At 52.6% G+C, this 57671-nt stretch carries 53 protein-coding genes, 1 tRNA gene and 1 riboswitch (2 of these 55 only partly in view); of the genes, 27 read left to right on the top strand and 27 right to left on the bottom strand.

Features of this window, described 5'->3' with window-relative positions:
* The 3 genes from INP77_RS11000 to INP77_RS10990 all read left to right on the top strand — a co-directional run.
* Nucleotides 1-2432, top strand: the 3' portion of a protein-coding gene (locus INP77_RS11000) for an EAL domain-containing protein (RefSeq protein ID WP_194749060.1). It extends 28 nt beyond the left edge of the window; only the last 2432 of its 2460 coding nucleotides appear in the window; its start codon lies off the left edge, out of view; its stop codon occupies nt 2430-2432.
* Between the two features lie 263 nt (nt 2433-2695).
* Nucleotides 2696-3148, top strand: a complete 453-nt coding sequence (locus INP77_RS10995) for a MarR family winged helix-turn-helix transcriptional regulator (RefSeq protein WP_194749059.1) — start codon at nt 2696-2698, stop codon at nt 3146-3148.
* A gap of 85 nt (nt 3149-3233) precedes the next feature.
* Nucleotides 3234-4226, top strand: a complete 993-nt coding sequence (locus INP77_RS10990; RefSeq protein WP_194749057.1) for a catalase family peroxidase — start codon at nt 3234-3236, stop codon at nt 4224-4226.
* An 87-nt stretch (nt 4227-4313) separates the two neighbouring features.
* Here INP77_RS10990 and msrB read toward each other — a convergent pair whose 3' ends face one another.
* A complete protein-coding gene (gene msrB / locus INP77_RS10985; protein ID WP_194749056.1) occupies nt 4314-4760 on the bottom strand; it encodes a peptide-methionine (R)-S-oxide reductase MsrB in 447 nt (148 codons plus the stop codon).
* A gap of 194 nt (nt 4761-4954) precedes the next feature.
* Here msrB and INP77_RS10980 point away from each other — a divergent pair, with 194 nt between their 5' ends.
* On the top strand, nt 4955-5875 hold the full coding sequence (locus tag INP77_RS10980; RefSeq protein ID WP_194749054.1) for a bestrophin family protein: 921 nt from the start codon (nt 4955-4957) through the stop codon (nt 5873-5875).
* A 65-nt stretch (nt 5876-5940) separates the two neighbouring features.
* On the opposite strand, the gene INP77_RS10975 is transcribed toward INP77_RS10980, so the two are convergent.
* From INP77_RS10975 to INP77_RS10915, 13 genes are all read right to left on the bottom strand, one after another.
* Nucleotides 5941-7212 carry a D-amino acid dehydrogenase gene (locus INP77_RS10975; RefSeq protein ID WP_194749052.1) on the bottom strand — a complete coding sequence of 424 codons (1272 nt, stop codon included), beginning with the start codon at nt 7210-7212 and terminating at the stop codon, nt 5941-5943.
* 119 nt (nt 7213-7331) lie between these two features.
* Nucleotides 7332-8267 carry a glutathione synthase gene (gene gshB / locus INP77_RS10970; protein WP_194749051.1) on the bottom strand — a complete coding sequence of 312 codons (936 nt, stop codon included), beginning with the start codon at nt 8265-8267 and terminating at the stop codon, nt 7332-7334.
* Between the two features lie 12 nt (nt 8268-8279).
* The gene (gene gshA, locus INP77_RS10965) at nt 8280-9605 is read right to left on the bottom strand and encodes a glutamate--cysteine ligase (RefSeq protein WP_194749049.1); all 1326 of its coding nucleotides are present in this window, start codon (nt 9603-9605) and stop codon (nt 8280-8282) included.
* A 58-nt stretch (nt 9606-9663) separates the two neighbouring features.
* Entirely contained in the window at nt 9664-10647 is a 984-nt protein-coding gene (gene lipA / locus INP77_RS10960; RefSeq protein WP_194749047.1) for a lipoyl synthase, read from the bottom strand.
* Nucleotides 10637-11251, bottom strand: a complete 615-nt coding sequence (gene lipB, locus INP77_RS10955; protein WP_194749046.1) for a lipoyl(octanoyl) transferase LipB — start codon at nt 11249-11251, stop codon at nt 10637-10639. Before lipB ends, lipA begins: the two co-directional genes overlap by 11 nt.
* 13 nt (nt 11252-11264) lie before the next feature.
* Entirely contained in the window at nt 11265-11552 is a 288-nt protein-coding gene (locus INP77_RS10950) for a YbeD family protein (protein ID WP_194749045.1), read from the bottom strand.
* 41 nt (nt 11553-11593) lie between these two features.
* On the bottom strand, nt 11594-12691 hold the full coding sequence (locus INP77_RS10945) for a D-alanyl-D-alanine carboxypeptidase family protein (protein ID WP_194749135.1): 1098 nt from the start codon (nt 12689-12691) through the stop codon (nt 11594-11596).
* A gap of 85 nt (nt 12692-12776) precedes the next feature.
* Complete coding sequence (locus INP77_RS10940) at nt 12777-13781, bottom strand: septal ring lytic transglycosylase RlpA family protein (RefSeq protein WP_194749043.1); 1005 nt, start codon at nt 13779-13781, stop codon at nt 12777-12779.
* A gap of 28 nt (nt 13782-13809) precedes the next feature.
* On the bottom strand, nt 13810-14907 hold the full coding sequence (gene rodA, locus INP77_RS10935; RefSeq protein ID WP_194749041.1) for a rod shape-determining protein RodA: 1098 nt from the start codon (nt 14905-14907) through the stop codon (nt 13810-13812).
* The gene (gene mrdA, locus INP77_RS10930; protein ID WP_194749040.1) at nt 14900-16834 is read right to left on the bottom strand and encodes a penicillin-binding protein 2; all 1935 of its coding nucleotides are present in this window, start codon (nt 16832-16834) and stop codon (nt 14900-14902) included. The genes rodA and mrdA overlap by 8 nt, the downstream gene beginning before the upstream one ends.
* A 4-nt stretch (nt 16835-16838) precedes the next feature.
* A complete protein-coding gene (gene mreD, locus INP77_RS10925; RefSeq protein ID WP_194749038.1) occupies nt 16839-17315 on the bottom strand; it encodes a rod shape-determining protein MreD in 477 nt (158 codons plus the stop codon).
* The gene (mreC, locus tag INP77_RS10920; RefSeq protein WP_194749036.1) at nt 17312-18421 is read right to left on the bottom strand and encodes a rod shape-determining protein MreC; all 1110 of its coding nucleotides are present in this window, start codon (nt 18419-18421) and stop codon (nt 17312-17314) included. Before mreC ends, mreD begins: the two co-directional genes overlap by 4 nt.
* 29 nt (nt 18422-18450) lie before the next feature.
* Nucleotides 18451-19494, bottom strand: a complete 1044-nt coding sequence (locus tag INP77_RS10915; protein WP_194749035.1) for a rod shape-determining protein — start codon at nt 19492-19494, stop codon at nt 18451-18453.
* Between the two features lie 128 nt (nt 19495-19622).
* On the opposite strand from INP77_RS10915, the gene gatC reads away from it, so the two are divergent.
* The 3 genes from gatC to gatB are packed head-to-tail and all read left to right on the top strand — an operon-like array spanning nt 19623 to nt 22895.
* Nucleotides 19623-19910, top strand: a complete 288-nt coding sequence (gatC, locus tag INP77_RS10910) for an Asp-tRNA(Asn)/Glu-tRNA(Gln) amidotransferase subunit GatC (RefSeq protein ID WP_194749033.1) — start codon at nt 19623-19625, stop codon at nt 19908-19910.
* 47 nt (nt 19911-19957) lie between these two features.
* Entirely contained in the window at nt 19958-21448 is a 1491-nt protein-coding gene (gene gatA / locus INP77_RS10905) for an Asp-tRNA(Asn)/Glu-tRNA(Gln) amidotransferase subunit GatA (protein ID WP_194749031.1), read from the top strand.
* A gap of 1 nt (nt 21449) precedes the next feature.
* Nucleotides 21450-22895, top strand: coding sequence for an Asp-tRNA(Asn)/Glu-tRNA(Gln) amidotransferase subunit GatB (gatB, locus tag INP77_RS10900; protein ID WP_194749030.1), 1446 nt, complete (start codon nt 21450-21452; stop codon nt 22893-22895).
* Between the two features lie 343 nt (nt 22896-23238).
* On the opposite strand, the gene INP77_RS10895 is transcribed toward gatB, so the two are convergent.
* On the bottom strand, nt 23239-23646 hold the full coding sequence (locus INP77_RS10895) for a hypothetical protein (protein ID WP_194749029.1): 408 nt from the start codon (nt 23644-23646) through the stop codon (nt 23239-23241).
* A 149-nt stretch (nt 23647-23795) separates the two neighbouring features.
* Nucleotides 23796-23908, top strand: a riboswitch (TPP riboswitch).
* A gap of 27 nt (nt 23909-23935) precedes the next feature.
* Between INP77_RS10895 and thiC the strand changes: the two genes are divergently transcribed.
* The 5 genes from thiC (at nt 23936) to INP77_RS10870 (ending at nt 29141) form a co-directional block, all read left to right on the top strand.
* On the top strand, nt 23936-25816 hold the full coding sequence (gene thiC / locus INP77_RS10890; RefSeq protein ID WP_228518868.1) for a phosphomethylpyrimidine synthase ThiC: 1881 nt from the start codon (nt 23936-23938) through the stop codon (nt 25814-25816).
* Between the two features lie 159 nt (nt 25817-25975).
* The gene (locus INP77_RS10885) at nt 25976-27631 is read left to right on the top strand and encodes a hypothetical protein (RefSeq protein WP_194749028.1); all 1656 of its coding nucleotides are present in this window, start codon (nt 25976-25978) and stop codon (nt 27629-27631) included.
* Between the two features lie 164 nt (nt 27632-27795).
* Nucleotides 27796-28257, top strand: coding sequence for a hypothetical protein (locus INP77_RS10880; protein WP_228518867.1), 462 nt, complete (start codon nt 27796-27798; stop codon nt 28255-28257).
* 232 nt (nt 28258-28489) lie between these two features.
* Nucleotides 28490-28756, top strand: coding sequence for a hypothetical protein (locus INP77_RS10875; protein ID WP_228518866.1), 267 nt, complete (start codon nt 28490-28492; stop codon nt 28754-28756).
* 97 nt (nt 28757-28853) lie between these two features.
* On the top strand, nt 28854-29141 hold the full coding sequence (locus tag INP77_RS10870; protein WP_194749024.1) for a hypothetical protein: 288 nt from the start codon (nt 28854-28856) through the stop codon (nt 29139-29141).
* A gap of 120 nt (nt 29142-29261) precedes the next feature.
* Here the strand turns inward: INP77_RS10870 and INP77_RS10865 are convergent, their stop codons facing one another.
* Complete coding sequence (locus INP77_RS10865; RefSeq protein ID WP_194749022.1) at nt 29262-29795, bottom strand: YaeQ family protein; 534 nt, start codon at nt 29793-29795, stop codon at nt 29262-29264.
* A 165-nt stretch (nt 29796-29960) separates the two neighbouring features.
* Here INP77_RS10865 and INP77_RS10860 point away from each other — a divergent pair, with 165 nt between their 5' ends.
* From INP77_RS10860 to INP77_RS10845, 4 genes are read left to right on the top strand one after another with little or no spacing between them, the layout of a single operon-like run.
* The gene (locus INP77_RS10860) at nt 29961-30620 is read left to right on the top strand and encodes a TetR/AcrR family transcriptional regulator (protein ID WP_194749021.1); all 660 of its coding nucleotides are present in this window, start codon (nt 29961-29963) and stop codon (nt 30618-30620) included.
* Nucleotides 30617-32083, top strand: coding sequence for an efflux transporter outer membrane subunit (locus INP77_RS10855; RefSeq protein WP_194749020.1), 1467 nt, complete (start codon nt 30617-30619; stop codon nt 32081-32083). Before INP77_RS10860 ends, INP77_RS10855 begins: the two co-directional genes overlap by 4 nt.
* Before the next feature lie 6 nt (nt 32084-32089).
* The gene (locus INP77_RS10850) at nt 32090-33283 is read left to right on the top strand and encodes an efflux RND transporter periplasmic adaptor subunit (protein WP_194749019.1); all 1194 of its coding nucleotides are present in this window, start codon (nt 32090-32092) and stop codon (nt 33281-33283) included.
* Complete coding sequence (locus INP77_RS10845) at nt 33280-36351, top strand: efflux RND transporter permease subunit (RefSeq protein ID WP_194749018.1); 3072 nt, start codon at nt 33280-33282, stop codon at nt 36349-36351. Before INP77_RS10850 ends, INP77_RS10845 begins: the two co-directional genes overlap by 4 nt.
* 102 nt (nt 36352-36453) lie before the next feature.
* On the opposite strand, the gene INP77_RS10840 is transcribed toward INP77_RS10845, so the two are convergent.
* From INP77_RS10840 to nudB, 3 genes are all read right to left on the bottom strand, one after another.
* Complete coding sequence (locus tag INP77_RS10840; RefSeq protein ID WP_194749017.1) at nt 36454-36882, bottom strand: HIT family protein; 429 nt, start codon at nt 36880-36882, stop codon at nt 36454-36456.
* Nucleotides 36882-37979, bottom strand: a complete 1098-nt coding sequence (gene nadA, locus INP77_RS10835) for a quinolinate synthase NadA (protein WP_194749016.1) — start codon at nt 37977-37979, stop codon at nt 36882-36884. Before nadA ends, INP77_RS10840 begins: the two co-directional genes overlap by 1 nt.
* A gap of 75 nt (nt 37980-38054) precedes the next feature.
* Nucleotides 38055-38510 carry a dihydroneopterin triphosphate diphosphatase gene (nudB, locus tag INP77_RS10830; protein ID WP_194749015.1) on the bottom strand — a complete coding sequence of 152 codons (456 nt, stop codon included), beginning with the start codon at nt 38508-38510 and terminating at the stop codon, nt 38055-38057.
* 177 nt (nt 38511-38687) lie between these two features.
* On the opposite strand from nudB, the gene INP77_RS10825 reads away from it, so the two are divergent.
* Genes INP77_RS10825 through INP77_RS10815 form a run of 3 tightly spaced genes read left to right on the top strand, consistent with a single transcriptional unit; the run spans nt 38688 to nt 44280 of the window.
* Nucleotides 38688-40016, top strand: coding sequence for a TolC family protein (locus tag INP77_RS10825; RefSeq protein WP_194749014.1), 1329 nt, complete (start codon nt 38688-38690; stop codon nt 40014-40016).
* A 4-nt stretch (nt 40017-40020) separates the two neighbouring features.
* The gene (locus INP77_RS10820; protein WP_228518865.1) at nt 40021-41181 is read left to right on the top strand and encodes an efflux RND transporter periplasmic adaptor subunit; all 1161 of its coding nucleotides are present in this window, start codon (nt 40021-40023) and stop codon (nt 41179-41181) included.
* A gap of 3 nt (nt 41182-41184) precedes the next feature.
* Nucleotides 41185-44280, top strand: coding sequence for an efflux RND transporter permease subunit (locus INP77_RS10815; protein WP_194749013.1), 3096 nt, complete (start codon nt 41185-41187; stop codon nt 44278-44280).
* 296 nt (nt 44281-44576) lie between these two features.
* Here INP77_RS10815 and INP77_RS10810 read toward each other — a convergent pair.
* Together INP77_RS10810 and ispH are read right to left on the bottom strand one after the other, a co-directional pair.
* A tRNA-Thr gene (locus INP77_RS10810) sits at nt 44577-44652 on the bottom strand.
* Nucleotides 44653-44717: 65 nt separating this feature from the next.
* Nucleotides 44718-45680, bottom strand: coding sequence for a 4-hydroxy-3-methylbut-2-enyl diphosphate reductase (ispH, locus tag INP77_RS10805; RefSeq protein WP_194749131.1), 963 nt, complete (start codon nt 45678-45680; stop codon nt 44718-44720).
* Nucleotides 45681-45797: 117 nt separating this feature from the next.
* Between ispH and purU the strand changes: the two genes are divergently transcribed.
* Nucleotides 45798-46652, top strand: a complete 855-nt coding sequence (purU, locus tag INP77_RS10800) for a formyltetrahydrofolate deformylase (protein ID WP_194749012.1) — start codon at nt 45798-45800, stop codon at nt 46650-46652.
* A gap of 90 nt (nt 46653-46742) precedes the next feature.
* Here purU and lysA read toward each other — a convergent pair whose 3' ends face one another.
* Nucleotides 46743-47987 (bottom strand): diaminopimelate decarboxylase, encoded by a 1245-nt coding sequence (gene lysA / locus INP77_RS10795; protein WP_194749011.1) that lies wholly within the window; start codon nt 47985-47987, stop codon nt 46743-46745.
* On the bottom strand, nt 47984-48124 hold the full coding sequence (locus INP77_RS14915; RefSeq protein ID WP_228518864.1) for a lipoprotein: 141 nt from the start codon (nt 48122-48124) through the stop codon (nt 47984-47986). The genes lysA and INP77_RS14915 overlap by 4 nt, the downstream gene beginning before the upstream one ends.
* A 182-nt stretch (nt 48125-48306) precedes the next feature.
* On the opposite strand from INP77_RS14915, the gene INP77_RS10790 reads away from it, so the two are divergent.
* From INP77_RS10790 to INP77_RS10765, 6 genes are all read left to right on the top strand, one after another.
* Nucleotides 48307-48717: a type IV pilin protein gene (locus INP77_RS10790; RefSeq protein ID WP_194749010.1), complete on the top strand. Its 411-nt coding sequence runs from the start codon at nt 48307-48309 to the stop codon at nt 48715-48717.
* Nucleotides 48717-49229 carry a GspH/FimT family pseudopilin gene (locus INP77_RS10785; RefSeq protein WP_194749009.1) on the top strand — a complete coding sequence of 171 codons (513 nt, stop codon included), beginning with the start codon at nt 48717-48719 and terminating at the stop codon, nt 49227-49229. Before INP77_RS10790 ends, INP77_RS10785 begins: the two co-directional genes overlap by 1 nt.
* Nucleotides 49223-49627 (top strand): hypothetical protein, encoded by a 405-nt coding sequence (locus INP77_RS10780; RefSeq protein WP_194749008.1) that lies wholly within the window; start codon nt 49223-49225, stop codon nt 49625-49627. The genes INP77_RS10785 and INP77_RS10780 overlap by 7 nt, the downstream gene beginning before the upstream one ends.
* Before the next feature lie 14 nt (nt 49628-49641).
* On the top strand, nt 49642-50781 hold the full coding sequence (locus INP77_RS10775; RefSeq protein ID WP_194749007.1) for a PilW family protein: 1140 nt from the start codon (nt 49642-49644) through the stop codon (nt 50779-50781).
* Nucleotides 50771-51466, top strand: coding sequence for a pilus assembly PilX N-terminal domain-containing protein (locus tag INP77_RS10770; RefSeq protein ID WP_194749006.1), 696 nt, complete (start codon nt 50771-50773; stop codon nt 51464-51466). The genes INP77_RS10775 and INP77_RS10770 overlap by 11 nt, the downstream gene beginning before the upstream one ends.
* 75 nt (nt 51467-51541) lie before the next feature.
* Nucleotides 51542-55579: a PilC/PilY family type IV pilus protein gene (locus INP77_RS10765; RefSeq protein WP_228518863.1), complete on the top strand. Its 4038-nt coding sequence runs from the start codon at nt 51542-51544 to the stop codon at nt 55577-55579.
* Between the two features lie 72 nt (nt 55580-55651).
* On the opposite strand, the gene INP77_RS10760 is transcribed toward INP77_RS10765, so the two are convergent.
* Together INP77_RS10760 and INP77_RS10755 are read right to left on the bottom strand one after the other, a co-directional pair.
* A complete protein-coding gene (locus INP77_RS10760; RefSeq protein ID WP_194749005.1) occupies nt 55652-55852 on the bottom strand; it encodes a hypothetical protein in 201 nt (66 codons plus the stop codon).
* 59 nt (nt 55853-55911) lie between these two features.
* On the bottom strand, nt 55912-56070 hold the full coding sequence (locus tag INP77_RS10755; protein WP_194749004.1) for a hypothetical protein: 159 nt from the start codon (nt 56068-56070) through the stop codon (nt 55912-55914).
* Nucleotides 56071-56275: 205 nt separating this feature from the next.
* On the opposite strand from INP77_RS10755, the gene INP77_RS10750 reads away from it, so the two are divergent.
* On the top strand, nt 56276-56683 hold the full coding sequence (locus INP77_RS10750; protein WP_194749003.1) for a hypothetical protein: 408 nt from the start codon (nt 56276-56278) through the stop codon (nt 56681-56683).
* 4 nt (nt 56684-56687) lie between these two features.
* On the opposite strand, the gene INP77_RS10745 is transcribed toward INP77_RS10750, so the two are convergent.
* A complete protein-coding gene (locus tag INP77_RS10745) occupies nt 56688-57191 on the bottom strand; it encodes a DUF1993 family protein (protein ID WP_194749002.1) in 504 nt (167 codons plus the stop codon).
* A 13-nt stretch (nt 57192-57204) separates the two neighbouring features.
* Nucleotides 57205-57671, bottom strand: the 3' end of a protein-coding gene (locus INP77_RS10740; protein WP_194749001.1) for a YifB family Mg chelatase-like AAA ATPase. Its footprint extends 1033 nt past the window's final position; 467 of the gene's 1500 nt are visible here — the last part of the coding sequence; the start codon falls outside the window, past its right edge; it ends in the stop codon at nt 57205-57207.

The raw sequence follows: 57671 nt of genomic DNA, 5'->3' as shown, positions 1-57671 counted from the left end.
GAATTGCTTTTACATTCTTAACCGTGGTCATTGCCATTCAGTTGGCAGGTCTGGTTCCGCTTAAATATGCCCTGGTAAAACATGCCAACCGTCTGGCCGAAGAGCAGATGGAGGTCGGCGAACGGGTATTTGTCAATTTGCTGCAACACAACACGCAAAGTCTCAAACAGGCGACGCAAGTGTTGGCCGCGGATTATGCCTTTAGGGAAGCCGTTGCCACCAACGATGCGGAAACGATTGCCTCCGCACTGGAAAGCTACCAGGGCCGCATCCATGCTCAGGTCGCCTATTTCGTCAGTCAAGATGAAGCGATGGTCATCGGCACCCAGGAAAGCGAGTCTGCCATTTCTGGCAGTGCGGCCCATCAGGAGTTTGTACAGGCCATTATCGAGAATCAAACCGGCACACTCAAGTTTGAACTGGTGGATGGCAAACCTTATCAGTTGATTGCCGTGCCGGTTAAAGCACCCGAAGTGATCGGCTGGGTAGTGATGGGGTTTGCCGTGGATAACCGCCTGGCCGCGCAAATCAAGCAACTGACGCACCTGGATGTCACCTTTGTACAAAAAACCCATCAGCACGATTGGGCGCTGGTTACGGGGACTGCCAACCACGAACTTTCAAACCTGCTGGTCAAAACCGTTTCCGATGTGTATGCGCAGAAGCTGTCTTTACACAAGGTCGACCTGGATGGCATTACCTACCATCTTAAAATACGTTCCTTGCATGAAACCAAGGATGAAGCTTTGCTGGTGGTGCTGCAGGGCTCGGTAGAACCTTACCTGCAGGATTTGAACACGCTTTTTAAAGTGATGATTTTCCTGACCTTGCTTGGTGTGGTCATTTTCGCTGCCTTGATCTGGTATGTTTCGCGCAAAACTACCGAACCGATTGCGACGCTGGTTAAAAATGCCGATGACATTGCCATGGGCAATTATGACAAGCCAATTCAGGTGACCAGTACGGATGAGATCGGATTGCTGGCAACCGCCCTCAACAGCATGCGTGAAGCGGTGTTGCAACGCAGCTTGCGCATCCAGCGGCTGGCATTTAATGATGAGCTGACTGGTCTTTCCAACCGCCTGGCATTTACCCAAGGCGTACATCAGGCCATGCTGGCCCATGCCCAGAGCAATGCCAAGCTGAGTATTCTGGTCATCAATATTCACCGCTTCAAGCCTATCAACAAAACGCTAGGTCGGGATTTTGGCGATGATTTGCTGCGCCACGTCGGTCAGGTGCTCAAACAGCATGTATTGAGTGAGCAAGACATGGTGGCGCGCCTTGATGCTGATGAATTTGCCGTGTTGTTACAGCATGCCGATCAGGCGCAAGCCACCCGCTTTGCAGATGCCATCCAACAGGTATTTGAGCAACCGGTGCAGGTGCAGGGCCAAGCCATTGATGTACAGGCGGGCATGGGGATTGCGCTGTATCCCGAACATGGCATGGACGAAGAATCTTTACTCAACCACGCCGAGACGGCACTGCAAGAATCCAGACTCAAAAAGACGCCCTGGATTGTCTACAATACCTCGCTGGAAATTGACCAGTCCGAGACATTGACCCTGATCTCTGACCTTAAGGAAGCCATCCAGCAAAACCAGTTATTGCTCTACATCCAGCCCAAGGTCGATGTCTCGACCCGCCGTGCGCTGGGCGGTGAAGCCCTGATTCGTTGGGTGCATCCGCAAAAAGGCATGATTTTCCCTGACCAGTTTATTCCGTTTGCAGAACAGACCGGTATTATCAGTGACCTCACGCAATGGATGTTGCGCCGCGCCTGTGAAGCGTTGGCGGATTTCAAAAAACAAGGCTTGCATATCAGCCTGGCGGTGAATCTTTCAACCCGTGACCTCAACAACATGGAGTTGCCGCAACAGATTGCCGATTTGTTGGCCGCACATGGCTTGACCACCAAATCACTCAAGCTTGAAATCACCGAAGGCAGCTTGATGCAGGATCCTGAGCGGGCGGAAATTGTCGTGCGCAAACTGGCGGCTATGGGATTGCATCTGGCCATTGATGACTTTGGTACCGGCTACTCCTCGCTGGCTTATTTGCGTCAACTGCCGGTGCAAGAACTTAAAATTGACCGCTCATTTGTCATGTTTATGGATAAAAACGCCGGCGATGCCAGCATCGTGAAATCGACCATCGATCTGGCGCACAACCTGGGCTTGATCGTGGTGGCCGAAGGCATAGAAAACGAACTGGTGCTCAACCAGTTGGCCAAGCTCGGTTGCAATGAGGGGCAAGGCTACTTTATTGGCAAGCCCATGCCAGAAAAAGACTTTTCGATCTGGCTCGAGCGCTGGCAAGGTCAAAACGACATAGACATTGATATCGGCGATGATTTTAACTATGCCGTCAATCCGCTCGATATCGAGCCGGCGCCTCAAGACCCCTACACGCTGGATAACCTCAATTAATTCAATGCTACGCACCAGGCCTTGATTTCAAGGCAACTGGCCTATCTATAAGAATTATTTATCGATTGAATTAAATAATTCAATTTTATTTAAAAATAAAAGCGTTTTATCATGCACTTCATACATGAAAGGAGCGCAAGATGAGCCAAATCAGAATGCACAAGAAAGCCAACTTCATCATTCACTACATGATGCAGTGGCTGAACAAATAAGATTAAAAAGTTGTTGAAAATATAATAGCACGCGATTTATAATCGCAGTATATGAATAATTCTGCATCAACCCAAACGCCATTGCTTAATGAGCAGTTATGTTTTTCTGTGTATTCGCTGTCGCTGGCGATTAACAAAGTATATCGCCCACTGCTCAAAACACTGGAATTAACCTATCCGCAGTATTTGGTCATGATGGTGTTATGGGAGAGCGATCAGCGTACCGTCAGTGATATTGGTGAGCAGTTGTTTCTGGATTCGGCAACGCTGACCCCTTTGTTGAAAAGGCTGGAAGCCGCTGAATTTTTGCAGCGTGTGCGCTCGACCGAAGATGAAAGGCAAGTGATTATCTGCCTGACGCAGACCGGCCGTCAGCTGAGGCTGAAGGCCGCCGGGATTATGGATGACATGTTGTGTGCCATGGGCTGCTCATTGCAAGAGGTCGGTGAGTTACGCGAGCGCTTGAATGCGCTGCGCAACCATTTGATTCAGCATCAAGCGTAGTAAACATAAACAAATGGTTTATGGTGTTTTAAGTAGTGTGCGATTTAATTTTAAACAATATGAATTTTCATAGAAAGGATTCAACATGAAGATACAAGCGTTAGTTGCCGTGTTATTTGCCACAGCATTGACTGTCTCCAGCCCGTCGGTATTTGCAGAGGAAAAACCGGTGACCGAACAATTGGTGGACACCTTGACCACTTTATCCGGCGGCCCCCATGCCGGCTACCGCGCCAACCATGCCAAAGGCGTGATGGTGGAGGGGACATTTACCCCTTCTGCACAGGCGGCTTCGGTCAGTAAAGCAACACACTTCCAAAAGGCAACGCCGGTGTTGGTCCGCTACTCGAATGCCACCGGCGTGCCAAATATTCCGGATGCCAATGGCAATGCGTTTCCTAAAGGCATTGCGATCCGCTTTCAATTACCGGATGGCACCGCAACGGATATCGTCAGTATCTCGGTGAATGCTTTTCCAACGGCGACGCCAGAAGACTTTCTGGGCTTGCTCAATGCCGTGCGTGACTCTCAGGGCAGTACGGCCAAGCCTAGCCCAGTCGAGCAGTTTTTAGGCAGCCATCCAGCTGCACTCAAATTTGTGACCACACCCAAACCGGCGCCTGTGAGTTTTGCGACGCAACCTTTTTATGGCGTGAACGCGTTTGAGTTTACCAATGCTGCAGGTAAAACCGTCTTTGGCCGGTACCAGATTGTGCCCGTGGCCGGCGCCAAATTTTTGAGCCAGGAAGCGGCTGACAAAGCTGCACCTGACTACCTGATGACCGATATTGTCGAGCGTGTAAAAACAGGCGCGGTGCAATATAAATTATTGCTGCAACTGGCTGACGCCGGGGATGAAGTCAACAACGCGACCGTCGTTTGGCCGGACAGCCGCAAGGTGATTGAGTTAGGAACACTGACCTTGAATAAGGCTGTGGCAGACAGTAAAGCGGCTGAAAAGCCCATCATGTTCAATCCGCTACAGCTGACAGACGGCATTGCGCCTAGCAAAGATCCTATTTTGCTGGCCAGACCAGCGGCTTATGCCGTCAGTTATGGCAGAAGATTGGCGCATTAAGCTTATTCAGCAAAGCATGGCGAGCTGAATCTGAAACGGCGTTGTTTGCGTGAGCAAACCGCGCCGTTTGCTTTTAACGCCGGCCAACTACTGGGCGACAAATGCAATCGCTTTGCCATTAATGCAATAGCGCAGTCCACTCTCTGTTTTGCCATCGGGGAAGACGTGGCCCAAATGCGCATCACACACATTGCACTTCACTTCTACGCGTTGCATGCCATGGCTATCGTCGGCGTAATAAGCAATCGCATTCTTTGCAAGGGGCTGGTCAAAAGAAGGCCAACCTGAGGCAGAGTCAAACTTTTGGCTAGAATCAAACAGCGTTTGCGCGCAACAGGCGCAGGCATAGCGCCCTGGCGTAAACGCCACACACATTTCTGACGAAAACGGCCGCTCGGTGGCACTTAAACGTGTAATGGCAAACACATCGTCATCCAAAATCTCGCGCCAGGCACGCACGGATTTTTGCAATTTGCGTTCTGGGGGCAGATTCCCTTCGCGCGAGAGTTTAAGTATATCTTTCCATTTAAGCATGATATCCATCCATCAATTTCCAACCCGGTGACTTGTCTCTGTTGAAGGTTCTCATCTTGTATAGCGCTGGGAAAACGGCGTTAAATCATGCATTTCCATGTCTTATCGCCACATTTGCGACCCGCGCTGACAGATAAACTACAAACTATCGAGTATATCACTGGTGTGATAGTTCACCAGACGGGAGACATGCCTTGATTGTTAGACCAAGACCGCACTTGTTTGAACTGTTTTTTATCATCAAAGGTTCTATCGTGCTCAAGATCATGCCGCTGCTGACATTTGTGGCAACACTGTCAGCCGTCGTGGTCTCGATTTATACCTTGAAGCCCGACTGGTTACCCAAGTTTGATGGCGGGCCGTTCGCCTTGCTTGGCATCACGCTGTCTATTTTTCTCGCCTTTAGAAACAACGCCTGTTATGAGCGCTGGTGGGAGGCGAGGAAGGTGTGGGGTGAGTTTATGCTCACCGCGAGAAACCTGGCACGCTTGAGCCAGATACTGGATACCCAGGGTGAACTCAGTGCCGCCCGCAAGCAATTGCTGGAATGCAATATTGCTTACGCGCACGCGTTGCTGAAGCAGCTGCGTCCAGGGGATCAACTACCACGGATCAAGCAACTGTTAGCCGCGCCCGTGGCAGAAGCATACTTGCAGAGCAAAAATCCGCCAGAAGTCATTTTACGTGCCATGGAGCGCATCCTGATTCAGGCATTGGCGGAGGGCCGCATCCAGCCTATACAGTTTAATTTGCTCGAAGAATTGATTCAGAAGCTGGCGGCGACGCAAGCCGCCTGTGAACGGATCCAGAACACGCCGATTCCGTTTGGCTACACCTTATTGTTGCACCGCACCGCCTATACTTTTTGTTTTTTGATGCCCTTTTGTTTTGCCAATACCCTGGGCTGGGCCACGCCGTTTGTGACTGCATTGGCAGCTTATACCCTGTTTGGACTCGATGCCCTCGGTAATGAACTCGAAGAGCCTTTTGCCCCGATTGCCAATGCGCTGCCGATCAACGCGCTGACTGAAGTCATAGACATTGAGCTCATGGAAGCCTTGGGGCAAAGTGATTTGCCCGCGTTGCCGACCGCCAAAGAATTTGTACTGATGTAAGTGCACAGACGATTTCTCTACTGAGTGATTTTACTCAATAGCAGCGATGGCTTGGGTGACCGCGGCTAGAGATAGCGGGAAAGTTGCAGGTCTTGCGTCTCGATGGCCGGTGTCTCCTGCGCCATCAAATCGGCCAGTACTTGCCCGGAGCCACAGGCCATGGTCCAACCCAGCGTGCCGTGCCCGGTATTGAGCCACACATTGGGGTAAGCCGCGCTTGCCTGGCCGATCAGCGGCGTGCCATCCGGGGTCATGGGGCGCAGCCCCGTCCAGAATTGCGCTTGTGCGACATCCCCGGCATACGGGAACAAACCGTTGAATACAAATTCCAGCGTGGCTCGGCGGCTTGGGTTGAGGCTTAAATCAAACCCATGCAATTCCGCCATCCCGCCCACCCGGATGCGCTGGTCAAAGCGCGTAATGGCCACCTTATAAGTCTCATCCATCACGGTGGACACGGGGGCGGCTGCAGCGTTGATCAGGGGCACGGTCAAAGAATAGCCTTTTACGGGATAGACCGGCAGATTGAGTCCCAATGCCTGGGAAAGTTGGCGCGAGTAGCTGCCAAGGGCGACCACATAATGGTCTGCCTGCAATACTTCTACACCATTTGCCGTTTGCACTTCTACGCCAAGCAACTGGCTTTGCTGTGTCAGTAAGCGGTGTATTTGCGTTTCTTGTCTGAACTTCACCCCAAGCGCTTGCGCCTTGGCTGCCAGTTGCGTGGTAAATAGCTGGCAATCCCCGGTTTCATCCCCAGGCAGATACAACCCACCCAGCAACGCATCTTGGACGTGAACCAGTGCGGGTTCAATGCGTACACAGCCTGCCGCATCCAAATGCTCAAACGGCACGCCCATGCGTTCAAGTACGGCAATATCCTTGGCTTCGGCAGCAAGTTGTTTTTTGGTGCGGAATACCTGTAAGGTCCCTTGACTGCGTTGCTCATAATGCAAGCCCGTCTCTGCGCGCAAACGACGCAGACAATCGCGGCTATACTCGGCCAGACGCACCATGCGTGATTTATTCAATTCATAACGTTCGAGCGAGCAATTGCTTAAAAACTGTGCAATCCATTGACATTGCCAACGCGTGAAATCCGGTTTGAGTGAGAGTGGCGCATGGCGCTGAAACAGCCATTTAAGCGCCTTGAGGGGCACATCCGGGCTGGCCCAAGGGGCGGAATAACCTGGTGAAATTTGCCCTGCATTGGCAAAACTGGTCTCCAGGGCGACCGCTGGTTGACGGTCTATGACCGTGACTTCAAAGCCTTTTAACGCCAGATAATAAGCGCTTGTAACGCCTATGACCCCAGAACCCAGCACTAAGACCCGCATGATGACACTCCTGCAACGATAGCGAGGCAGTCATGATGGACTTACCCGCACTGGATAATGTTAACAAAATCGGCTGTCAGTAGGGGGAATATGATCGCGTTAAGGATGAGACGGGCAAGTCAGGCCATCTGCTTTTCCAGCGCCTCTAGCATCACTCTGGCCGGATCACAGTCTGTTTGTGCCGCAATCTCTACCATGCCAGTTGGGCTGGTGACATTCACTTCGGTCAGGTAGTCGCCAATCACGTCCAGCCCGACTAAAAACAGGCCGTGTTGTTTCAGCACACTGCCGACGGTCTCGGCAATTTCTTTGTCACGGGCAGTCAGGGGCTGGGCCACGCCTTTGCCGCCGGCGGCCAGGTTGCCACGGGTTTCGCCGGTTTTGGGGATGCGGGCGAGGGCGTAGGGCAGGGGTTCACCGTTGATGATCAGGATGCGCTTGTCACCTTTGACGATCTCTGGAATATAGCGCTGGACCATGATGGTTTGTGCTTCAAATCGGGTCAGCGTTTCCAGGATGGCGTAAATATTGGGGTCGTCCTGACGCAAGCGGAAAATGCCGCTACCACCCATGCCATCCAGCGGTTTGACGATGATGTCCTGATGTTCGGCCAGAAAGGCCAGAATTTTGCTTTGCAGGCTGGTGACGATAAACGGCGGGGCAAATTGCGGAAAGCGCGCGACAGATAGTTTTTCGTTCCAGCCGCGAATGGATGACGGGTCGTTAATGATACGTGCCCCTTGCTGTTGCGCCAGCTCAAGCAAATAGGTGCTATACAGGTATTCGTTATCAAACGGCGGGTCTTTACGCATCAGCACGGCATCAAAACTTGCGGGGGCTTGTGTGGTTTTGTCACCGGTTTGCCAGTGCCCGTCTGCATTAAACGCAAATGTCTGCGCATCCACCTTGACCTCGGCTTGCTGCAAGTGCCAGTCGTGTTGTTCGCAGACCCATAGCACGTGTCCACGCGCTTGCGCCGCGCGCATGATGGCAAGGCTGGTGTCTTTGTAACTTTTGAGTGAGGTCAGTGGATCAAGAATAAACAGCAGTTTCATGATGAACCTTTGCTATGCGGTGAGCAGGTCGTTTTCCGGCAGGTCCCGCGCTTGCAGCTCGAGGCCAGCCGCTAACAGGGCCAGTCTTGCGACCACGCCATAAGCATAGAAGCGGTTGGGGGGCGCGTCGGGGGCGCCGGCACAGTCGGGCAGGGTGCAGGGTTTTTCAAACGCGAGCGGGGCAAAGTGCATGCCGGGCGCATTCAGGTTCTCATCGACGCCACGGCCGGTGTGCACACGGTAAAAACCGCCAATCACAAAGTGATCCATCATATACACCACTGGCTCGGCTACCGCGTCATTGATACTTTCAAAGGTATAAACGCCTTCCTGGATCATCACTTCAGACACTTGCATGCCTTCTTTGATCACCGACATTTTGTTACGCGCCTTGCGATTGAGGTCGCGTACCTCGTCGGCCGATTTCACGCTCATGATGCCCATGCCATAGGTACCTGCATCGGCTTTGACAATCGCAAACGGTGGCTGCGTGATGCCATATTCGTCGTATTTGGCCTGCGTTTTTTTCAGGATGGCTTCGACCTTATCGGCCAGCAGGTCTTCACCCACCCGGGCGTGAAAGTCCAGGCCGCTGGCGGTATCAAAGTAAGGATTTAGCAACCAGGGGTCAATCTGCAGCAATTGCGAGAACTCATCGACAACAGTGTTATACGCGCTAAAGTGCTGCGATTTGCGTCGACTGAACCAGCCTGCATGTAACGGTGGAATCAGGGTTTGCTCCAGGCCTTGCAGCAGGTCGGGCACGCCACCGGACAAATCGTTATTGAGCAGAATGGCACAGCTGTCAAAGGCAGGGTACTCCACGCCTTCAAACGTTGCCGCCTTCAGTTGCAGGCGGTTGTTTACGCGCACCAGCGGTTCCAGTACCAGCGGCAAGCCATCATGGGTTTCTAGTTTGGTGATCTCGGTAATCTCTGGCGACAAGCTGCCGACACGGACTTCCATGCCGGCGGTTTTGAGAATGTGACAGAGCTCAACCACATTACGCAGGTAGTACGTGTTGCGGGTATGGTTTTCGGGGATCAGTAGTAAACGGCGCGCATCTGGACAGATTTTCTCGACCGCCATTTGTGCGGCTTGCACAGCCAGGCTCAAAAATTCGGGATTCAGGTTATTAAAGCCGCCTGGAAATAGGTTGGTATCCACCGGGGCAATCTTGAAGCCGGCATTGCGCAGGTCCACGCTGGCATAAAACGGGGCGGGAATCTCCTGCCATTTGGTGCGGAACCAGTGCTCAATATCCGGCATGGCTTGCAAAACGCGTTTTTCCAGCGTGTAGAGAGGGCCGCTTAAAGCCGTGGTTAAGTGTGGAACCATGGTTGCTCCTGTGCTTGTTATTTTATTCACCGGTTATCCGGCACTGCTGATGCAATGATTAGGCGATGACCGCATGCGCCTGCTGGTCGGCATGATAGCTGCTGCGCACCATGGGCCCGCTCGCCGCATTGTCAAAGCCCATGGCATCGGCTTGTTGTTTAAACCATTCAAAACGCTCTGGCGTGACATATCTCAACACCGGCAAGTGATGGACGCTGGGTTGCAAGTATTGCCCCAGGGTAAGCATGCTGACGCCATGTGCGCGCAGGTCACGCATGACCTCTAAAATTTCCTCATCTGTTTCACCCAGGCCCAGCATCAAGCCAGATTTGGTCGGCACCGTTGGGTACAGTTCACCAAACTGTTTGAGCAAATCCAGCGAATGCTGGTAGTCAGAACCAGGGCGCGCCTGTTTATACAAGCGCGGCACCGTTTCCAGGTTATGGTTCATGACATCTGGCGGTGCTTCACGCAGAATTTTGAGCGAGATATCGAGGCGGCCCCTAAAATCTGGCACCAGGATTTCAATTTTAATGGCTGGGGATTGGGCGCGAATGGCGCGGATGCAGTCGACAAAATGCTGCGCGCCACCGTCAGGCAAATCATCGCGGTCTACTGAGGTGACGACCACATAACGCAGTTTCATCTGTGCGATGGTGCGGGCGAGGTTTTCTGGCTCATTCGGATCAGGCGGCAAGGGTTTGCCATGCGCCACATCACAAAACGGGCAACGGCGGGTGCAGATATCGCCCAGAATCATAAAGGTCGCCGTGCCGCCACTAAAGCATTCGCCAATATTAGGGCAGCTGGCTTCTTCACAGACGGTATGCAGATTGTTGTCGCGCAGGACTTGCTTGATTTCCTGGAACCGTGCCGAATCCGGCACTTTCATGCGTATCCATTCGGGCTTGCGCAGCATGGGTTGCGGCACGATCTTGATCGGGATACGCGAGGTTTTTGCTGCGTCGATTTCTTTCACGCCAGCGACTTTTTTGGCCGGACGGGCGCTGCTTGTATCTATTGGGGACGAATTATCTGACATGCGTCAGCTTCTCTTTCAATCGTTGGGTTAAATCGGCGGCAATGTCAGACATTTGCAGCGCAATATTTAATTCCCGGGTTTGCGTCATTTGCATGCCGGCATAACCACACGGGTCTATATCGGCAAACGGCTGTAAATCCATGTCTATATTCAAACTCAGGCCATGGTAGCAGCACTGGTTTTTCAGGCGTAGCCCCAGCGAGGCAATTTTTTTGCCGTCTACATACACGCCAGGCGCATCCGCGCGGGCAACAGCCACCACGCCTTGTGCGGCCAGCCATTCTATCAGGCTGTGTTCCAAGATGGAGACAAGTTGCCGGACATTCAAGTGGCCGCGTGCCAGATCGATCAGGCAATAAATAATGAGTTGGCCCGGGCCGTGGTAGGTGATTTTGCCACCGCGGTCTACATTCACCACCGGAATTGCATTCTGTGGCAGGCGCACGCCGCGGCGGTTGAGGCCTAGCGTATACACAGGCGGATGTTCGGTGACCCAGAGCTGGTCAGGAGTACTGGTCGTGCGTTGGGCAGTGTATGCCTGCATGGCAGCCAGCGTGGCTGCATAATCAGTCAGCCCCAACTGGCGGATTTCCAAGGCAGGCATGATCGAAAAAGGCTTACAGCACAACCTTGACCATGGGGTGAGCGGTCAGGCTGCGGTAAATATCATCCAGTTGTGGCTTGGAGGTGACATACACCAGACAGGTCAGGCTCAGGTATTTGCCATTGCTGCTGCCACGCATTTCAATCAGGTGCGTATCAAAGTCTGGCCAATGCAACTGGATGGTGCGGGTAATTTCGCTGGCGAAATCATCATGCGTTTCACCCATGACCTTGATCGGGAAATTGGTGGGAAACTCAATCAGGGTCTCTTCTATTTCCGGTAATTGCTCGAACTTGGTCATATGTTACCTACCTTTTAAACAGTGAGTGACGGTCAGCCTGTTTATTGCAAATACAAGCGGACTTGATCGATCATGCGTGAAAAGATATTGCTGGCCTCCACTGCCTGCACGGTGACCAGCGGCACGCTATGCACCACCTTGCCATTGAGGCTGAAATCCACCGCACCGACCGTTTGATGTGCTTTTAACGGCGCTTCAAGCGGTTTGGGCACGCGTAGATTCGCTTTCATATTGGCATATTCACCCTGGGGCAGCGTCAGGTAAACCGGTTTTACCACTGTGAGGTCAACCTGGTTTTCTGTCCCTTTCCATACCTTTTGCCGCGTAATCGCTTTGTCCGCCGCATAAATCAGTCTGGATTCATAAAACTGGAAGCCAAAATTCAGTAATTTTTGACTCTCAGCGGCGCGTACATTGTCAGAGGTGGTGCCAAGTACCACAGAAATCAAGCGGAAGTCATTGCGTTTGGCCGAAGAAATCAGGCAATAACCGGCGGATTCGGTGTGGCCGGTTTTCATGCCATCAACCGTGGGGTCTATAAACAGCAAGCGGTTGCGGTTAGGCTGGGTGATATTGTTGTAGGTGTAAGACTTTTGCGAATACAAGCGCGCGTAGTCTTGCGGAAAGTCCCGAATCAGCGCATTGGCCAAAATGGACAAGTCACGTGCGGTGGTGACATGGGCCGGGTCTGGCAAGCCTGTCGCATTCATAAAATGGCTATTTTTCATGCCCAGCGCGGCCGCTTTTTTGTTCATCAGCGTGGCGAACAATTCTTCACTGCCCGCAATGCCTTCGGCCAGGGTAATTGCCGCATCATTGCCTGACTGAATAATCAGGCCATGAAGCAACTCATCCACAGTGACGGTCATCGTCGTGTCGATAAACATTTTTGAGCCTTCGACCTTCCAGGCTTTTTGACTCACGGGCAAAGTCTGTGTCAGTGACAAGCGCTTTTGCTTGACCGCTTCAAAGGTCAGGTAAGCGGTCATTACTTTGGTCAGTGACGCAGGTTCCACCGGCATGTCGGGGTTGTTCGCAGCCAGCAGATTGCCGGTATTAGCATCGCGCAGCACAAAGGCTTTGGCCGCCAGCGTGGGTACAGGTACATTGCCGGTAATGGCTTCAGCCGCCACCGTCATTAAAGGAATGGAAAGTAGAAAAGCAATACAAGAACGCCACATGGTCATCATTTAACGAGAAAAAATACTTAACGAGAAAACGGTGCTAGCGGGAAAAAACAAGCGCTGGCAACTGCAATTGGTCACGCATCTGATTGGCTGCTTGCGCGGCCATGGCGTGATCAGGATATGGGCCCAGAACAACCTGGAACATCTTGCCATTATACACTTTGTTCAGCAGGCTTTGTGTCTCGGGTACCGCATTGGAAATGCGCTGCTGCAGGCGGTCGGCATTTTCTTCAACGCCAAAGGCGCCGACCTGTACATACACACCGGTGTTGTCGAGTGAGGCAGCTGGTTTTGCCGATGCTTTGGGCATGCTTGCCGGCGCAATGTCTCTGGCGACACCTGCACTGCTCGGGGCCGCAGCTATCTCCGGCTGGTTGGGGTCAATTAAAGTGATCTCTACCTGGGCCGAGCCATGCTGGGTGATATCGAGTTGTTTGGCCGCGGCATAGGATAAATCGATGATGCGGTCGCGGCCAAAAGGGCCGCGGTCATTGACCCTGGCAATCAGGTTTTTGCCATTGCTCAGGTTAGTGACGCGCACATAACTTGGAATTGGCAGCGTGCGGTGGGCGGCGCTGAGTTTATACATGTTATAAGGCTCACCACTGGCGGTACGGCGGCCATGAAATTTTTTACCATACCAGGAAGCGTGTCCGGTTTGCGTAAACGGCGTTGTAATTTCCGACATTGGAGACACTAGTTCCCCATTCACGATATAAGGCTTGGTGGTCCCTTTCACGATGGGCTCCAACTTGGGCGTCACCGAGGTTTCCAGTGGAATGTTAGGATCAATGCCTTCGGTGGCATTGCCAGTGCTCTCGGGTTTGGGGTCAATATTAATGACTTTGGGTGCACCTAGCGGCGCACTGCTACCTGGCAATACCGCAGGCGGCGCAGGCGAGGCTGCGGGCGCGGCGGGGCGTGGCGTGGGCACGGGTTTTATTGGCGCAGGCGCCGTTGGACGTGACGGCATGCTGCTTTCGCAGGCAACCAGCCCGGCAGCCAGCAGCACGATAAAGAGTCTTTGTAGGGACAATGACATCGAGGTCCTTCAGTGGTTTCTGGCCACGTTAATCGGTGGCTACCAGCCGTTTATGCGACTGCACGCTCATCAGCAAACCCAGGCTTAGCCCTAAGGTCAAGAGTGAGGTGCCGCCATAACTGACCAGCGGCAAGGGAATGCCGACCACAGGCAGAATGCCGCTCACCATGCCCATGTTGACGAAGCAATAGGTAAAAAAGGTGGCGGCAATGCTGCCAGCCAATAAGCGGGAAAAAGTACTCTTGGCTTGTGACGCGATGATGAAAGCGCGGCCAATAATAATGGCGAACAGCAGCAATAACAGGCTGCAGCCTACGAGGCCAAACTCTTCTGCAAACACGGCAAAAATAAAGTCTGTGGTGCGTTCTGGCACAAAGTCTAACTGTGACTGGGTGCCGTTGAGCCAGCCTTTGCCGGTCATGCCGCCAGAGCCAATGGCAATGGTGGCCTGAATAATGTGATAACCCGCGCCAAGCGGGTCCTGGCTAGGATCGATGAGAATTTCCACCCGCCGCCGCTGATAGTCATGCAGCATGGACCATAAAATGGGCAGCGCCGCGCCAAAGGCAATCGCGCTGCCAAAAATAAATTTCCAGCTCAGACCGGCCAGAAAAATCACATAAAAACCGGCGGCAAAGACCAGGGTGGCGGTCCCGAGGTCGGGTTGCTTGGCAATCAGCAAGACCGGCACCAGCAAAATGACCCCGGCGACGACATAGTCCGTGGTACGTAACAAGGATTCACGTTTTGAAAAATACCAGGACAGCATAATCGGCACGGCCAATTTCATGAGTTCCGAGGGCTGGATTTTGGTCACGCCCAGATTGAGCCAGCGCCTGGCGCCATGGCTAATATCGCCGACCAGCGCTACCGCAATCAACAATGCCAGCCCGAACAAATAGGCGGGCAGGGCAATGCGTTCAATGTGTTGCGGCTGTGTGTTTGCAACCAGAAACATTACGCCCATCATCACCAGGATATTAATCAGCTGTGCATTGACCTTGAGCAGGGACTGGCCCGAGGCGCTATAGAGCACCATAAGCGCAACCACCAGCACCATGAGAACGGTGGCCAGCAAGATGGAGTCAATATGGCGGATAAAATGGCCGATCCACTGTTTAATCATGCTCTTCCTCCTCAACGACCGTGGATGGGGTTTGTGCTTGCGTTTCGGCAGTCACCGCAGGGGTTGCCACCGCGGGTATTTTGCCCAGCAGGTAATAGTCCATCACCTTGCGTGCAATCGGGCCCGCCGCCGAGCCACCGTGGCCACCGTTTTCCACAATGACGGCCACGGCAATTTTGGGGTCTTCAGCCGGGGCGTAAGCAATAAACCAAGCGTGGTCGCGATGGCGTTCTGCCGTCGCTTTTTCGTTATATTTTTCATTTTGCTTGATACCTACCACTTGCGCCGTACCGGTTTTGGCAGCGATGTCATAGCCTGCATTGGCGCCTACTGAGGCGGCTGTGCCTCCCGGGCGTGTCACATCCATCATGCCCAGTTTCACAATCTCCAGATTCTCCGGGCTCAGGTTCAACTGGTCCGCCACTTTATGCGGCAACATCCTGACTTCGTTGGTTTTGGCATTCACAATCGCATTGACCAGATGCGGCTGGATGGCCTTGCCACTATTGGCCAGCGTGGCCGTTGCGTAGGCCAATTGCATGGGCGTGACCAGCGTATACCCCTGACCAATGCCTACAATGACAGTTTCACCCATATACCAGGGCTGTTTGAAGCGTCTTTGCTTCCAGCCCGGCGTCGGCAGCAAGCCCGCCAGTTCGCCCTGGATATCAATATTGGTTTTTTCACCAAAACCAAAATGTCTGACAAAGTCGGTCAGCCGGTCTATACCAAGCTCGACGGCCAGCCCATAAAAAAACGTATCGCAAGACACGGTAATCGCCTTGCGCATATCGACAGAACCATGGCCGGATGGTTTCCAGTCACGGTAGCGGTGATGGCTGTTGGGCAGCATGTAGTAGCCTGGGTCGCTGATGGTAAACGGCGGTTGCCGCTTGCCTGATTCCAGCCCGGCCAGCGCGACAAAGGGCTTGAAGGTGGAACCAGGTGGGTAAATCCCCTTCAAGGTGCGGTTGATCAGCGGTTTATCCAGCGAATTGTTCAACAGGTTCCAGTTATCAAAATCAATGCCATCCACAAACAGGTTGGCATCAAATGAAGGCATGCTGGCCATGGCCAGGACTTCCCCTGTTTTGGGTTGGATTGCCACCAGCGCGCCGCGACGTCCGGCAAATTCCTGCTCGGCGATTTCTTGCATTTTGGCGTCCATGGACAGCACCACGTTGTTGCCCGAGGTGGGCGAGGCGCTGGACAGCACGCGTACAGCCCGGCCATCGGCATCAATCTCTACCTGCTGAAAGCCGGTGACGCCATGCAGCTCGGTTTCATAGGCTTGCTCGACGCCCGCCTTGCCAATATGCTCAGTGCCTTTGTAGTTGGATAGCTGGTTGTTTTCCTTGAGCTGCTTGAGATCGTGTTCATTGATCCGGCTGATATAGCCGATACCATGCGTGCCCAGGGTGCCATAGGGGTAATGGCGGAACAGGCGCGATTTGAGCTCGACGCCAGGAAACCGGAAGCGGTTCACGGCAAACTTGGCGGCTTCGTATTCATTAAGGTGGGTGCGGATCGGAATGCTTTCAAACGTATGGCTTTGCGCCCGCAGTTTTTTAAAGCGCTTGAGATCCGTTGGCGAAATCTCGACCAGTTTGCCCAGCTCGGCAATTGTGTCCTGCAAGTCTTCTGTTTTGGAGGGCGTGATTTCCAGCGTATACACAAAAAAGTTATGCGCCAGAATAATGCCGTTGCGGTCAGAAATCAGGCCACGGTTCGGTGTAATGGGGACAATCGAAATCCGGTTGTTTTCTGCCAGTGTTTGATAATAGTCATAGCGAAAGACTTGCAGAAAATAAAAACGGCCCAGCAGCGCAGAAAACGCTGCCAAAACCAACAGTACCAGAAAAACCAGACGAACCCGGAACTTGTGCTGTTCGTTTTGATGGTTTTTGAGTTCAGTGCTATACCCCATGTGCTTACAATTTCTTCGGGCGGGTCAGTTCGCCAAACCAGATAATCATGAATTGCCACAGTATCAGGTCAGACACGATGGGGAAGGCGTAGGTCCAGTCGGGCAATTCGCCGCCGGCAAACAGCTTGAGCAGCAAAATCAGCCCGCGCTCTACGCCAAACAAAAACAACACATATAAATAGAGCTGCCAGCGATTGAACAGCACCAGCCTGCGTTGATAGATCAGGCCGAGAAAGGCGGTGATTGCAAATGTCAGGGCATGTTGTCCAAGCAGGCTGCCCGTGGATAAGTCCACCAGCAAGCCAGCAAACCATACCCAGCCAATATTGCAGTGGTAGGGTGCTTGCAATAGCCAATACAGCATGATGACCAGCAGAAAATCTGGACGCACAATAATGCCCGCATTTGACCAGGGGTAAAGTTGAAAAATCAACCCGACCAGCAAGGTGAAAAAGAACGTGCTGAACTTAACCGGTTTCATCGACGCTCCGGTGTGGTTGGTGGAGTGGGCGTGGCCACTGGGTCAGTAGGCGCTGCGCTGTCTGGTTGTGCGGTCATTTCTGTGTCTGGCAGCTGTCCGGCATCCAGTACGGGCGGTGTGGTGACCGGGTTGGGATCAACCAGTGCATTGTTCTTTTGCAAGACATCCACCACGGACTGATCCAGGTGCTGCGCGTTGTTGCGTTGCAACATGGGGCGGCTTTCGGACATCGGATTGGTGGCCGGAGACTCTGGCACTTTGAGGATCAGCACATGTTTGTGGTTATTCACGCCGGCAATCGGGCGGCTGATAATCTTGGCAAACGGCGAATCCTGACTTTGCTTGATCTGGGTGACGATGGCCACTGCCAAACCGGCAGGATAGACGCCGTCAATGCCCGAGGTTACCAGTTTGTCACCAACCTTGATGTCGACGCTGGTAGGCAGGTAGGGAATGTCCAGCGTGTTGCGTTTGCCCTCCCCAAAGGCAATGGCGCGTAATTGGTTGCGCTCGATCTGAATAGGAATCGACAGTTTTTTATCCGTGATCAGCGTGACTTCGCTGGTGAACGGATACACCCGGGTGATCTGACCCACCACGCCCTGTTCATCAACCACCGCTTGCCCGGGGGTGATGTGGTGGTGACTGCCGCGGTTCAGCGTGATGATGTTGCTAAATGGGTCGCGTCCCATATGCATGACTTCACCCAGTGTGGCTTCCGGGATAATCGGTGCATCCCCGGCCAGTAATGTGCGTAAATGCGCATTTTCGGCATCGACAGTGGCCAGGCGCTGCAAGGCTGCATGATCGATCAGCGCCTGCTGTTTGAGCTTGAAGTTATCCTGAATCAGCTGGTTATGCGAGGTAAAGTAGGTATTGATGTTGCGCCCCCATTCGTTAGGGGCGCTGGCGATCACTTCAAGCGGGTGCAGGGCGGTACTGAACCATTGCCTTACCTGGCTCAAATAGTCAAAGCGTGCATCGACCGCCATCATGACCAAAGATAGCGTACAAAAAAACATCAGGCGCGAGAAAGGCTTGGGCCCTTGGATAAAAAAGGCCGGCGACTCTTGCGGATCAAGCTGTTGGTGGATGCCTTTAAGCATAGTCAGGGTCGCGCCAACTGGGTGCGGATTTATTCGCTAGCGAATACGTTGCCCAGCTTGTCCATTTCCTCAAGTGCGCGGCCACAGCCACGGGCGACACAGGTCAGCGGATCTTCAGCCACGATGACTGGCAAGCCGGTTTCCTCTACCAGCAAACGGTCCAGGTCGCGCAACAAGGCACCACCACCGGTCAACACCATGCCTTTTTCAGCAATGTCTGCGCCCAGTTCTGGTGGCGTTTGTTCGAGCGCAGATTTTACTGCACCGACGATGGCATTCAGCGGCTCAGTCAAGGCTTCAAGAATCTCGTTGCTGGAGATGGTGAACTTGCGCGGCAAGCCTTCAGCCAGGTTACGGCCAGTCACTTCCATTTCAAGCACTTCAGAGCCTGGGAAGGCGGAGCCGATTTTTTTCTTGATCGCTTCAGCGGTGGGCTCGGAGATTTGCATGCCGTAGTTACGGCGGATGTAGTCAATAATCGCCTGGTCAAACTTGTCACCACCGACGCGCTCAGACTTGGCGTAGACAATGCCGCCCAGTGAAATCACGCCAACTTCAGTCGTGCCGCCACCAATATCGACGACCATGGAGCCGGTGGCTTCCGCCACAGGCATATCGGCACCAATCGCAGCGGCCATCGGTTCTTCAATCAGGAACACCTGTTTAGCACCTGCGCGCTCGGCAGATTCTTTAATGGCACGACGCTCTACCTGGGTGGAGCCCACGGGGACGCAGATGATGATGCGTGGGCTGGGTGAGAACCAGCGAGATTCGTGTACCTTGCGGATAAAGAATTTGAGCATTTGCTCGGTGATGGTGAAGTCGGCGATCACACCGTCTTTCATCGGGCGGATGGCCTGAATGTTGGCTGGCGCGCGGCCCAGCATGCTTTTTGCATCAGAGCCGACTGCCAGCAGTACTTTTTTGCCGTTGGGGCCGCCTTCGGTACGAATCGCCACCACTGAGGGCTCATCCAGCACCACCCCTTTGCCGCGTACGTAAATCAGCGTGTTGGCGGTGCCAAGGTCAATGGCAAGGTCATTGGAGAAGTAGCTGTTGATTGAACCGAACATGTTTTATCCTGTGAAAATTCTGACTTTGGTGCTGCCCGCTGGGTGCGGCATAAAATCAAGGTATAATAGCGCAAAACGCACATGAAATTAAGATGTGTTTTCAAAATCTTATAGACAATTAACCACACATGGCACTGAATCTAGATGATATCAAGCGTATCGCGCACCTGGCCCGCATCGAGGTCAGCGACAGTGAAGCGCAAGAAACCCTAAGCAAACTTTCCGGTATTCTGGGGCTGATTGAGCAAATGCAGGCGGTGGACACCACCGGCATCACCCCCATGTCGCACTCGCAAGACGTGACACAGCGTCTGCGTGAAGACGTGGTGACTAAAACCAACCAGCGCGAACTGTTTCAATCCATTGCACCAGCCACGCAAGATGGCTTATACCTGGTGCCCAAAGTCATTGAATAAGCGCTTGCCAGCCCCTGCTTTGACGGTTCATTTTTACGGTTTCCATTATGATAAACAGTAGTTTAAAACAGCTGGGCCAGCAGTTGGCCAGCAAACAAGTTTCCAGCGTGGAGTTGACGCAGGCCTATTTGCAACGCATGGCCAAACTCAACCCCAGCATCAATGCCTATGTCACCATAGACGAACAAAAAACCCTGGCGCAGGCGCAAGCGGCAGATGCCCGTATCGCCGCCGGTACAGCCGGCCCGCTCACTGGCATCCCCATCGCGCAAAAAGATATTTTTTGTGCCCAGGGCTGGCGCACCACCTGTAGCTCCAAAATGCTGGAAAACTTTATTGCCCCCTATGACGCGCATGTGATCAGCCAGTTTGATGCGGCCGGTGCAGTGAATCTGGGCAAAACCAATATGGATGAGTTCGCCATGGGTTCCTCCAACGAAACCAGTTATTTTGGCGGTGTCAAAAATCCATGGGACTTTGATCGTGTGCCTGGCGGTAGCTCTGGCGGTTCCGCGGCGGCTGTGGCCGCCCGCTTGTGTGCTGCGGCCACCGGGACAGATACTGGCGGTTCCATCCGCCAACCCGCTTCATTGTGCGGCTTTACTGGCCTTAAACCAACTTATGGCCTGGTCTCACGTTACGGCATGATCGCGTTTGCCTCTTCGCTGGATCAGGCAGGGCCCATGGCCAAGTCGGCCGAAGATTGTGCGCTCATGCTCAATGTCATGGCCGGGTTTGACGAGCGTGACTCCACCAGCGTGCAGCGCGAGCAAGAAGATTACACGCGTGGCTTGAGCGCCATGCAAGGCGCGCAGCCGCTCAAAGGCTTGCGGATTGGCCTGCCCAAAGAATATTTTGCCGAAGGCTTGAATGCTGACGTGGCTAAAGTGATTGAAACGGCGATTGCAGAATACAAAAAGCTGGGTGCAGAGATTGTCGAGATCAGCTTGCCTAATAACAATCTGTCGATTCCGGTGTATTACGTGCTCGCCCCAGCCGAGGCATCGAGCAATCTGTCACGCTATGACGGCGTCCGTTATGGTCACCGTGCGGCGGAATACAATGACCTGCTCGACATGTACATGAAGTCGCGCGCAGAGGGTTTTGGTGCCGAGGTCAAGCGCCGTATCCTGATTGGCACCTATGTGCTCAGTGCCGGTTATTACGATGCCTACTACCTCAAGGCCCAGCAAATCCGCCGCCTGATTGCCCAGGACTTTGTGGAAGCCTTCAAGCAGTGTGATGTAATCATGGGCCCGGCCGCGCCTTCAGCGGCCTTTAAAGCCGGTGAAAAAACCAGCGACCCGGTAGCCATGTATCTCGAAGACTTGTACACCATTGCCGTGAACCTGGCGGGCTTGCCCGGCATGAGCATCCCGGCCGGGTTTACCTCCAGCAGCGAAGGCAAGGCCTTGCCGGTTGGTTTGCAGATTATTGGCAATTATTTTGATGAGGCGCGCATGCTCAATGTTGGCCATGCCTATCAACAAGTCACAGACTGGCATACACGCATGCCAGCTGGTTTGGAGAACATCTAACATGCAGTGGGAAGTCGTGATCGGGTTGGAAACCCACGTACAGTTACAAACTAATTCCAAACAGTTTAGCGGGGCCTCCACCACTTATGGGGCGGCGCCAAATACGCAAGCCTGTGAGGTGAGTATTGCGCTGCCAGGGGTGTTGCCTGTGCTCAACAAAAAAGCCGTGGAATGCGCGATCAAGTTTGGCCTGGCGATTGATGCCGAAATGGCGCCGCGCAGCGTATTCTCGCGTAAAAATTATTTTTATCCCGACTTGCCCAAGGGCTACCAGATCAGCCAGTTTGAGCTGCCGGTAGTTGGCAAAGGTCAGCTGACCATTCAGGTCCCAGCGGGCAAAAATACCGAGGCCTATGAGAAGGTGATCAATATCACGCGTGCGCACCTTGAAGAAGATGCTGGTAAATCTGTGCACGGTGCCGTCGAAGGTATGTCCGGCATAGACTTGAACCGTGCGGGGACGCCCTTGCTGGAAATCGTGACTGAACCCGATATGCGCAGTGCCGCCGAAGCGGTCGCTTATGCCAAGAAGTTACATGAACTGGTGCAGTGGATAGGCATTTGCGACGGCAATATGCAGGAAGGATCTTTCCGTTGCGACGTCAACGTCTCGGTGCGCCCCAAGGGAACTGAAAAGTTCGGTACCCGCCGCGAGATCAAAAACCTGAACTCGTTCAAGTTCATGCAGCAAGCCATTGAGTATGAGACCCAGTGGCAAATCGAAACGCTGGAGGATGGCGGCACCATCCAGCAAGCAACTGTCCTGTTTAACCCGGACACCGGTGAAACGCGTGCCATGCGTACCAAGGAAGAAGCCAATGATTATCGCTATTTCCCTGACCCGGACCTGCTGCCGCTGGAAGTGACTGAGGCCGATAAAGCACGCGTGCGTGCCGAGATGCCAGAGTTGCCACAAGCCTTGCAGGCGCGGTTGGTGAGCGAGTACCAACTCTCTGCTTATGATGCCAGCACATTGACGGCTTCACGCAGCATGGCTGATTATTTTATGGCCACGGTACAAGCAGGTGCCGAGCCCAAACAGGCGGCTAACTGGCTGATGGGCGCGCTTTCTGCCAAGCTCAATGCGGAAGAAAAAACGATTACTGACAGTCCCGTCTCTGCCCAGCAGTTGGCTGCCTTGCTCAAGCGTATTGCTGACAACACCATTTCCAACAATGCCGCCAAACAGGTGTTTGAAGGTTTGTGGGCAGGCGAGGGTGAAGTAGATGCCATTATCGAAGCCAAAGGTCTCAAGCAAGTGTCTGACACAGGCGCGATTGAAGCCATCATCAAAGAGGTGCTGGCGGCGAACCAGGCCATGGTCGATGAGTACAAATCTGGCAAGGAGAAAGCCTTTAATGCGCTGGTAGGCCAGTGTATGAAAGCCTCTAAAGGCAAGGCGAATCCGGCGCAGGTCAATGAGCTACTTAAGAAGATGTTGGGCTAGTCCCTTAATTGGCAGTTGGATAAAAAAAACAAACCCCGCTTTTGGCGGGGTTTGTTTTTTTGACACGACTCTCTAAGCTTGGTGGCTCAGGATTACTTACAATGCTCTTTGTCGTGATGGTCTTTGCAATGCTCATCTGCAAAAGAAACATTTGAGAATACGGCCATCATTACCAATACTAAAGCTGCGAATTTTTTCATTCTGATCTCCTGTTAGCATTTCAAGTGTAAAGTCATTTGCTGCCTGCGCATGACGTTCGTCACACGCATAAATAGTTATCGGCAGGCAAGCATCAAACTAAAACTGGATAAACCCGGGTTAGAGACCTCAGTTCATCTATTCGCTATTGGCCCAAGGCATGGCAAATCAGCTGCCATGAGATCGTCATAAAGCCGATGGTCGTGAGCACGAAGCTGATGGCAGAATAAACTTTCCATTTGGTTTTGTTCCAGAAGTCGGGATCAAATGCGGCAATCACAAACACGGTCGGGTTGGTAAAGCCGCCGATAGCCACGCACACACAGGCAAAATAATGCAACTCTATGCCTGCGGCCTTGGCTGCGCCATAAAATCCCAGTCCAAACAGGGCCATAAGGGCGTAGTCGACATGGGCGCGTATCATGGTTTTATAGTCCACCAAAAACTCGCCATCTATACCCTTGATCGGAAACCAGCGGGCAAAAGTCATCAGCCATGCAGACAAAATCAACGCAGTGATACAAGCCACTGCACCTATTAATAACACGTTCATATTTTCTCTCCTGAGCCTATTAAAAAATTAACCCGTGATGTTTTTTGTGTCGGGCAGGTGAATTGTAGACAGGTCTGTCTACTTGTCAAGCGCAGGCAGACGCAAAACTTTGTTTTACTTGCGTTATCAGGCTTTTTCCCGCACAATTCGTCCGTTGCTAGGGGTCTGTAAATACTTCATTTTGTGAGGTTTTTGCAGTGAGAGTTACCCTTCGAACCTGATGCGGGTCATACCGCCGTAGGGAATGCAAGTCTTCGCATCCTTACGTCTTTTCTTTTAAGGATGCCTAATGAACGCTATTGATAAGAACATCAAATTCGTCAACGCGGATGCCAAAGTTGACGAAGCTGCTACCAAACCGTTTGCCAAATCACGCAAAATTTACGTTGAAGGTTCACGCCCTGATATCCGTGTGCCATTTCGTGAAATTTCACTGAGTGATACCCCTTCCAGCTTTGGTGGGGATACCAATCCACCTGTGGTTGTGTATGACACTTCCGGCCCTTACACTGACCCGAATGTAGAGATCGATATCCGTAACGGTCTGCCAGCGTTGCGTGCGCAATGGATTATGGAGCGGGGAGATGTAGAGCAGCTGGATGGCCCGACGTCTGAATTCGGTCATCAGCGCCTGGTCGATCCAGAGTTGTCACAAATGCGCTTTAACCTGCATCGCAAACCGCTGCGTGCCAAAGCGGGTAAAAATGTTAGCCAGATGCATTATGCGCGACAAGGCATCATCACACCCGAGATGGAGTTTATCGCCATCCGTGAAAACCAGCGCCGTGAAAACATGAGCGAGCTGTTGCAAACGCAACACCCTGGCCAGAACTACGGTGCCAGTATTCCCCCTGTCATCACGCCAGAATTTGTGCGTGACGAAGTGGCGCGTGGCCGTGCCATTATTCCGGCCAACATCAACCACCCAGAAATCGAGCCCATGATTATTGGCCGTAATTTCCTAGTCAAGATCAATGCCAACATCGGTAACTCTGCACTGGGTTCTTCCATCTCTGAAGAAGTGGAAAAAATGGTGTGGGGCACCCGTTGGGGTGGCGATACCGTGATGGATCTGTCCACTGGTAAAAACATCCATGAAACCCGTGAGTGGATTATCCGTAACTCACCCGTGCCGATTGGTACTGTGCCTATCTACCAGGCGCTGGAAAAAGTGAACGGCAAGGCCGAAGACCTGACCTGGGAAATCTTCCGCGACACGCTGATTGAACAGGCAGAGCAGGGCGTAGACTATTTTACGATTCACGCTGGTGTGCGCCTCGCATACATTCCAATGACCGCCAAACGCATGACCGGTATCGTGTCACGTGGCGGCTCTATTATGGCCAAATGGTGTCTGGCGCATCATAAAGAGTCTTTCCTGTATACGCACTTTGAAGAAATCTGCGAGATCATGAAGCAGTATGACGTGTCATTCTCGCTGGGTGACGGCTTGCGTCCAGGCTCTATCTACGATGCCAACGACGAAGCCCAATTTGCCGAGCTGAAGACCTTGGGTGAGTTGACCCAGATTGCCTGGAAACATGACGTGCAGTGCATGATCGAAGGCCCGGGTCATGTGCCTATGCACCTGATCAAGGAAAACATGGACCTGCAACTGGAGCACTGTGGCGAAGCCCCGTTCTACACGCTGGGCCCATTGACCACCGACATTGCGCCAGGCTATGACCACATTACTTCCGGTATCGGTGCGGCCATGATCGGCTGGTACGGCTGCGCCATGCTGTGTTATGTGACCCCGAAAGAGCATCTGGGCTTGCCGGACAAGGAAGACGTCCGCGTAGGCATCATTACCTACAAGATTGCGGCGCATGCCGCTGACCTGGCCAAAGGCCATCCAGGCGCCCAGATCCGGGACAATGCCTTGTCCAAGGCGCGTTTCGAATTCCGCTGGGAGGACCAGTTTAACCTCGGGCTTGATCCTGAAAAAGCCAAGGAATTCCACGATGAAACCTTGCCGCAAGAAGGCGCCAAACAGGCACACTTCTGCTCCATGTGTGGCCCGCACTTCTGTTCAATGAAAATTACACAGGATGTGCGCGACTACGCCGATAAACTGGGGGTGGATGAACAGGTGGCGCTGGAAAAAGGCATGCAGGAAAAAGCCATCGAGTTTGTGAAAAAAGGCGCTGAGGTTTATCAAAAAGTGTAATTTTTTGGTGCCTTAAGCTTTTAAAAACCGGCCTCGTGCCGGTTTTTTTATGGCCAGCAATCTTGTCATTTAGTCCACAAAATGACTGTTTTTTGCGCCATGTCGCCATGGTCAAACGCGCTATAGTTTGCCATCACAATCGCGGTCAGGAGACTGCACATGCCAGACAATCTGCACACCAGTATCGTCAGGGATTTTCGGCAAACTTTGCTGTGGCCCGTGCAATTGATGACTGATCATCTTGTCCCCGGCGCCGTAGATGCGCCCTGGGAAACGCTCAAGGCCATCAAGGATTCGCCCTGGGTAGAAATTGAGGATGATTTTTTACATAGCGCCCCGCACTTAAGTGAAACGCGCTATCAAGAGTTCGTCACCTTTATGCCTTTTGCCCAGCGTTTTTTGTATGGCGAGGGCAAGCATGGCCATGCTTCTGGCGGCTATGGCGAATCGCCACTGCATATTTTTAGTCGTCAGGATATCCGTGCCGTCCGTATCACCTTGCCGGAGCATGCGACCCCGCTCACTTTGCGGGTTGCGCATATCGAGCTGTATTTCTTTTTTGATATTGATGTTGCCATGCTGGCGCTAGAAGTGACCGCCAGTGATCTCGCGCTTAACGACGCTATGGAAATCCTCTACCGTCTGGGCCGCACCTATCCCAATTACTGGGATGATACCGGCGAGGGCGGGCATTGCGCAAAACGGGTGGAGTGGCTGGATCAGCACGATCAGGTCATTGCTGCCTCTGATTATGAAGACAAGGCCCGCTACCTGGCCTTTGTGAAAGAGAATCACGTCCCTTGTGTCTCATTGCACTGGTCAGCACTGATGTCGCCGCTCGTGCAACATTACTCCGGCCAGTCTGGCGAGTTGCGTTACCGTGAAATTGAATATCAGCGCATGCCCTTGATGGCTTATCTGGCGTTTGATGATGTGAGTACCTTGTCGCGCGGAGACTTGATCCGGCTGGGCCTGGTTTGCCAGCCCTGGCATTCAGATACCTTGCCGTTTAGTGAACAGTTTTTGCAAGACTTTGAGCAACAGCATTGCTATGACCGCTACTGGGATGAGGTCCGCCAAGACCCCTGGAGCACCACGCGCATAATGTGTACCGGCCAGAATTTTGTCGTGGTAGGCAGTCATCAGCACCGCGTGTTCAGCAATGACAAAAACGGCATCAAGCGCCATTACCAAAACCAGTATTTTCTATTGTTCTTAATCGCCCATTTTCAAAAAGCGGCCTTGCTGATGCTGTCAGACCGCATGGTGCAAGCCATCAGCCGCCTGAATATGCAGAGTGAGGACTCGGTCAAATCTTTCCGCAACAATATCCGGCATGTCACGGCCGTGTTTCTGCGCTTTACACACCGCTACTGGTTTGAAAATGTGTCTGATCAGGCCGTCGCCAAAGACCTGTTTGCCTTGATGCTCAAGCAACTGGATTCGGTCAGCCTGTTTGAGAAAACTCGCCGCCGCATTATGGATATGGCCGAATATCTGGAAGGCGAAGAAATCAAGCGGCAGGCGGATACGGTCGTCCGCCTTACCGTGGTCACTATTCTGGGCCTCATCGGCACCATGACCAGTGGCTTGCTGGGCATGAATTTAATCGACCTGACCCAAACCAGTCTGCTGGAGAAGCTGGCATATTTTGGTATCGTCTTTGTGCCTGTCAGCCTGCTTACTTTTTATACTGTGATTAAATCGCGTCGGCTGTCATTGTTTCTGGATGCGCTTTCTAATGAGAGCACAGGCATGCGCTATAAATTATCAAAACTGGCCCGTGTATGGAGCGGTCAATTAGAGGACCGTTAGTGATTCTGTTGGCGTGAGCCTGTTTCAGCCATACAGGTGTTAAAAAGTGAATCTTCAACGCATTCTTCTATCCATCAATATATTGATGACAATATGGATAGGAGAACACGATGAGGCGCAGACTCTATTTTATTTTACCCAATCTTCACAGTGCTCAGGCCGTGATGAATGAATTACTGCTTGATCGTATTGATGAAAATCACATCCATTTTCATGCCCGGCATGAACATTTGCTAGCGCAATTACCAAAAGCCGGTGCCGTAGAAAAATCCGATGTTCTTTATAGTGCGATGGCCGGGTTTGTCTTTGGCGCAATCGTTGGCTTGTTAAGCGGCTTACTCGCCTGCTTTTTCCCATGGTGGTTTGGCGAAGTTGCTTTCACCGTGATTCCGTATTGCATGGTCATTGGAGCACTCGCCTGTGCTGCGTGGGCAGCGGCCATCGCGACTGCCGCACCCGGGTATCGCTTGCGTGCCCACAGTCAACAGCTGGAGCAAGGCAATATCCTCATGGTCGTATCCGTCCCATTGCGCAGGTTACGCGAGATCAGGCAGCGCCTGATGCTACGCCATCCTGAAGCCTTGTATGGTGGTGTTTGGCCCGCCGAGCATCGCTTGTTTCCTTGAGCATACCTCTGGTTTGCTGGCATTCACCTGGCGAGCAATCTCAGCGCATTGGTTGGCTAGGCACTTACTTTCAATAGCCATCTAAATAATGATGTATGCCGTTAGGTATATACCAAACTACGTATATCGAGAGATTCTTTCTTGTCTGCTGGCTGGCAAAATGCAAACCATCGTGATTGAGCAAACATGTAAACGAGAAGACATGAATCACATTAACCGTATAAGGAGACACATGATGCGTAAATTTATTTCTGTGGGTTTTATGGTTTCAAGTTTGTTCGTGGCCTCAACGGTCGTGGCATTTGAAGGTGAGAAAAATATTCAACAAACCGCGCATACACAGCATTTTTTAAGCAAACGGCCTTATGCTACACCTGCCGTGGTGGCTAGCGCAGCGGCTGATCAAGCCTGGGTAGGTGCGACTTTGGTTGTAAATCCTGCATCCGCACAAGCGCAGCAAGTGATGAAAATGCATCAATTGTCCAAACGTGCGTTTTAGTCAGGTAGTTGTCAGGTAACTATGCCACCATAATCCTGACCGTTACTCACCCTAACGGTAAAAACTATTAAAGAATGAGCGATTTAAGGAGCGTAAAATGAGTAAATTGTTATTAGCAGTTCTGGTAACATTTGGCTTCATGGCGAATGTTCAAGCAGGCGATACCTCTGACGCTGAGAGTGGTGTACACAATCTGCATCAGAACCACTTCCTCGGCAAGCGGCCTTACAGTAAAGCCCCACAGGCAAAACAGCAAAGCCCTGAAGATAAATGGGAAGGCACAGGCTTGATCACAGATAACCCGGATAAAGGCCTGGACAAGCACCAGCAAATGCGCCTGAACTTTATTGGCAAGCGCCCTTATATGGGCTCACCGGCAGACTGAATTTAATTGAGTGCTGTTGAACGCCGGCTGTGCCGGTGCAACAAAAACCCTTCATGTGATCCATGAAGGGTTTTGTTTTTGAGCCTGTGCTCAATCAGCTTCCAAGACGGAAGAAGGATGCTAGGCCTTGAGGATGACGGGAGAAAGCTCAAAACTCCCGTTGTCATGACTCACTAATAATTGCTGATCTTGTATGGTGACGCTCATGCTCAGGCTGCGTGAGGCAGCGGCTGTGAGTGCCTGGGTTTCCGGCAGGTTAATCACCGTGACATTATCCAGTTTAAGCATGGCTTTTTGTTGTTGCTCCCACCACATCTCTGCAGTTCTGCCACCATAAAGCACTTGCACCACTTGCTTGGCTTTTCCGCAGGCTTTGCGAATCTCACGCTCGTCAGGCAGGCCGACGCCTATCCAGCGTTCTATTGCCCCGGTAAGGTCTTTTTGCCAGAGATCCGGCTCATCGTCGTCACTCAGGCCTTTGCCAAATTGCAAGGCTTCATCCGCATAGAGCACAAACGCCAGCAGTCTGACCATCAGTCGCTCTTCTGTTTCCGAGGGGTGCTTGGCCAAGGTCAGCATATGCGTCTGATAGTAATGCCTGTCCATATCCGCAATATTGAGATTGATTTTATAAATGGTGGATTTGAGAGCCATGGCGACTGCCTGCGATTAAAAAGTGCAGCGAGTATAACAAACTAAACTATGCTCTTAAGCGCTTTGTAGCCAGCCAGATACAACAAACTGCTTGCGCTTTTTTAGAATCTTCATAAAATTGAAAATAAAACGTTTTATTTTTATTTTATGGATACGCAGGACGACATGCCTTCTACACGCACAGCCGCTGCCAAACCTAAGGTGGGGCGGCCAAAAACCGGGACAACACAGGAGCGGCACGCCCAATTTCTGGCGCAGGCCCTCGAACTGTTTATGACCGAGGGCGTGGCACGGACCAGTATTGCGCGGATTGCCGCAACCTGTGGCGTCTCGACGCGAACCATCTATGAGCGTTACAGCAACAAGGATGCGTTATTGATCGCGGCGCTCAAGCACATGGTGGAGCAGGATGTGCGTGCCATGACCAATCTTGAGCAGTTAGCCGACCCCTCGCTGGCCACGGTGCTCACGCATATCGGGCGACTGATGTTGAAAAAAGTCCTTGAACCGCGCATGGTGTCCTTTTTTAGAATTGCGATTTCAGAAGTATCACATTTACCGGAGTTGGCGAGGGCAGTCAAAGAAGTGGGGCCGGAGCGCATCTATCAAATGTTGGCAAATATCTTTAAAACGTATGCGGATAAAGGCGAGTTGCCACAACTGAATTTTATGCGGGCGGCTGAGTCTTATTGCGAGCTACTGATCGCCGGCCCTCGCCATAAAGCATTATTCGGGGTGCAAGAAGCAGATTGGGATGCAGAAGCACACATTGCATTTGTGGTGCAGTTATTCTTGAGAGGATTACACGGGATGGAACAAAAATGAAGCAGCCTGTCTTAAAGGTTGCGGTAAACCTGCGTCGCCTGCCGCTATGGTTGGCTGTCGTGTGTTTGCCGCTGGCGAGTTGCTCGGTGATGGATGAATATATCCGCCCAAAACCCAAGGTAGCTACAGAATGGCAAGCGCCGTTGCCGCATGGCGGCAATCTGGCGTCGCTGAACAATTGGTGGGGGCAATTCAACGATCCTGTGCTTGACCATCTGCTCACTGAGGCACAGAAAGAAAGTCCCTCGCTTGAAATTGCGCTGGCCAATATCCGTGTGTCGCGCGCCAATGTCTTGTCTGCCCGTGCGCAAGGGATCCCTGATTTAACCAGCACCGGCAGTGCCACCAAGAGTAAAGGCGGTGGTGGTGGCGCGTTTCCGGCCAGTACCATTGAAGTTGATTCGATTTCACTGGATGCCAGCTGGGAAGTGGATTTGTTTGGCAAGGTGAAAGCCGCCAAGCAGGCAGCCAAAGCGCAACTGGAGTCCAAGAAAATTGCCTGGCACGATGCACGCTTGAGCCTGGCCGCCGAGGTAGCAAATAATTATGTGAATTACCGTGCCTGCCAGGCATCGGTAGACGCCCTGCAACAGGCCTATGACTCTCGTAAAGAGACCGCGCGTTTGACAGGCATTTCTGCCAAGGCTGGTTTCTCCGCTCCGTCAGACCTGGCACTCGCAGAGGCAGCGACACGCGCCAGTGAGTCTACGCTGGATGGGCAGCAAGCCGAATGTGATGGACTGGTAAAAGCGCTGGTGGCGTTGACCAATTTGCCTGAGCCTGAGTTGCGTCAATGGTTGGCGAAAGGCAAAAGCTTGCCAGAGCCTGCCATGTTTGACGTGCAGGCCTTGCCGGCCAGTTTACTGACCCGGCGCCCAGACCTGGCCATTGATGAGCGCAACTTGGCGGAAGCCAGTGCCAATATCGGCGTCTCCAAAGCCCAGATGTACCCTAGCCTGACCCTGACCGGATCGATCGGCTATCGCCGCACCAACTTTAATGGCACGGTGACACGCACCGACTCCTGGTCGTATGGCCCTTCTCTCAAGTTGCCGATTTTTGATGGCGGCACTTTGCGTGCGGATCTGGCAGAAGCGCGTGCCAATTACGATAGCTTGCTGGCAACCTATCAGCAGGATGTGCGTAATGCTGTCAAAGAAGTAGAGCAGGCTTTGGTGAATCTGGAAAGTGCTACCCGCCGCGCCACCTCCGAGCAGGCCAGTGCCCAGCAATATCAGCAATATTTCAAGGCCGCCGAGATCAACTGGAAATCAGGCGGGCTGGATTTATTGTCACTCGAAGATGCCCGCAGGCAAAAAATTAATGCCGAGCTGAACGTTATCACCCAGCAAAAAAACCGTGTGTTGCAGTGGATTGCGTTATACAAGGCATTTGGTGGTGACTGGCTGGAAACACAGGCGACGGTGAAACCCATCATCCTCAAGCCCATGGAAAAAAGGTAAATAAAAATGGCGAGCAGACTGACAAAAAAAACCAAATTCTTAATCATTGCGGCCGTGCTGGTGGGTGTGAGTGCCTGGTTCTGGCAACATCCGCGTCATCAGGCCGAGCTGGCAGAAAAACGTGCTAACCGCGCGGCCGTCAATCAAACTGAAACAGAACATGCGCCGCAGTCAGCGGGCAAGGGCAAAGCCGCCTTGAGCGTGGAGGTCACCCGGCCCGTGAAGGTGCAATGGCAGACGACTCTGATGCTAAATGGCAGCGTCTATCCCTGGCAAGAGGCCCTGGTCAGTGCGGAAATAGCTGGATTGCGCATACAGCAAGTGCTGGCCGATGTCGGCGCGCAAGTGAGCAAGGGACAGTTGCTGGTTGTCTTGGCCGATGAAACCGTCAAGGCGGATTTGCAAAAACAGCTCGCCACGGTTGAAAAAGACAAGGCCGCGCTGGCTGAAGCAAAGAGTAATGCAGACCGTGCGCGTGAAATCAAGGACAGTGGCGCGCTATCGGCGCAAAAAATCAATGAATACATGATTGCCGAGCAGACGGCACGGGCCAATCTCGCCTTGTCCGAGGCGGAGCTGGAGAACCAGAAAATCCGCTTGCGCCAGACCAAAGTGGTGGCGCCTGACGATGGGGTCATTTCATCACGTTCTGCCAATTTGGGGAATGTGGTGTCGGCCGGGGCGGAGTTATTCAGACTGGTGCGGCAAAGTCGTATTGAGTGGCGCGGTGAGGTGAATGCGGATCAGCAAAATGCTTTGCATGCCGGACAAGCGGTCAACCTGAGTTTGCCGGGCGGCAAGAAGGTAGCCGGGACCGTGCGGTTGATTTCGCCGACCGTCGACAACAATACCCGTAATGCGCTGGTGTATGTGGATATCCCCAAAGGCAGTGCCAAGCCTGGCATGTATGTGCAGGGACAGGTGGATATCGGCCAGCAGCAAGGGTTGGCGGTCCCACTGAGTGCCGTCACCTACCGCGATGGCTTTGCCTATGTGTTTGAACTGGCGCCATCCGGGTCTGACGGTATCAGCCAGGTCGCACAGCGCAAGGTACAAACCGGCCGTACCCGCGAGCAGCTGATAGAGTTGCTTGGTGGCGTGGAGGCAGGGGCCTCGCTGGTGCTCAGTGGTGGCGCTTTTCTCAACGATGGGGATAGGGTCAAAATCGTGACGGTGACCAAACCTGAGGCTGCAAAATGAATTTTTCAGCCTGGTCTATCCGCAATCCGGTTCCCGCCATTCTGCTGTTCGTGGTGTTGAGCTTTCTTGGTCTCAAATCACTTAATCAATTAGGCAAACAGAACTTTCCGGATATTGAGCTGCCGGTGATTTCGGTCAGTGCGACGCTGGAAGGTGCGGCCCCGCCACAGCTGGAAACCGAAGTGGCCCGCAAGATTGAAGACAAGATTGCGACCATTGGTGGGATCGAGCACATGACCACCAAAATCACCGATGGCAGTGTCAGCATCAGTGTGCAGTTCACCATAGATACCAACAGTGAAGAGGCGCTGAATCTGGTACGTAATGCGGTTGATAGCGCGCGCTCGGAGTTGCCCGCTGCGGTACTGACGCCTACCGTGTCTAAAGTGACGACTTCGGGCAGCGCGATCCTCACTTTCGTCGCCTCGGCTGACAATATGGATGAAGGCGAGCTATCGTGGTTTGTTGACAACGAAGTGAGCAAGGCCATGCTGGCAGTGAATGGCGTGGGCAAGATTACGCGTACCGGTGGCGTAGACCGCGAAGTGCAGGTTAATCTTGATCCGACCTTGATGGCGGGTTTGGGTGTCAATGTCAGCGATGTGTCTGCACAGCTCAAACGCGTACAGCAGGATGCCTCGGGCGGGCGAGGGGATATTGGCGACAATATTCAGTCGGTACGCACCCTGGGCGCCTTGCATAGTGCGGATGAAGTCCGCAATCTGGATATTCCCATCGGCGATGGTCGCCACATCAAGTTGTCGCAAGTGGCGGAGGTGATTGATACCTATGCCGAGCGCACCACCTATGCCAGCTATGATGGCAAGCCAGTCATCCGGTTTGAAATTACGCGTAGCAAAGGCACCAGTGAGGTGACGGTGGCCAAAGATGTGCGTGCCGCGCTGGAAAAATTCAGGGTCTTGCATCCACAAGTGAAGATTGTGGAGGCCTTTAACATGGTCAAGCCGGTAGAAGATAACTATCACGGCTCCATGCAATTGCTGTACGAGGGGGCATTGCTCGCTATTCTGGTGGTGTGGTGGTTTTTGCGCGACTGGCGCGCCACCATTATTGCCGCCGTCGCTCTGCCTTTATCCATGATCCCGACCTTTGCATTTATGCAATATTTCGGCTTCTCGCTCAATATTCTTACTTTGCTTGCCATGGCGCTGGTGGTGGGGATTCTGGTCGATGATGCCATTGTGGAAATCGAAAACATTGTCCGCCACCTGCGCATGGGCAAATCCCCTTATCAGGCCGCCATGGAGGCCGCTGATGAAATCGGCTTTGCGGTGATTGCCACCACATTTACGCTGGTGGCGATTTTTCTACCCACCGCATTTATGGGCGGTATTCCGGGTAAATTCTTCAAGCAGTTTGGCATTACGGCGGCCATTGCGATCATGGGCTCGCTGGTGGTCGCCCGCTTGTTGACGCCCATGATGTCAGCCTATTTGTTAAAACCGCACCCAGTCAAGGAAGAACAAATCTCTGGCTTTATGCGCGCTTACTTACGCAGTGTGGAGTGGTGTTTGCGCCACCGCAAAACCGTGGTGCTGGCATTTGTATTGTTCATTGTCGGCTCATTGAGTTTGATGCCACTGTTGCCTAAAGGCTTTGTGCCTTCCTCTGACAGTAGCCAGACCAAGGTCAATATTGAGTTGCAGCCGGGGACCGCGCTGGAACAGACGCGCGAAGTGGTTAGTCTGGCAGAGCAGATCGTCAAGCAGCACCCGGAAGTGAAGGCAGTGTTTAGTGCCGCGGGCACGGCCAGCACCGGTGGGGGTGGGCCCAATGCTTCGCAGAATAGTACGGATGTGCGCAAGGGCAGCCTGGTGATTAGTCTGACGGATCGTAGTGAGCGGCATCAGAAGCAATCCGAAATTGAAGCCGAGTTACGTGAGCGACTCAAGGCCTTGCCGGGCGCACGCGTCAACGTCGGCATTGGGGAATCCGGTGAAAAACTGCAGATCACACTGGCCAGCGATGATGGCATTGCGCTGGGCAATGCCAGCCAACAGCTGGAGCAACAATTGCGTACCTTGAGCGGTGTCGGCAACATCACTTCCAGTGCCAGCCTGCAACGGCCAGAGGTGCAGATCATCCCCGATATCGACAAGGCCGCCGAGCTGGGGGTGACGGTAGAGTCGATTGCACAGGTGATTCGCATTGCCACCTCTGGCGACTTCTCCAACACCATGCCCAAGCTCAATTTGCCTCAGCGCCAGGTGCCTATCCGGGTGCGATTGGGTTCCAGTGTGCGCACCAGCCTGCAAGAAATTGCCCAGTTGCGGGTACCCGCACGCAACGGCAGTGTCAGTTTAGAAACTGTTGCCACCGTGCGCATGGGCAGTGGCCCGCAGCAAATTGACCGTATGGACCGCATGCGCAATGTGACCTTCGATATCGAACTCAACAAGCGTCAGATTGGTGAGGTCATGCGTGAAGTACAACAGCTGCCCGCCATGCAATCGCTGCCGCCCAGCGTGAAGCAGCTGGAGTCAGGTGACGCCAAACGCATGAACGAGTTGTTTGCCAGCTTTGGCGGCGCCATGGTCATCGGCGTGATGTGCATCTATGTGGTGCTGGTCTTGCTGTTTGGCGACTTTCTGCAACCAGTGACCATCTTGGGGGCGCTGCCCTTGTCACTGGGTGGGGCCTTCTTTGCCCTGCTGGTCACCCACAACAGCTTCTCCATGCCGAGTGTGATTGGGTTGTTGATGTTGATGGGTGTGGTGACCAAAAACTCGATCTTGCTGGTGGAGTACACCATCATGGCCAGAAAAGAGCGCCAGTTAAGCCGGTTTGATGCGATTATCGATGGGTGCCATAAACGTGCGCGGCCGATTGTCATGACCACCATTGCCATGGCTGCCGGTATGCTGCCGATTGCACTGGGCTGGAGTGCGGATCCTAGCTTCCGCGCGCCAATGGCGATTACGGTGATTGGCGGATTAATTACTTCAACCGTGCTGAGTCTGGTGGTGATCCCGGTGCTGTACACCTACGTGGATGATTTACTGGGATGGTTGAGGGGCGTAAGCAGCTGGCTTAAGAAGCATGCTTAGTGCACCCGCACGAAATGGTGATTACGATAGTGATGAGGGTGGGTATGCGTTACAACAGCTGTTGCAACACTAACTCCTAAATATCGAGGAGCTCTTTAAGCTTTAGCTATTGAGCGCACATTCCACTCGCATAGTTACAACGCGTTGTAGGTGATCCCGAACATCCTGTCTCATAGGCTGACTCTCGGAATCCCGCATAGCGCTGCCCCAGTGGCTATTCGGAAAGTGTTTGTCACTCTCGAATCTTGGCAACACATGCCAGTGCATATGCGGCGTTTTATTACCCAGGCTAGCCAGGTTGATTTTATCCGGTTGTATGACTTCCCGCAGTGCAGTTTCGACAGCAAACACGACTTTCATGGTGCGTGCTCGCGCTGCGGGAGGCAGGTCGGTCATTTCTTTGACGTGTGCAATTAATTCCACCCGGCAATAGGCAGGGTAATCTGCGTCGTGCAATAACACTACCCGGCAAAAATCATCCTGCCATAGCAAGTCGTAGGGGGTTGGTTGGCACAGCGGGCAATTACGCATCAGGAAACGGCCAGCATTCTATCCAGTGTGAGTTTGGCCAGTTTGGCTTCATGCGCGGGCACTTTAATCTGGTTGACCACATTGCCATCGGCCAGGTTTTCCAGGCACCAGGCCAGGTGTTGCGGGTCAATACGTGCCATGGTTGAGCATTCGCAAACCACATGGCTCATGAACTGTACCAGCTTGTTTTGCGGTTTCATTTCTTCGGCCAGGCGTGTGACCAGGTTCAATTCGGTGCCTACCAGCCATTTCGTCCCAGGCTCGGCTTCACTCACGGTACGCAAGATGTATTCTGTAGAACCGACATAATCTGAGTTGATGCAGACCTCAAACGCCGTTTCAGGGTGAGAGATGACTTTGCCATCTGGATGCTGGGCACGGAACTGGTCGATATTCTGTTTGCGGAACATCTGGTGTACTGAGCAATGACCTTTCCACAGCAGGATTTTTGCGTCTTTGATTTGCTGTTCGGTCAAGCCGCCCATGGGCAGATCTGGATCCCAGACAGGCATTTGCTCTAATGGGATACCCATTTTGTAGCCGCTCCAACGGCCCAGATGCTGATCCGGGAAGAACAGGATTTTTTCGCGCTGGCTGAAGCCCCACTCCAGGATTTTGGGGGCATTGGTGCTGGTGCACACAATGCCGCCATGTTCACCACAGAAGGCTTTCAGGTCTGCCGCGGAGTTGATATACGTGACCGGTGTGATGGTTTCATCAAAATCAAGGACTTTGCTGAGTTCGCGATAGCTACGCTCAACCTTGGCCAGATTGGCCATGTCTGCCATGGAGCAGCCTGCGGCCAAGTCTGGCAAGATCACGACCTGATCCGGGCGGCTCAAGATGTCAGCCACCTCGGCCATGAAATGCACACCCAGAAAGACGATGTATTCCGCATCCAGGCTGTCACAATATTTAGACAGTTTCAGTGAGTCGCCAGAGTAATCCGCATGGCGGTAAACACTCTCGTGCTGGTAATGGTGGCCCAGAATCACCAGTCGCTTACCCAGCTTTTCGCGGGCAGCCAGAATACGGGCCTGACAGTCATCGTCTTTGGCCGACTGGAACTTTTCAAATTTGATAGTGGCGGTTTGCATGGTCATAGCCATTAGTTGAGGGTAAAACGCTATTTTACAACCGATGTGGATTTATCCCAATTGCAAAGCTGGCAATTACAGTGTTAAACGGTGTTTTTCACCGAGTCGTCTAAGGGCATCCACATTCGTCCAGCTGAAGACTTTTTTAGCCGCTTGCCGCCAGTCCACCCATTCATAGTGCGTGTGTTCGTCTGGCGCCAGCGTGACTGGCTGAGGCTCTGGCAGACACAAGCCAAACAGGTGCTCGGTGTTTTGCATGACGCCGGGCGCATATCGGTGACGCCAATGCGGATAGATTTCATACACATTGCTGGCGTGCCAATCTTCAAAGTCGTAAGCCAGCGCGTCCAAGCCGGTTTCTTCCCGCACTTCGCGGATCGCTGCCTGATAGGGCGATTCTTCTGCTTCTATGCTCCCGGTCACTGACTGCCAGTATCCCGGTTTGTCCGTACGCTCCATCAACAGGACTTGCAAATCTGGCGTATGAATCAATACCAATGCGGAAACGGGAATCTTGAAATGTTGTGTCATAAGGAGGATTGTCTATAAAGCCCGCGGCCTTGTCCATGGCTGACGGTGTTTACAATAGACTCTTTTTTGTCAGGATGCGTTCAGTGAAAGATTGTCGTAAGCAGATAAGCCTACTATGATAAGGATAATCAGGTGTATACCATAAAAATTTAAGTGATGAGCACAGGGATAGGTGTTATGTTGAGGCGTCAGCAGGGCTGGCTTTGCGTGTTGCTGATGGTCTGTTTAGAGGCGGTTGCGGATTCCGGTGTCGCTCCAGCAGTTGCATGGGACCAGCTCAGCCTGCAACAGGCGGAACTTGTGTTTGCAGGCAATAACCGTGATCTGCTCGCTGCCAAGCGGGCGATTGAAAGTGCAGAAGCCGATACCCTGATTGCTGGCCAAAAACCAAACCCGGTCTTGTCACTCGGCCTTTCCAGTCTCAACCTCAATCGCGGCCAAGGCAATAAAAACCAAAACGGCAAACGAGACCTGTTGGATCAAACCTATAACTCGGCGGTGCAGGTCACTCAGTTGTATGAGCGTGGTGACAAGCGGGCACTGCGTTCTGCCGTGGCGGAAAGTGCGGTCAAAGCGAGCCGGCTCGACCTGGGGGAAACCTATCGTCAACAGGCGTTGGCCATGGCCAATGCCTATTTTGATCTCAAACTTGCCCAGGAAAGTCTGCTCATTCAGCAGGCGAATGTCAGTAGTTACGAGAAAACACTGCAGGCAGCGCAATTGCGTCTGAAAGCAGGCGATGTGGCGTCGGCCGATGTAGCGCGCATCCGGGTAGATGCCCTGCGGGCCAGCAATGATTTGCGCCAGGCTGAGGCGACTGTGCAAAAAGCGCAAGCCATGCTGGCTTACTTGCTTGGCAAGGATCAGGATGCGAGTAAGCTCCGTGTGACGGACCCCTGGCCCGCCCTGATTACAGAGCCCTCGGCCAATCCAGCGGCTGAGAAAGACACTGGCTGGTTACCACAACGTCCGGATGTGAAGGCTGCTGAAGCGCGCATGGAGCAGGCCCAGCAGACCAGAAAGCTTGCGGAGTCGCTCAAGGTCAGAGATTTTACCTGGTCGTTTGCTTACCAGCATTTTCCCGGGCAGGAGCCTGGATCGGCACCAGATACCATAGGCGCTTCATTGAGTATTCCTTTGTTTACCAATTATCAGTATGAGGGCGAGGCCGCACGGGCTGAAGTTGGCTATACCAGTGCAATCGAGGCCAGAGAGCGTGTGCAGGCGGCGGCGATTGCCGAAATGAGGCAGGCCAAAGCAGATTTGGATGCCGCGATTGATAAAAATCGACGTTTTGACCAGAGCATTCTGCGTGAAGCGCAAAACGCAGCAGATGCGGCAGAGTTTGCTTACAAGCATGGCGCCATGAATGTCATGGATTTGCTCGATGCCAGACGTATTTTACGCACGCTCCAACTGGAGGCAGTCAGCGTCAAAGCTGATTATGCCAAGTCCTTATCCGCCTGGTTAGCGGCCACCCGCCAGGCATTTGTCTATCAAGAATAATTTTATGATGCGCTCATTCACTTCCATGGCTTCCCCCCCTGCTACCGTCAAGGCGATGCGCCAGATCGTATTTATCTTGTGCGCGATAGGGATTTGCATGGCTTCAGCCATGGCTGCAGACAAAAATGCCCGAGTGCCCGCGCAACCAGCCAACCAGATTGTACTGACGTCGGGTTCGCCACAATTAAACAGTCTCAAAATTGAACCCGTCACCGAGATCCCGGTGCCGGTGACCGAGCCCCTCAACGGCAAGATTGTGTTTGATGAAAACCGGACAGCACGGGTGTATTCGCCAGTGGCCGGACGAGCGCTGAATATTCAGGCACAAGTCGGCGAAGCCGTGAAAGCCGGTCAGCCCTTGCTGGTGATGGACTCGCCGGATGTGGGGGCGGCGGTCGCGGATGTGCGCAAGGCGCAGGCCGATTTGGGGCTCAAGCAACAGGCGCTGGAGCGTAGCCGCATGCTGGTTGAAGGCGGGGTGCTGGCCAGAAAAGACATGGAAGTCGCACAGGCGGATTGGGCGAGTGCGCGTGCAGAACATGAGCGCGCGATGGCGAGGTTGAAAAACCTGCGGGTGTCGACCGGGGCAAGTGATCGCTATGTCGTGCGCTCGCCAATCGCGGGGGTGGTGGTTGACCGGAAAGTGAATCCTGGCAGCGAGGTCCGCCCCGATGCGGCAGATCCTTTGTTTTTGATCACGGATCCCAGCCATGTCTGGGCCAGTATCGATTTGCCAGAGCGGGACTTGAGCCGGATTTCGCAAGGGCAAAAGCTCAGTGTCCAGGTGGATGCCTATCCTGACGAGGTGTTTGACGGCGAAATTAAAACAATAGGCATCATGGTAGACCCGGCCACGCGCCGGATTCCTGTGCGTTGCCTGCTCGACAGCAAAGGCAAGCTCAAGCCAGAAATGTATGCGCGCATCACGCCGCTGGATACCAGCCAGCATCGCGTCATCCGCGTGCCCAACAGTGCCCTGATTACCGAGGGACTCTACAGCTATGTCTTTGTAGAAGAGCAGCCCTTGCATTTTAGCAAGCGTAAAGTCGTGCTGGATTTACAACGGCGGGAATATGCCACCGTGAAAACCGGCTTAAACCCGGGTGAGCGCATCGTGACCAGCGGCGCCATTCTGCTCAATTCAGATTTGTCCGTGAGTAAATAGGCGATGTTAAAAGGCTTGATCACCTTCTCACTGCAACAGCGTGTATTTCTGCTGATTGGCGCGGTTGTGCTCATGATTTTTGGCTGGTTTGCGGTGCAAAACCTGCCAATTGAAGCGTTCCCCGATGTTGAAGATGTGCACGTGATTATCGTGACACAATCGCCGGGCATGGCGCCAGAGGAGGTCGAGCGCGTCGTTTCACTGCCGATTGAGCATGGGATGAGCGGGGTGCCGGGACTGGCACAAATCCGTTCGGTGTCTATTACCGGGCTCTCCGTGGTCACCCTCACTTTTGCCGAGCGCACGCAAGATTATTTTGCGCGGCAGCAGGTGTTAGAGCGTTTACAAGGGGTGAGCTTGCCCATCGGCTTGCAACCCACGCTGGCACCGCTGACGACGGCGGTGGGGGAGGTTTACCGCTATTTGGTTGAAGCACCGGCAGAGATGCCGCAACGCGAAATCCGCGCTATCCAGGACTGGAAAATTATCCCGCAATTGCGCATGGTGCCAGGGGTGGCCGATATCACCAGTTTTGGCGGGACGGTCAAGGAATACCAAATCAAGCTGGATCCTTACCGCTTGAAAAAGTTTGATGTGAGTATTGATCAGGTTAACCAGGCGGTCAGCAACAACAGCAGTAACGTGGGTGGCGGACTCATGCACAGAGGCGACGAGTCGCTGGTGGTGCGTGGCATAGGCCTGTTTCGCAGTCTGGATGATATTGCGCAATCCGTCGTGGATACGCGGGATGGCAAGCCGATTCTGGTCAGCGACCTTGGTCAGGTGGTGATTGGTGACCGCCCCCGTTCAGGCATCGTTTCCTTTAATCAGCAGGATGACATTATTGAAGGCATCGTGCTGATGACCAAGGGCCAGAATGCCGCCAAAGTGATCGACGCCTTGCGCGAGAAGGTGGATCTGGTCAATCAGACCCTGCCGCCCGGCGTCAAAATCGTGCCTTTTTATGACCGCACCGGCCTGGTTCACCACACCGTGCATACCGTGGCAGAAAACCTGATTGTCGGCGCATTGCTGGTGGTGACGATTTTGGTAGTGTTTTTGCGCAACTGGCGCGCCGCCCTGATTGTGGCTTCGGTGATTCCGTTATCCCTGTTATTTGCCTTTATTGTCATGGATTTACGCGGTGTCTCCGCTAACCTGATCTCGCTCGGGGCGGTAGACTTTGGCATTATTATTGACAGTGCAGTGGTGCTGGTAGAGGCGCTGATGGTGCGCCTGGCGGTGGCTGAGGTGGATAAAACACAAGGCAATATGGGGCTGGCCTGGCGCATGCAGACGCTTAAAAGCACGGCGATTGATATGGGGCACCCGATTCTGTTCTCCAAAGCCATCATCATCACTGCCTTTTTGCCGATTTTTACCTTTCAACGCGTAGAAGGAAAAATTTTCTCGCCGATGGCATTCACCTTGAGTTTTGCCTTGCTGGGCGCCATTATCCTGACTTTGACGCTGGTGCCAGCCTTGTTGTCATACACCATGAAGCGTGAGGATATGGCGGAAAAGCACAGCCACTGGATGCAAAGCTTGCAAAATGCCTATCGTCATATTTTGCTTAAAACCCGCAAATGCCGCGCATGGGTGGTCATTTTATCCGGGGGCATTTTGGTTATATCCGTGCTCTCTGCGCCCATGTTAGGCTCGGAATTCCTCCCCAAGCTGGATGAAGGCAATATCTGGCTCACCGTTGATTTGCCACCCTCGGCTGGCCTGGAAAAAACCAAAGAGATCGAGCGAGAAATCCGCAAGATTCTGAATAGCTACCAAGAGGTGAGGTTGGTGGTGTCGCATGTCGGACGGCCAGATGACGGCACCGACCCTAAGGGGCCTTATCACATGGAGATTCTGGCTGATCTCAAGCCGCACAGCGAATGGAAGTTTGCCGATAAGGAATCGCTGATCAAGGATATGTCGCGCCGTATCCACGAGATTCCGGGCGTGCCTACCAACTTTTCGCAAGTGATTCAGGACAGTGTGGAGGAGGCGTTGTCTGGCGTGAAAGGTGAAATTGCAGTCAAGATTTTTGGCCCTGATTTAACGATTCTCGAGCAGAAAGCGGCAGAGGTGGTCGATGTCATCAATCACGTCCGTGGCGCAACCGATGTGGCGGCAGTCCGCATTTCAGGCAACTCTGAGCTCGATATCACGCTTAACCGTGCCCAATTGTCGCGCTATGGCCTGATGGCGGGCGATGTTAACAATACGGTACAAACCGCTTTAGCCGGCAATCCGGCCAATACGTTTTACGATGGCGACCGGCATTTTGATGTTACGTTAAGGCTGGACAGACCTTTCCGCGATTCTGTGGATGATATTGACGAGTTACCGATTGCCTTACCAAATGGAAACGGTAGCATCCCGCTCAGCGAGGTGGCCGAGGTGACCATCAAAGAAGGGGCTTCTCGTGTCAGCCGCGAATCAGGCTCGCGTATTGTCTCCATCAAAGCCAATATTACAGACCGCGATCAGGGCAGTTTCGTGCAAGAAGCCATGCAGCAGGTCGAGGCAAAGGTCAAGCTGCCGCCTGGCTATAGCATGACCTGGGGTGGACAATTTGAAAACCAGCAACGGGCCATGAAGCGGTTGATGGTGATTGTGCCCTTGTCTGTGTTGTTGATTTTTGTCTTGCTGTTTTGGGCATTCAAGTCGGTCAAAAATGCCTTGCTGGTGTTGCTGATGATTCCATTTACGCTGGTGGGCGGCCTGGCGGGGCTGGCCGTGGCCGGACTGCATTTGTCTGTCTCTGCCGCCGTCGGCTTTATTGCGCTGGCCGGCATTTCGGTGCAAAACGGGGTGATCATGGTCGAGCAGATCAAGAGTTTGATGCGCGAAGGCAGAGAGCTGTCGGAATCGGTGATTGAAGGCGCAGTTGCCCGCTTGCGCCCGATATTGATGACGGCCTTGATGGCCGGGTTGGGCTTGATGCCAGCGGCGCTCTCGCATGGCATTGGCTCCGAAACCCAGCGGCCGTTTGCGGTGGTGATTGTCGGTGGGTTAATTACCGCGACCTTGTTCACACTGTTGTTGTTGCCTTTGTTGTTCCCGCTGTTTTCCGACCTGCGCCGTCCGCGCGCTGAATAACCACCAATTTGGTTCTATGAAACCAGAGTGGTGGTTGATATCAATCAATTCGTGTGGGTGAGTGCGCCCCATATCTAGATTTATTCAATTAAAATCAAGTGCTTGGACTGTTTAAATGATTTGGCACAAATCATGCATACGTGAATCAGTGTAGTGGAATTCAATCGCAATGGCAGTTAACAACAATCACATGCGAGTTTCCCGACTATCCTTTCCCGAGGATATTGCTTGTCCCAAGCTGAAATGGCTTGGGCTTTTTTTTGCCGGTGGCCGGTCGGAATTTTTTGATGTGTGGATGGTGCCGGAGAAGGGAATCGAACCCCCGACCTTTTCATTACGAATGAACCGCTCTACCAACTGAGCTACACCGGCAAACAAGGCGAACATTGTTTGCCAATCTTAGCAAGGGACGGCCAGCCAATCAATGCGGCAAGCGTTTAAACCGTGCTGCGCTTCTCTGCATTGACCAGGTTTTTGGGCAGCTGGAACACGACGTTTTCCACTACCCCTTGCAACTCTTCCACCTGGTTAGCACCCATGTTTTTCAAAGCAGCAATCACTTCCTGTACTAACACCTCAGGGGCTGAGGCACCGGCGGAAATGCCGATTTTCTTTTTACCTTGTAACCAGGCCGCTTGCAGGTGGCTGGCATTATCGACCATATAGGCTTCTACCCCTTGGTTTTTGGCAACTTCACGCAGGCGGTTTGAGTTGGAGCTATTGGGCGAACCGACAATGATGACCAGATCACAGTCTTTGGCCATGATTTTGACCGCATCCTGGCGATTTTGCGTGGCGTAGCAAATATCATCGCTTTTGGGTGCCTTGATGTTGGGGAAGCGTGTTTTAAGGGCGTTGATGACCTGAGTGGCGTCATCCACCGATAAGGTGGTTTGTGTCACATAGGCCAGTTTGTCAGGGTCGGTGACGGTGAGGGCGGTCACCTCTTCCGGGGTTTCCACCAGATACATGCCTGCTTCGGATTGGCCCATGGTGCCTTCGACTTCTGGATGGCCTTTGTGGCCGATCATAATGATCTCCAGGCCATCTTTACGCATTTTGGCGACTTCGATATGCACCTTGGTCACCAGCGGACAAGTGGCGTCAAACGCGGTCAGGCCGCGCGACTCTGCCTCTGCGCGCACCGCTTTGGAAACGCCATGCGCACTAAAAATCACAATGCTGCCTGCCGGAATTTTTTCCAGATCATCGACAAAAATGGCGCCTTTGTCGCGCAATTGACCCACGACAAATTTGTTGTGAACCACTTCATTGCGCACATAAATCGGCGCGCCGAATTTTTCGAGTGCCTGTTCGACAATAATAATGGCACGGTCTACGCCCGCACAAAAGCCACGCGGGTTGGCCAATACGATCTCAGGTGTCACTTCTGTTTGCATAATGAATTCCGTCAAGAGTCTGCTGCTGTCTGCGCCTGCAACTGCCAAGGTCAACCACAAGGGCTGGCAGGCATCAGGTATAATCTGCATTTTTGTTGCTCGCTTAAAGCCCATGTTATGAAAAACACTGCTACCTTGCTGATTACCTGCCCGGATACCAAAGGGATTGTGGCGGCGATTGCGCAATTTTTGTATGAGCACAATGCCAATATTTTACACGCAGACCAGCATCAGGATGCGGAAAATAATCTGTTTTTGATGCGCGTCGAGTGGGACCTGACCAATTTCAATGTGGCCGTTGCCGATTTCGAGCAGGCGTTTGGCCCGGTGGCGCAACGCTTTGGCATGACCTGGCAACTCAAGTTGTCCGAGCAAAAAACACGCATGGCGATCATGGTGTCGCAATATGATCATTGCCTGGTAGACCTGCTGCACCGTCATCATAGTGGCGAGCTGGCCTGCGAGATTCCACTGATTATCAGCAATCATAGAGATACGGAGAAACTGGCACAGTTCTATGGCATCCCGTTTCACTATCTGCCGATGACCAAAGAGACCAAAGCCGACGTCGAGGCGCAGCAGTTTGCTTTGTTTGACCAACACAAGATTGACCTGATTGTGCTGGCAAGATACATGCAGATTCTGTCTCCCGAGTTTGTCGCGCGCTATCCTCAGCGGATTATCAATATCCACCATTCATTTTTGCCAGCCTTTATCGGTGCGCGCCCCTATCACCGTGCCTTTGAGCGCGGTGTGAAGCTGATTGGTGCGACCAGCCATTATGTGACTGAGGTATTGGATGAGGGCCCTATTATTGAGCAGGATCTGGCGCGTATTTCTCACCGTGACCAGGTCGAGGACCTGATTCAGAAAGGCCGTGATCTGGAACGGGTTGTGCTCTCCAAAGCCGTACGCTGGCATATTGAGCATCGTATTCTGCTTTATGCGAACAAGACCGTGATTTTTGATTAACACGTATCTTTTAACAATAAAAAAACCGAAGCAATCAAATGCTTCGGTTTTTTTATTGATTACTGCTGAAAATTGCAATGCCGGCCAATCTTACGGCAAGACGCGCTCCAGTTTAAACAGATCAGCAATCTGCTCGCGCTCGCGAATCACATGCACCTGATCGCCGTCGACCAGTACTTCTGCGGCACGTGCACGCGTGTTGTAGTTGCTGGCCATGCTCATGCCATAAGCACCGGCAGAGTGTATGGCCAGATAATCGCCTTCTGCAATTGCCAGTGTCCGGTCATGGCCCAAAAAGTCACCACTTTCGCAGACGGGACCTACGATTTCATAGACCGCAGTGGGTGCCGCAGACGGGGCAATGGTCGTGATATTGTGAAAAGCGTCGTACAAGGCGGGGCGCATGAGGTCGTTCATGGCGGCATCGACGATGGCGAAGTTTTTGGTCTCACCGGGCTTGAGGTATTCGACTTTGGTCAGTAATACGCCTGCATTGCCGACCAGCGCGCGGCCGGGTTCAAACAGTACCTTGACGTTTCTGCCTGCCAGTTTTTGCAGGATGGCGGCCGTATAGGCGGCAAAGTCCGGCGGGGTTTCGTCACTGTAGGTAATGCCTACGCCGCCGCCGACATCAATATGCTGAATAGGGATGCCTTTGGCCGCCAGCGCATCCACTAAACCGAGGACTTTATCCAGCGCATCTAGAAACGGCGATAGCTCGGTAATCTGCGAGCCGATATGGCAATCGACGCCATGCACGGCAATGTTGGACAATTGCGCCGCTTTTTCATACAAAGCCAGTGCATCTTCAAATGCCACGCCAAACTTGTTATTTTTAAGGCCGGTAGAGATATAGGGGTGGGTTTTTGCGTCTACGTTTGGATTGACCCGCAACGAAACCGGGGCCTGTTTACCCAAGCGAGCCGCCACTTGCTGGATACGGTCCAGCTCATTGATAGACTCTACGTTAAAGCAATAGATCCCTGCTTCAAGGGCGGCCTCAATTTCAGCGTGGGATTTCCCTACGCCAGAGAACACGACTTTTTTCGGATCACCGCCAGCTGCAATTACACGGGCCAGCTCACCGCCAGACACAATATCAAAGCCGGCACCCAGGCGGGCAAACAGATTCAGTATCGCCAGGCTAGGGTTGGCCTTCACGGCAAAACAGATCAAATGGTCATGCCCACGCAGCCCGGCAGCAAAACGCTCAAACGCCTGGGTGAGTGCCGCCCGCGAATAGACGTAGGTGGGGGTTTGGTGGGTTTGCGCAATATCACGCAAGGCTACATTTTCGGCATGTAGCAGGCCTTGTTGGGTTGAAAACGGGATCACGATGGCGACTTGTCTGATGGCGGTTGTGGTTGAGGATACTGACGCTCGGGAAGATACAAATTGCCTTTGAGGCCACAAGCACCCAGGGTGCATAACAGCAGGGCAAGTGCTATTAATTTTGTAGAGCTGGCAAACATGATCCTGGCGTCCAATCAAAATAAAGCCAGATTTTACCACTAAAGCTGCGCTGGCCCATCCCTGGTCGCGCGCGCTTGGGCCAAGTCTACCGTTTGTCAGCCAGAGTTAACCGCTAGTCGGCTACTGCTAGACAGGAAGAATCGCTGTTTGCATGATAAGGCTGTGCAAAAAGGGGATATTCATGAAGCGTCTTTTACAACAAGGCTTTAGTCTGATTGAAGTCATGGTGGTGGTGGCCATTATCGGCTTGCTCGCCAGCATTGCCGTGCCGGGTTACCAGGATTATGTCAAAAGTGGCAATGCGGCTGAGGCACCTGCCAATCTGGCCAATTGCCGTGTGCAGGTCGAACAGTTTTACCAGGATAACTTTACCTATGTGGGCTTTGTCTGCAACCCAAGTGATGCCAAGTATTTCGATTACTCGATTGATAACCAGTCAGCGACGACTTACACCCTGAAAGCGACAGGCAAATCAGCGCAGAACATGGGTAATTTTTCATTTACCGTCAACCAGGATAACGCCAAGACCTCTATTTACGACGGCACCACTGGCGCCACTTGCTGGCTGACTTCATCCTCAGGAAGTTGCTAATGCAGCAGCAAGGCTTTACCTTGATTGAGCTGGTCGTCACCGTGGTTGTGATGGTGGCGGTCTCCAGTATTGCCATCCCGGCTTTTCAGACGGCGATTGGCAATTCGCAAATCAGAACCGTGGCCGAGTCTGTCAGGAACGGTCTGCAGCAATCACGTGCCGAAGCGATCAAGCGTAATAGTCGAGTGAAATTCACATTGCAAACCAACAGTGCCTGGCAGATTGGCTGCGTTGCCATCACGCCAGCCTGCCCAGCGGTCATCACCCAGAAAAGTGCCACCGAAGGCGCATCCAGCAATGTCACCGTGACTGCAGATAACTATACCGCGGTGTTTAGCAGTTTTGGTACGCGCGACCCGGCTAGCCCGGATGCGCTGACCATGGTGAATGTGAGTAACAGCCAGGTCAAGGCAGAAGAACGTAAAGCCTTGAGAGTGACATTGGCGGCAGGCGGCAACGTCAAGGTTTGCGACCCTGCGGTGACCACGGTTGGGGATACCCGCGCATGTTAAAAACATCCATTAACAGGGCGCGACGCACCTTGGGCCAGCAAGCCGGATCTGTATTGATTGAGGCGATGGTGGCGGTCGTGATTTTTAGCATGGGGGTGCTGGCCCTGGTTGGCTTGCAAAGCGCCATGATCAAGAACAGCAGTGACAATCGTTACCGTGCCGAGGCACAGTTGATTGCACAGACCCATATTGCCAATCTGATGGCCTATGGCGGTGATGCTGCGACTTATGTCAGCCAGGTGGATACGGAAAGTATTAAAACCCAGTTACCCAACGGCACCCTGAGTTTTTCTGCCATCACCAACAGCATGATCACCGTCACGGTGGGCTGGCAAGTACCGGGCGGCACGCGCCATTTAGTCAATGCGTCCAGCTATTTGTTTGATGTCACACCCTGAGCAAAGGCCAGCAGATGAATAGGGTAGGCATAAAATCACAGCGGTTGCAGTCAGGCTTTAGCCTGGTAGAGCTCCTGGTCGGGTTGCTGATTGGTCTGGTGGCTACTTTGGCGATCAGCAACCTGTTTACCGGTTTTGAAGCAAGAAAACGTGCCATTACCGGCGGTAGCGATGCGCAGTCGAATGGCGTGCTGGCCATGTACTACATGCAGCGCGATGCACAGAATGCCGGATATGGACTGCCGCTTTATAACAGCTCAGACCCATCCCCGTTGTTGTGCCCGATAGAGACATCCATCAATCAAGGGGGCGTCGTCATCAATTTATCACCCGTGGTGATTGTGGATGGCGGCGCAGGCAGTGATATTGTGCGCATTCGCTATGGTAATCCGGCCAGCGGTGGTGCGTCACTGCGTGCGACGGGCACGATTACTACGCCTACGCTGGATGGCCGCCTGATTGGCTGCCAGGAAAACGATGTGGTGCTCTATCACCAAACGCCGAGCAGTCCCAACTGTAGTCTGGCCAGGCTGAAAAAGTTAAACGCTGACCGGACCATCAATACGCTGAGCGAGCTCAATACGCCACCCACCGCCAGCCCGGTAACGATTTTGAACGGGGCTGACTGGGTACGATTCTCTTGCCTGGGCGCCTGGAACCAGTATGAGTACCGTGTCAGCGCCAACCTGGAGTTGACCAGGAGCGGCGGCACGCCAGGGACAGATCCTTTCCCCAATGCCGCTGCGATCCCTGTTGCCAGTGACATAGTGAGCTTGCAGGCGCAATATGGCATCTCTGATACCATTGATCCTGCATCGCCCTCGGCCACGGCTGCCGGCTTTTTAAACCGGGTTGACCGCTGGGTGGATGCCACCGGCATCTTTGGTGACACGATTTCGCTCATCGACAGAAACCGTATCCGTGCCATCCGCATTGCGGTGGTGACCAGGGATGGCAATCTACAGAAAAAAGCCGTTAGCCAGGCATGTAATGGTTCCGTTGCCGGGCTCGCCAAGGTCTGTGTCTGGCAGGCAGATGCCAATCCTGCCAATGTCGATTTAACAGCGGTGCCTCAATGGCAACAGTATCGCTACCGGACCTTTGAGGCCAACATTCCTCTCAGAAATATTCTTTGGAATCGTGATGCGCTCTGATCCGTATACCCCTTCCAATCAAGCCCCGCTGCCCTTAGCACAGCGAGGGATCGTCTTGTTTTTTGCCTTGCTGGCGCTGGCAGTGATGTCTATTGCCGCCGTTGCCTTGATCCGTAGCGTAGATACCAATGCGCTGGTGTCCGGCAACCTCGTCTATCGCCAATCCGCGACTACCACGGCCAATGTCGTGCTAGAAGGGATTACTGAATATATTGCCAAAAACGTCGTGCTTGAGGTCAGTACCACCCATCATCCGCAGCTGGGCTATTACGCAAACTGCAGTCAGTTTGATACTAATCCGGATGCACAGATTTGTGATGGCAAGCAGCTCACTACCATGACCTGGGATGACAGCAACAGTAGCCAGGTCCCTAACCAGACTGACGGCAATGACGAAATTCGTAATGGCATGGACCGTCAGGGTAATCAGATTCGCTTTGTCATTGAGCGCATGTGTAACTTCAGCAATGCCGAAATCAATGCAGGCAGTGCAGCCACCAATGCCTCGCGCTGCATGATGGCCAGCTCGCCCAACAATGGTGAAAACTGCTCACACAATATCAACAACATGGAGCTGTTCAAACGTTGCGTCTCAAGTTCGGACTCGCCACTCTACCGCGTTACTTTGCGTATCGCTGGCCCTAAAAATACGGTGACTTATATGCAGTCATTTATCTCCAACTAAACAGGTGGAATGATGAAACCAACACGTTGCCTTCATACAATTGTTTTCCTGATACTGGCATTGCCTGGTTTGGTCATGGCGGAGTTTCTCGACCTGGCCACCATGCCGCTACAAACTTCCGGGAGCTCGGATGTAAAACCCAATCTGATGTTTGTGCTGGATAACTCCGGCAGTATGGGCTTCAACTATACCCCTGACTGGGCCGCGGATGATCCTGATGGCCGTTCCTATTCCAGCGGCTGGTCCTGGTATACCTATGATGCCGCCGACTGGTTATTTAGTAACTCGGCCTACAATACACAGTTTTATAACCCTGAAGTGACCTACAGTACACCGCTCAATTACTTGGGGACGAGCCTTGCCAATAAAACCTCGTTCAGTGGTTTTTCTGAAAACGTCACCACAGTGTATGGCAATATTACGCGAGGCTCATCAGCCTATTACTACGCTTATGTGCCGGGTGAGTTTTGTACCACGCCTGCATTGACCAGTTGTGTAGTTTCAAAAACTAAAACCACGGTGAATGGCGTTGCCTATAATTATCCGGCCACCTTGCGCTGGTGTAACTCGGATGCTGCCTCTAAAAAAAGAACGCTCGATTCCAGTGGTGGGACGCAAGACCGTTGCCAGGGCATCCGCAATAATGTCTCTACAGTGAATGATAGCAATACCTATGTTTACTTGAGGGAACCAAGCGCGCGGTATCGGCTGAGTTTTAGTATCAGTGGTTCGGTGAGAGTGACCAGCGTCAAAATCAATAATATTGAGTTGCTGTCTGCCGCGACCACCTCGAGTTCCAACGCCTCGACAGTCTCTAGCCGCGTACAAAATAATCTCTGTAACTCCTCCATGACAGGCGCTTGCAAATTGGCAGGCAATGTTGTCATCAGCAACAATGGCAGTAGTTTTGATTTTAGTACCTTTGCCGGGGATGCCCTCAACCCGGCTAGTCCGATACAAGTGACTTTTTCCGGGTCGGGAGGCAGCTATACGGCCACACAATTATCCACGAATAACACGGATATTCCTGGCAGCCTGATATATCAGGAAATTACGACTGCCCAAACCAGTTATAGCGCGCCGGGGGCAACCAGCAAAGGCGCCGAGCGAACCGATTGTGCTGCGGCTACTTGCACCTATAGCGAAGAGTTTACCAATTATGCTAATTGGGTCACCTATTATCGTACACGCATGCTCTCGATGAAAACTGCCGCCAGCCAAGCGTTTAAAGCCCTGGATTCCAGGTATAGGGTGGGATTTGTGACGATTAATAATTCATCTTCTAATTATCTGCCGCTGGCTCCTTTTGACAGCTCGCAAAAGCAATCCTGGTACGATAAATTGTTTGCAGTCAATCCTAGTGGCGGGACGCCGTTGCGCACTGCCCTTGCCAATGTGGGCAAACACTATGCTGGCAAAAAGACGTTAGGAACCGATGATCCGATACAGTATGCCTGCCAATCCAACTTTACCTTGTTGACCACCGACGGCTATTGGAACGATAACGGCAATCCTACGCGCATTAATGGTTCAACTGCGATAGGTAATCAGGATGGCGGCAGTACGCCTGCGCCACAGTTTGATAGCAGTAACAAATCCAATACCTTGGCGGATACGGCCAAGTATTTTTATGACACGGATATCCGTGACAGCACGCTCTCCAATTGCACGGGATCTTTGGGTTCATCCGTTTGTGGCACGGCGACGGATTACCCCAAGCAAAACATGGTCACCTTGACCTTGGGCCTGGGCATTGCAGGGACCCTGCTTTATACCGATGATTATAAAACGCAGACCATGGGCGACTTTAAAGACTTAAGCGCGACGCCCATGCGCAAAAACTGGCCTGATCCCACCCTGGCGGAAAACGGCACCCGCATTGATGATTTATGGCATGCGGCTGTGAATGCCGGCGGCACCTACTATAGTGCCAGCAACCCCAAACTGTTGCGCGAGTCCTTGGCCAAGGGCTTGTCAGAGATTAAATCCATCCAGGGTGCGAGTGCCGCGGCTGCGGCCAGTAGCCTGGCGCCGACCAATGGCGATAACTTCCAGTATGTGGCCAGTTATCAGTCAGTAAAATGGACGGGTAACCTGGAAGCGCGGACGGTCAATACCAATTCCTTGCAAACCTCAGAAACCGCAGTTTGGTGTGTGGAAAATGTGGCGGCTGAGGCCTGTACCTCTCCAGCCACAGCCTATACCGGACCAGACAGTAACTTGTATTGCAAAACCAGCAACTCCACCGATTCAACTTGTAGCAACGCTAACGGTTCTCTGGGATCAGTGCTGAATTTTGGTGACGCAACAGCATGCTATGTGCCCATTGCCCGTAGCTGCGATGGCAAACTCAAAACGCAAATTGGGCAACGTAAAATTTACTTTAACAATAACAATGCACGTGCTGACTTTAAACCTGGTAATTTACCGGCAGCGTATAGAACTAAACTGGAAGAGGGTTATAACGCTTTAAGCCAGATGAAAGCCTTGCCTGCCACCGATCCGAAAATGACAGATACTCAAAAAGCCGACAAGCTGGTTGATTACCTGATTGGGAATAAGACCTATGAAGACAACAGTATGAATACAGCGCCTGCCAACCGCTTATTCAGAGAGCGGCAGGCAACACTGGGCGATATCTCACAATCTCGCCCCAGTTATTTCAGGGCTTCGAACGTTGATTATCTCGATCCCGGCTATAAGGCTTACAAAACTTGGGCTAAAACACGCACAGCCGCCGTCTATGTCGGGGCTAACGATGGCATGCTACATGCGTTCAATGCCAATGACGGCACAGAGCTATGGGCTTTTATCCCATCCCCAGTCATTCCGAATCTGGCCAATCTGGCAGATAAGGAATATGGTGCCAATTACCATACAAATTATGTCAATGGCAGCCCGGTGGTCACGGATATCTGTATCTCAGCTTGCACCGGGGACAATGCGGAGTGGCGTACGATTTTGGTTTCCGGGCTAAACGGGGGCGGGCGTGGCTATTTTGCGCTGGATGTGACCACACCGGAAAACCCACAAGTGCTTTGGGAGTTTTATGCTCAGCCAGATGGCATAAACAATACGCTAGGCTACAGCTTTGGTAACCCGATGGTGACTAAAATGCTGGATGGGCGCTGGGTGGTGCTTTTGACTTCTGGTTACAACAACGGCACCAATGCTCGCAAACTCAACGATGGCACCTTTGTTGCAAACAATCCGGTCGGCGATGGCCGTGGCTATTTATATGTCCTCGATGCAAGAACAGGCAGCCTGTTAAAAACATTGACGACTGGCGAGGGGGATGCTGCCAACCCTAGCGGCTTGGCAAAAATTTCCGGCTACGCTGAGCAAATGTTTGAGAACAACACGGTATTAAATGTGTATGGTGGCGATTTAAATGGCAATATCTGGCGTTTTAATATCAATACCAATACCGTCAATAAAATTGCCAGCTTGACTGCGGGTGGCGGTACTGCACAAAAAGTGACTACCCAGCCAGAGTTGGGCAAGGTCGATAAGAATATGGTGGTCATGGTGGGTACCGGCAAGTTTCTGGAGCCTGCCGATTTGACCAATACGCCTCAGAACTCAGTCTATGTGTTCAAGGATAGCGGGCAGACCACGCCAATTGGCCGTAGTCAGTTAACGACGCAAGTGTTAAGCGGGGATCGTACGGTGTCCTCCACTGGCACGGTGAATTTTGATTCTGGCTATGGCTGGGTGCTGGATTTTCCTGTAGGGGAACGTGTCAATCTGGATCCATTGTTACTCAATGGCGCCCTGATGATGCCAACACTTGTACCAAGTAGCGAGGCTTGTAGTGGTGCCGGCTATGGCTGGTTTAACTTCTTTAACTATAAAAAAGGCGGCTCTTTGTTGCCTGGTGGTGCCATTTCTGAGCGTATGACCACACCCGCCGTTGGTTTTAATATTGTCTATGACGGGAATGGCGTGCCACATGTTGTGGTGACTGGCAGTAATGACCCTACCCCGCAGCAATTAAGCCTGGATGACCAGATATTCGGTCTGTCGGGATCCAGCAAGGCCACGGTGATTTTCAAGCAAAAAAGCAATGGTAGCTATGGCACCAAGCAAAGCTGGCGTGAATTGATCCAGTAACCAATCCCAGTAACCAATCTGAGTTGTGCAATAAAAAAGCCCCGTAAACGGGGCTTTTTTATGTGATACGGATTACTTTACCTTTTTTGCAAATACATACAATATCAGGCAAATTGCGACGACGATGCCAATCAGTGTGTAGATGCCTGCTGCGCCTAAAAACATGGTTGCCTCCTTCTCGTCCTGTTGAAGAGAAGTTTTATTGTAGGCAAACGTCAGGCGGGTGTCTATCAGTTGAGGGCTGGACCAGTTGGGTGTCTGGGCAAGCAACATGCGATGCTATGCCACGCTATGAACTGCGTAGCGGTGTGATGCAAACTGCCGGTGTTGTTTTACACGACTTCCAGCGTCAGCTCAGCAGGTTTGTAAATTGCCTGAATGTTGCTGTCTGCAGTGATATCTTCAGCCAGATACATAATGTCCTGCGCCGTCATCAATTCTGGCATGCTGGCGGTATAAGTCAGCGGCTCGTCTTGTTGCAAGTCTTTCATGGGGCGTCCTTTAGTTCTGTTTATGTATACTTGTATTAACGTCATCAGGTTTCCATTCTTGAATTAATTTGTTCATGCGATCATTTAAATCTATGTTAATGGTCTTGTATGACGCTTTAATGAACCAATCCAGCTTTTATAAGGGCTGTCGGCCGGTTTGGCTTAAAATATTGGCAGGGTTGAACAACAAAAAGGAGTCGGATGCATGCGTGCGAGTCGGTTTATGTGGTTTGTGTTGATGGCCATGCTGGCGGCGGTGGGGTATTGGTATTGGCAATCGCTGCAGTTGCCAGCGTCTGCACCTGCGCAAAGTGCGCTGGCTCATACTATCAATGAGTGTGATTTGATTGCCAGTAAGGCAGCGGCCGCGTTACCAGAGCAACTGCCCTTCCAGAAGCTGGAAAAAGCGGCTAGACAGTCACGCGTGTTGGAACATTGCATGCAAGACCGGGGCTATCAGGAAAATCCTGACTGGGTGGTTGCCGCGAACAATCAGGCGAAAGCGATGGCCTCTGCACAAGGAATTTCAGACAGCGAAGCCTATGAGACATTGCGCCGTAAAGCCATGTTGCAGTCAGACCAGCAACCGGGCTACTGGCGCAAACGGCCTTGAGGCATCAACGCTTTTGACCCAGGTAGTCGGTTTTGCCCAGTGGCACCCCAATATGGCGCAAAATGTTGTATGCCGTGGTGACATGAAAATACACATTGGGCATGACCCATTTTTCGAGATAATCCAAGCCGGTGAAGGTCAGATCCACTTTACGTATGGTTAACACCACTTCTTTATGTTCGGCGCCTTCCAGCTGTGAAGGCTTGATGGCTTCGAGAAACGCGACTGTCTTGGCGATTCTTGCGTAGAGCTGTTCAAAACTTGCTTCATCATCCGCATATTGTGGAATGTCTATGCCTGCCAGTCGTCCACCCGCCCCTTTACTCATGTCGCTCACCAGTTGCACCTGTTTGGTTAATGGGTACATGTCCACATACAAACGGCTATTCAGTAGCACTTCTGGTGCGACTTTTTTCTGTTCTGCATAGGCTTCTCCTTGCTGCAGAATGTGCTCGAGATTTTGCAGGTTACGAATCAGCGGGGCGATACTGGCATCATAAAGTTGCATGTGGAATACGCTTTCAATAGTCATGACGCCGATATTGTAGCGCCTCAGCAATGTGCTTATCCAGAATGTGTTCGGCCTGGGCCAGGTCAGCGATGGTTCTGGCGACCTTGAGGATGCGATGATAGCTGCGGGCAGACAGTGAAAACTTTTGCACCGCCATTTGCAGTAAGTGATTCGCCTGGTCACCCAATTGGCAATGGGTGGAAATTTCGAGCGCACCCAAGGCTGCATTCGGTTTCTGTTGGCGGGTCAGTTGACGTTCTCGCGCCTGAATCACGCGTGCACGAATGGCCGCACTCTGCTCACCATGATGGTTATGTGACAACTCTTCTGGCTTGAGTGCTGGCACATCAATATTCATGTCTATCCTGTCGAGCAGCGGGCCGGAAAGTTTGTTTTTATAGCGCAGAATTTGCTCAGGCGTACAGCGGCAGCGTTGGTTATAGTGCCCGTAATAGCCACATGGACAAGGATTCATCG

Origin of the sequence: Methylophilus sp. 13 (genome assembly GCF_015354335.1) — a bacterium.
GTDB lineage: Bacteria > Pseudomonadota > Gammaproteobacteria > Burkholderiales > Methylophilaceae > Methylophilus > Methylophilus glucosoxydans.
The sequence above is the reverse complement of the archived record's forward strand: the minus strand, read 5'-3'. Positions and strand labels throughout refer to the sequence as shown.

What these genes read in the sequence shown, in the direction of transcription:
- INP77_RS10770 (WP_194749006.1), top strand. Translation starts at nt 50,771, where the DNA reads ATGCGCTCTGATCCGTATACCCCTTCCAATCAAGCCCCGCTGCCCTTA.
- nadA (WP_194749016.1), bottom strand. Translation starts at nt 37,979, where the DNA reads ATGCAAACCGCCACTATCAAATTTGAAAAGTTCCAGTCGGCCAAAGAC.
- mrdA (WP_194749040.1), bottom strand. Translation starts at nt 16,834, where the DNA reads ATGGGGTATAGCACTGAACTCAAAAACCATCAAAACGAACAGCACAAG.
- INP77_RS10820 (WP_228518865.1), top strand. Translation starts at nt 40,021, where the DNA reads ATGATGCGCTCATTCACTTCCATGGCTTCCCCCCCTGCTACCGTCAAG.
- INP77_RS10950 (WP_194749045.1), bottom strand. Translation starts at nt 11,552, where the DNA reads ATGACCAAGTTCGAGCAATTACCGGAAATAGAAGAGACCCTGATTGAG.
- INP77_RS10995 (WP_194749059.1), top strand. Translation starts at nt 2,696, where the DNA reads ATGAATAATTCTGCATCAACCCAAACGCCATTGCTTAATGAGCAGTTA.
- INP77_RS10855 (WP_194749020.1), top strand. Translation starts at nt 30,617, where the DNA reads ATGAAGCAGCCTGTCTTAAAGGTTGCGGTAAACCTGCGTCGCCTGCCG.
- INP77_RS10895 (WP_194749029.1), bottom strand. Translation starts at nt 23,646, where the DNA reads ATGAACGTGTTATTAATAGGTGCAGTGGCTTGTATCACTGCGTTGATT.
- INP77_RS10745 (WP_194749002.1), bottom strand. Translation starts at nt 57,191, where the DNA reads ATGCAACTTTATGATGCCAGTATCGCCCCGCTGATTCGTAACCTGCAA.
- INP77_RS10945 (WP_194749135.1), bottom strand. Translation starts at nt 12,691, where the DNA reads ATGACGGTGGCGGCTGAAGCCATTACCGGCAATGTACCTGTACCCACG.
- INP77_RS10875 (WP_228518866.1), top strand. Translation starts at nt 28,490, where the DNA reads ATGATGCGTAAATTTATTTCTGTGGGTTTTATGGTTTCAAGTTTGTTC.
- msrB (WP_194749056.1), bottom strand. Translation starts at nt 4,760, where the DNA reads ATGCTTAAATGGAAAGATATACTTAAACTCTCGCGCGAAGGGAATCTG.
- INP77_RS10975 (WP_194749052.1), bottom strand. Translation starts at nt 7,212, where the DNA reads ATGCGGGTCTTAGTGCTGGGTTCTGGGGTCATAGGCGTTACAAGCGCT.
- INP77_RS10870 (WP_194749024.1), top strand. Translation starts at nt 28,854, where the DNA reads ATGAGTAAATTGTTATTAGCAGTTCTGGTAACATTTGGCTTCATGGCG.
- INP77_RS10760 (WP_194749005.1), bottom strand. Translation starts at nt 55,852, where the DNA reads ATGTTGCTTGCCCAGACACCCAACTGGTCCAGCCCTCAACTGATAGAC.
- INP77_RS10790 (WP_194749010.1), top strand. Translation starts at nt 48,307, where the DNA reads ATGAAGCGTCTTTTACAACAAGGCTTTAGTCTGATTGAAGTCATGGTG.
- INP77_RS10815 (WP_194749013.1), top strand. Translation starts at nt 41,185, where the DNA reads ATGTTAAAAGGCTTGATCACCTTCTCACTGCAACAGCGTGTATTTCTG.
- INP77_RS10840 (WP_194749017.1), bottom strand. Translation starts at nt 36,882, where the DNA reads ATGCGTAATTGCCCGCTGTGCCAACCAACCCCCTACGACTTGCTATGG.
- INP77_RS10785 (WP_194749009.1), top strand. Translation starts at nt 48,717, where the DNA reads ATGCAGCAGCAAGGCTTTACCTTGATTGAGCTGGTCGTCACCGTGGTT.
- INP77_RS10765 (WP_228518863.1), top strand. Translation starts at nt 51,542, where the DNA reads ATGGCGGAGTTTCTCGACCTGGCCACCATGCCGCTACAAACTTCCGGG.
- mreC (WP_194749036.1), bottom strand. Translation starts at nt 18,421, where the DNA reads ATGCTTAAAGGCATCCACCAACAGCTTGATCCGCAAGAGTCGCCGGCC.
- gshA (WP_194749049.1), bottom strand. Translation starts at nt 9,605, where the DNA reads ATGGTTCCACACTTAACCACGGCTTTAAGCGGCCCTCTCTACACGCTG.
- INP77_RS10990 (WP_194749057.1), top strand. Translation starts at nt 3,234, where the DNA reads ATGAAGATACAAGCGTTAGTTGCCGTGTTATTTGCCACAGCATTGACT.
- INP77_RS10860 (WP_194749021.1), top strand. Translation starts at nt 29,961, where the DNA reads ATGCCTTCTACACGCACAGCCGCTGCCAAACCTAAGGTGGGGCGGCCA.
- INP77_RS10780 (WP_194749008.1), top strand. Translation starts at nt 49,223, where the DNA reads ATGTTAAAAACATCCATTAACAGGGCGCGACGCACCTTGGGCCAGCAA.
- INP77_RS10940 (WP_194749043.1), bottom strand. Translation starts at nt 13,781, where the DNA reads ATGTCATTGTCCCTACAAAGACTCTTTATCGTGCTGCTGGCTGCCGGG.
- lipB (WP_194749046.1), bottom strand. Translation starts at nt 11,251, where the DNA reads ATGCCTGCCTTGGAAATCCGCCAGTTGGGGCTGACTGATTATGCAGCC.
- INP77_RS10825 (WP_194749014.1), top strand. Translation starts at nt 38,688, where the DNA reads ATGTTGAGGCGTCAGCAGGGCTGGCTTTGCGTGTTGCTGATGGTCTGT.
- INP77_RS10750 (WP_194749003.1), top strand. Translation starts at nt 56,276, where the DNA reads ATGCGTGCGAGTCGGTTTATGTGGTTTGTGTTGATGGCCATGCTGGCG.
- gatC (WP_194749033.1), top strand. Translation starts at nt 19,623, where the DNA reads ATGGCACTGAATCTAGATGATATCAAGCGTATCGCGCACCTGGCCCGC.
- INP77_RS10880 (WP_228518867.1), top strand. Translation starts at nt 27,796, where the DNA reads ATGAATGAATTACTGCTTGATCGTATTGATGAAAATCACATCCATTTT.
- nudB (WP_194749015.1), bottom strand. Translation starts at nt 38,510, where the DNA reads ATGACACAACATTTCAAGATTCCCGTTTCCGCATTGGTATTGATTCAT.
- gatA (WP_194749031.1), top strand. Translation starts at nt 19,958, where the DNA reads ATGATAAACAGTAGTTTAAAACAGCTGGGCCAGCAGTTGGCCAGCAAA.
- INP77_RS10775 (WP_194749007.1), top strand. Translation starts at nt 49,642, where the DNA reads ATGAATAGGGTAGGCATAAAATCACAGCGGTTGCAGTCAGGCTTTAGC.
- INP77_RS10885 (WP_194749028.1), top strand. Translation starts at nt 25,976, where the DNA reads ATGCCAGACAATCTGCACACCAGTATCGTCAGGGATTTTCGGCAAACT.
- INP77_RS10845 (WP_194749018.1), top strand. Translation starts at nt 33,280, where the DNA reads ATGAATTTTTCAGCCTGGTCTATCCGCAATCCGGTTCCCGCCATTCTG.
- INP77_RS10865 (WP_194749022.1), bottom strand. Translation starts at nt 29,795, where the DNA reads ATGGCTCTCAAATCCACCATTTATAAAATCAATCTCAATATTGCGGAT.
- INP77_RS10755 (WP_194749004.1), bottom strand. Translation starts at nt 56,070, where the DNA reads ATGAAAGACTTGCAACAAGACGAGCCGCTGACTTATACCGCCAGCATG.
- thiC (WP_228518868.1), top strand. Translation starts at nt 23,936, where the DNA reads ATGAACGCTATTGATAAGAACATCAAATTCGTCAACGCGGATGCCAAA.
- INP77_RS14915 (WP_228518864.1), bottom strand. Translation starts at nt 48,124, where the DNA reads ATGTTTGCCAGCTCTACAAAATTAATAGCACTTGCCCTGCTGTTATGC.
- ispH (WP_194749131.1), bottom strand. Translation starts at nt 45,680, where the DNA reads ATGCAAACAGAAGTGACACCTGAGATCGTATTGGCCAACCCGCGTGGC.
- mreD (WP_194749038.1), bottom strand. Translation starts at nt 17,315, where the DNA reads ATGAAACCGGTTAAGTTCAGCACGTTCTTTTTCACCTTGCTGGTCGGG.
- INP77_RS10915 (WP_194749035.1), bottom strand. Translation starts at nt 19,494, where the DNA reads ATGTTCGGTTCAATCAACAGCTACTTCTCCAATGACCTTGCCATTGAC.
- INP77_RS10850 (WP_194749019.1), top strand. Translation starts at nt 32,090, where the DNA reads ATGGCGAGCAGACTGACAAAAAAAACCAAATTCTTAATCATTGCGGCC.
- gshB (WP_194749051.1), bottom strand. Translation starts at nt 8,267, where the DNA reads ATGAAACTGCTGTTTATTCTTGATCCACTGACCTCACTCAAAAGTTAC.
- lipA (WP_194749047.1), bottom strand. Translation starts at nt 10,647, where the DNA reads ATGTCAGATAATTCGTCCCCAATAGATACAAGCAGCGCCCGTCCGGCC.
- rodA (WP_194749041.1), bottom strand. Translation starts at nt 14,907, where the DNA reads ATGATTAAACAGTGGATCGGCCATTTTATCCGCCATATTGACTCCATC.
- gatB (WP_194749030.1), top strand. Translation starts at nt 21,450, where the DNA reads ATGCAGTGGGAAGTCGTGATCGGGTTGGAAACCCACGTACAGTTACAA.
- purU (WP_194749012.1), top strand. Translation starts at nt 45,798, where the DNA reads ATGAAAAACACTGCTACCTTGCTGATTACCTGCCCGGATACCAAAGGG.